We start from the raw sequence: 43,179 nt of genomic DNA, 5'->3' as shown, positions 1-43,179 counted from the left end.
CGGAACTTGGATCGATGATCCTAACGCTTCGGGAAATTCTGGCACTACTGAGGTTGGAGAAATCCTGTCTCAGCAACCAGGGTCGTAGAACGAAGAATCCTCCGCGCTTCAGCCGGAGGAGTGTCAAATCTTTATTCCTTTTCTGTTGCTATTAGAGATTACAGAATTTATTGATATCTTTTTGCTAATCAATCCAATTTTTTTGAGGAGGATAGTAATGAGTAACTTTGTTGCTATGTTAGTTAGGAAGAAGACTAGGATTTTTGCTTTAGTAAGCACCTTGATGATTTTGCTAATTGCTGGCTTGTCATTTCTTGCTTCACCTGCAATGGGAATAAAAGGGACAGCGATGTACTTCAATCAGGGTTCCGGGAGGAATGAATGGGTAATTAATGCTCCAGGCGATCATGGGGGAAAGATGCTTCGCTATGGATTGTTCCTAAAGTAAATGGAGGTTATCAATTTACAAATCTAGGAGCTTCTTTTCGGGCAAACGGAAACCTGATACTAAAAGGTAGTCTTTCTCAAGGTTCATCCAAAGAATTAAAAGAAAATGTTGCCAATCTATCTAGTCAAGAGGCAATTGATATTTTAGCAGACCTTAACCCAGTCAAATACAATTACATTGCTGATGGTAGTAAAACTCTGAATGCTGGTTTTATTGCTGAAGAGGTTCCAGATTTAATCAGCGCTGACGAACACTATGGATGTTATTGCAGTTTTAACTAAGGTTGTTAAACAGCAGCAAGAAGAACTCAAAACCTTGCAAGAAGAAATTCAATTGCTCAAACAAACAAAATAACAACAACACTCCAGTACAAATAAACTAAATATACTTTGGGGGTTTTCCCATTTGAAGATAGCTTGATGCCAAGATTATGTTTGATTAAAGCCTGTTTCTCATATTTCGGAAACAGGCTTTTTTGGTTTTTTCCAAATTAGCAAAAAAGTAGATTAGCAAACAAATATAGAAAAATCACCCTTTTACACAAACAACTTGTTTAAGAGTTGCCACAACTTCTACTAAGTCAATTTGCTGCTTCATTACTTCTTCAATAGACTTATAAGCACCAGGAATTTCATCAATCACACCACCATCTTTCCGACATTCTACTCCTTCAGTTTGCTTAACTAAATCATCTAAAGAAAAACTCTTTTTAGCTTTAGTTCGAGACATTAATCTGCCTGCGCCATGACTACAGCTACAATAACTTTCATGGTTTCCTTTGCCTTTGACAATGAAAGATTTTGCTCCCATTGAACCAGGTATAATTCCATAATCTTCTTCTTGTGCTCGCACAGCACCTTTACGAGTTACCGAAAAATTGGGTTTAAAGCCTTGCCCTTTTAGGGCAACTTTATGTTATACTTATAAAAGCGGCAAAGGTATTCAACCGCTCTAAAAACCTAGCTACTAATCGTAGCAAACTAGCACCTTGAAAACTAGAGTTAGGAGGTTTTGCACAGGAATGCTTGTGCATGGAAAAGCTCTAAGCAACAAGTATCAGAGAACCAGAGTTTTTTTAAGGTTTAAACTGTACCGTAGGGCATACGGGAACAGGCTCTTGAAATAGAGCGAACGCTTGGGGAGAGAACCATCTCTGGACTAGATGCCGTAAGGTGTTTAGTTTAAGTGGACTCATTGAACCAAGAATCCTGGTTTCAGGAGAATCCCCGTGCGTTTACGCCGGGGAGTATGTCAAATAAACTTCCTCGCCAAAATGTACTTCTTTTTCTGCATAATTGTGATGACAGTTCACATTTAATAGTGGTTTTGTTGGTTTACCACCTGCTAAATGCTTTTCAACAATTCGCTTAAAACGAGCCATCATTACATCTTGATTAAACCGAGCATAATTTTGTGCCCATTGTAGATCGCGCCAGTAAGCTGCAAATTCTGGTGTTCCAGTGACAAAATAGGCTAAATCTAAATCTGGTAATTTTGTATCTGCCAGTTTTGCTAATTCCTTGGCAGTGTTAATATGACATTGAGCTAGTTTATTTCCAATGTGACGAGAACCTGAGTGTAGCATTCACCAAACATTGTTTTCTGTATCCAGACAAAGTTCAATGAAGTGGTTGCCTCCACCAAGAGTTCCCATTTGTTTGAGAGCTTTACTTTCTAGATTTTTGACTCCTGGATGTAACTCTTTGAAGTTTTTCCAGCGCTGCCAGTTGGTGAGAGATTTTTCGATTTCTTTGTTGTCAGAAAATCCTACAGGAATAGCTGCTTCAATATCTTGTCGGATTTTTTTGAGTTTGCCTTCTAGTTGGTCGGCAACAAAAGGCATTTTTATTGCGCACATTCCGCAACCAATATCTACACCCACAGCAGCAGGAATAATTGCTTCTTTTGTGGCAATTACAGAACCTACTAATGCACCTTTGCCTAAATGCACGTCTGGCATTAGGGCAACGTGCTTGAAAACAAATGGCAGGGATGCTACATTTTTGGCCATTTGATGTTCTTGATTTTCTAGGGGATGATTTGCCCAAGATAATACAGGTTTTGGGGTTGAAAGTTTTAGTTTTTCGTATGGCATATTTGATTTTAAGTTACTATTGCTTGTCTATATATACTACATAATACAATGTATTATAAAAGGATTACGGAATGTAGTTCAACAATTAATAATTAATAATTAGGGCTTGCTGATTAATTCTCAAAGCATTTACAGATAAAAGCTTCAGCTTTTTTATACTGAAAAAAAGTGCAACTTTTTCAGCTTGAGCTACCAAAAAGTTAGGATTTTGGGCGCATAGTTGGGCAGAAAAATCTTTTTTACAATTGTTACTCCTACCTCCTATCTCAGTCCTTCCCATCCTGGGAGTAGGGGTGGGTTTTCTCCTACCCGTACTAAAAGACTTTTGAGCGCAAACCCTAATTAATAATTAATAATTGAAAACGCTCAAAAAGCTAGTATTTTGAGCTGACTATGGCAGAAAAATCATTCTTACAATTGTTACTCCTACCTCTTCTAATGCCAATTCCCAAAAATAATGCTATACTTCCCATGGTACTTCAGTTATTAAGTAATAATAATGGTTGAATCATGTTTGTAAGGATTATCGGCATTAAACCAAGATATCTCATTTCTTTTCACCCTACTCCCTACTCTCAAGGAGATGTAGCAAGACTTTTGAGATTTGGTATAAATTCCCATTTATCCTGACTCCTGACTTCTGACTCCTCCCCCTGCTAAAAGACTAGTGAAGCGCAAACGCTAATTAGTTAGATAAAGCGATGAGGAGATAACTGCTTGATGATTTCATCATTTTCTCCGACTATATAATTAGCGAATCTTTTAGCTAGGGGAGGTACAAATGCAAACGGACTACTGAACCCAGAAAAAATATGTATCCCTTCTAGATTAGGAATAGCTCCGATGAGGGGTAAGTCGTCAGCACTGTATGCTACTAAGCAGTGATACCAGGTTGCAGGTAAATTTTCTAATGCAGGTAAAACTTTTCCGATCTCTGCTCGCATAGCAACTTCACTTTGAGCAGGATCGACTTTAGCGTGGGGGTCAGTGAGTACGCGGGAAATTTGACCTATTCTGATGCTACCGTTGTTAAATTGAACTGCGCCAGCATCCAAGCTGAATGGCACAAACTCGTGACCAGGTTCATCCCACATTTGCTCAAACTCAACTGTACTTGTAGCAGCTTCACAATTTAAACGTTTTTGTACTGCTGTTAAAACGGTAGTATTTAGTTGCAATTCCACAGGAGGAATTTCTAACATCTCGGCATGGGTGAAGTAAACACGGGTGGGGATGCCTGCTGATTTTAGGAAGTAACGAGAAATTCCACCTGCACAAATAACAACATTAGCAGCGTGATAAGTTTGACCTTTGGTGTACACTCCGGTTATGCGTTCGTGGTACGGATGGGTCGCATTATCGCCAGTTTTGACTAACCCAGTTACCTCTGCAATTTCAATTTGACCTCCTAACCTGGTAAATGCTTGAGAGTATCCTAAAGTTATAGCTTCTGGAGAAACATGACCGTTACGAACAGTTAAAGCTCCTGCGATCGCCTCTTTATTGAGTAAGGGTTCCATTTCACAGGCTTCTTCGACACTCATTAGACGAGGTACAATATTACACTGGGAGAAATTAGTAGCTATTTTTTCTGGGTCATATTCGGTGGCGATGGTTAGCAATAAATCTAACTCTCGAAATTGGGTATCTGCTTCCAACTCTTCAGATAAATAATGATGATGTTCTTTTGCTTCCTGAAAAAGTTGATTGGTCAAATCTGTAGTACCAGACCAGTAGGGTAAAATAGCATAACTATAACGAGTTGCACCTTTTAAAGTAGGGTATTTTTCCAACAGGAGTACGGTCAAACCTTTTTTTGCCAATTCATAACTGAGAGCTGCTCCTGTTATTCCGCCACCAACTACAATCCAATCGTAACTTTTCATAAACGATTTACTCTAACATTTTCCTGATATAATAATAGGTATTTAACTAATAACAAAATATTTAGATTATTTAGGCAAATAATTATGCAGTTTTTGAATCAGTTATTCAGCATAAATACTAGACTAAAAAAGCCAATTTATGGGTTGATAATTATATTCCTATCAAGTATAACTTTACCTAGTCTTAGCCTAGCACAATTGCCTCGTTTTGATTCTCAACCTTTAAAACAACCTTCACCAGAAAAACCGTCTTCGACTGTATCACCATCAAATACTGTTCAAACTCAGCCTGGTCAACCCTCAAAACAACCTTCACCAGAAAAACCGTCTTCGACTGTATCACCATCAAATACTGTTCAAAATCAGCCGAGTCAACCCTCAAAACAATTAATTATTCATGACTCTACAGCTCCTTTACCTGGAGCAAGACAATTGCCTATTGGAATTATTAAACCTGTAAATGGTTTGGTCAATATCAAACTTGCAAATAATACTGCTGCTACAATTTCCTATGAGATAATTGGAGATACTACACAACGCCAGTTGTCAGGAAAGTCTGAAGTGATTTTAAGGAAATTAAAAGTTCCTATCAATATTACTTTTTATCGGGATAAGGGAGGTTTTTTATTGATACAACCCCAGTTTATTGTTGAAAATGGTCTTTTAAAGTTAACTATGACTGAGACTAATAATTTTAATTTGGATAAATCTAGTTTGTTAATTGAAGAAACTGGAAGTGTCTTTTTAAATTAGATAAGGTTTAAATTTTGACTTTTTTCAATTATTTTGTTTCTTGAATAAGTTTAATGATAAAAATCCTCAATGATTTGTTATAAAAAATAAACAGAAAATTACTAGATATTGATTAGTCTCTTGTATTCATATTTATAATCTGAAACTTCCAGATTAAGTAAATTATTGATGATAATTATCAATTATTTGACCTAGATAAATTAAATTTTTATCAATTAATAGAATTGCCAAAAATATTTGACTTTTTGTCTATAATTATAGACAATACCATAAGTGGTAGATAAACGGCTTTAGGCTTTCAAGCGCGATGTCTGCTTGAATTTCGTCCCTTATCTAGGTATTTAGTTAATATGTATAGCAATGATAGAGAAGATAAAGTTCGGATCGATTTTAAATTAGCTCGCGATAAATGGCAACGCTTCCAAGTAAAATGTAAGGAGAATGATTCTACAGCTTTTGAAGTTTTAAATTTGTTTATTAATCTTTATTTAGGAGAAGAAATAGATGGCGAACGAGGTATTTTGTCGCTTAGTTTGGAAACTAAAATTAATGTGGCAATAGGAAAGTATATTGGAAATAAATTGGATAGTTACATAGACAAATATATAGAAAAAAAATTGATTCAAGAAGTTAAAGAAATAGATGATGCTGAATATTTAGTAACTCCTAAGAAAAAAAAGGAATTACACAGTATAGAAAAAGAAAACCTTGTATTCAGGGATAAATATGAATATAAACAATCATCAATGACAACAGTTATCGAACAAAAAGAAATGACAAAAAGCTTGTTGAATGATGATGTTGAAGAATTAAAAACTGCGCGGGAATTAGGGAAAGTTTTAGGTTGTTCTCCTGCGTATATAACTACTCTTAATAGATTAGGCGATCTGGAACAAAGAGGATGGAAAGATTCTGGAAAAAGACAAGGTAAGGCTATTCTTTATCAGCGGATAACAACCTAATTAAGGTTTGCTGAAAAAGTATGAGTAGTAGGGCTTAGGAGACAGGAGACAGGAGACAGGAGACAGGAGGAATGGGAATGAGCGAGGAGGTAGAATTCAAGAATTAAGAATTAAGAATTAAGAATTTAGAATTACCTCTCCTTGAAAAGAAGAGGATTGAGTTAAAAGGAATTTTTTTCTTCTCTTGGTCGATTGGATATGGCGAGGAGACCTCGCCATCCCTCGACCGCTTTTTTCTCCATGAATGGAGAGGCTTTATACCTTAATTTTTCGGTAAGAATTGCCCTTCAATTTTTCTGTCATAATCATCCCAAAATACTAGCTTTTTGAGCCTTCTTAGCCGAAAACATAGTACTTTTTTTCAACCTAATAGGGCTGAAACTTTTATATGTGAATACTTTGATAGTTAATCAGCAAGCCCTAATTATTTTCTTGAGCAGGGGAGTGGGGGAGAGGGGGAGTAGGGAAGTAGTAAAAATAAGAATAATTAACAATAACTGGCGTGCTAATTATCAAAAAAGTAAAGTTATTCAGCCTGGGTTAATTACTTAATAGTTGAAGTATCACTTAAGCATAGCATTCTTTTTTCACATTAGTATCAGGTAAGATGGGGTATTAAACCCGCTACAGAAAAGATAAATTGACAACTGCTGATAATGATATAAGTAGAGATATTTTTACCGAATAATTAAGGTTTAAAGCCTCTCCTTTAAAGGAGAAACAAGCGGTCGAGGGATGGCGAGGTCTCCTCGCCATATTCAATCGACCAAGAGAGAAAAAATTTTCATGATTAGTCAATCCTCTTCTTTTCAAGGATGGGTAATTATTAATTATTAATTATTAATTATTAATTATTAATTATTAATTGTTGAAATACCTTGAGAAATAAAACCTGCCCAGTAGTAAGGATGAGTAAATGGAAGACTCTGTTGACAAAACCATGATAAGAGTTCTTTCTTTTGTTGTATTTTTTCTGAATTTTCGTGTTTCATGTATTGTTCTAGATATCTTTCTAGCTGCTTTTTATAACTACTAAGCTGAGTTCCTGTTAAATAACGAAGTTGATTTTGTGCTTTTTTCAATGCTTCCGAACAGCTATATTTTTGGCGATGTTGATAGTAGAAAATGCAAAATAATGCTGTAGCTAAATCTTCTACTAACCATAATGAACTAATTACATGACGGGCACCTGCACTAATAAAAGCACTAGCAAATGTGAGAATATCGTCAGAAATTTTAGTTTGATTGAGATTAATTTCGCAACTGGAAAGAAATACATCAAATAATTCTGGTAAACGCCAGGTAAAAACTTTGCTAAGAACTATATCTCCATCAAATAATTTTAGTTTTGATGCTAAGGGATTGACAATATTTAGTTGAGAAATGTGACTGGAATGCAGCACTTGTACTTGTTGAATAAAATTGTGGTAATTATTAATTTTTGCCTGACTATATTGCAGACGTTTTTGGGGAGAAATTAAGTACATATTTGCTAGAGTTTCACATTCATATCTTGTATAAAACTTATTTGTTATAGGAGTTTCCACAATTCCTATTTTGCGGGGATTATTAATTAGAGTTCGCTCTGAGCAATAATTAAGAATTTGACAACTAGGTAAAATTATTAAACGGAAATAATCACACAAATACTTTGTTTCTTTTTCTCTAGTAACTGGTAAAGCAGCGTAAGGTATTTGATGTAGATATAAATGGGGAATAATAATTAATTCTTTTATCTCATTCAGTTGTTCTATCGGTTGATTTAATTCTAATTTTTCTGATAATTCTGAAAGAAAAGCCTCCATTTGATTCTGCCATTCACTACTATTTTCTGCATGGAATTTCAACCAATTATCATGTATCCAAGTTTGTAATTTATCAATTCCCTCTCCTTGACAAATATGAACAGTAAGTTGCTGCTGAGTCAGAAGGAATATATAGGTATTATTTCTAGTTGAATAAAAATCTATAATGGCAGTTTTTCCATCCTTTACTAACTGCTGAATATCTGAAAAACTCAGATATGTAACTTGTAACTGTTCCGCTAGTACGCGATCGTTATTCCAAATTTTTTGCCAAATTCTTTGCTGTTTCTCTTTCAAAAAAGAAATCTTTTCTTGATTCTCTGCTTTAATTTCTTTGATGCTAAAGTTACTTCCCACTGTAATTGGTTTATTAATTCTAGTAGTATCAAAATTGAGATGATTAATTTGTTGTTGTAGATCATAATATTCTTCTACTTCTGCTGGTTTTTCCTCATTTTTATAAATATCGTTTATCATCATTAACTCTACTAAACGACGAGAACGAGAAGCTTCTACATATTCTAATGCTTGTTCATATTCCTCAATTTTGACATAACATTCTACTATGTTGCCATACATATAAATGGATTCGGCTAACATCTCTTTATAAGATATTTCGGTATTTGCCAAACTTTGAGTTATTTCTAGCAACTTAATTGCTACTTGATAACTTTCAATAGCAAGTTGCCAATTTTCCTTTTGAAATCCTAAATCGCCTAATCTACGATAAATTTCTAGACATTCAAGTGGAAAACTTTCTACAGTAAAAATATTTAATGCTTGTTGATAAGCTGTAATAGCTAATTCAATATTTTGATAAAAATCAGTAATATTTTCTATATCTTCTATATTTTCTCTGACTTTATAACTATAAGCATCGCCAAGATTTTTTTGAATAATTCCCCACCATAAAGCAAATTTTTCTGGATTAATAACTTGCAACACTTGTTGATAAACTGCAATTGATAATTCAATATTTTCGACTATTTCTGCGGTGTCTCGGTGGAGGTAAGCAGTGCCAAGATTTATGGAAATTATTACCCAATCTAATAGATGATCGATGGGAGTAATTTCTGTTAATGCTTGTTGATAAGCGGTAATAGCTAATTCAATATTTTTGCTTTTTTTTCCTGTGAATCTATTTAAGTAAGCAATGCCCAGATTTTTTTGAATATTTGCCCACTGGTAAGGTTGATTTTCCCTATTAATAATTTTTAATGCTTGCTGATAAGTTGCAATTGCTTGCTCAATATTTTCCTCTACATTGTCTGTCATTCTATTTAGATAAGCATTACCAAGATTGCTTTGAGTTACTGCCCAGTCTAGAGAATTTTCTTCCCGATCGATAATTTGTAATGCTTTTTGGTAAGCATCTATTGCTAATTCAATATTCTCGCCGATTTTTCCAGTAATTCTTGTTAAGTAGGTATTAGCTAAATTATTTTGAATAGTTGCCCATTGTTGGGGAGAATTTTCTTTGGTAATAATTTCCAATGCTTTTTGATAAGCGATTATTGATTGTTCAATATTTCTGGCTTTATCTCCTTCAATTCTATGACTATAAGCATTGCCTAAGTTACTTTGAATTATTGCCCAATCTTGGGGACTATCTTTTCTATCTATTACTTTTAATGCTGGTTGATAAATTTCTATTGCTTGCTCAATATTTACAGATTTATCTCCATAAATTCTGTTGAGATAAGCAGTGCCAAGATTGTTGATAATGCTTACCCAGTTATGAGTTTTAGAAGCATTATTGTATACGGTTAATGCTGTTTTATATCCCGTAATTGCTATTTCTAAATTATTTGCTTTATCCCCAAGAGTAAATTCTTGTATCTGGTTACTGAAGTTAACTATATCTGCAGCAATACTATGAGCTTCTTCTGGTTTAGTTTCTACTAAGGTTGAGGTTGCCCAAGTTTGTAAGGTTTCTACTAAACCTTGGTCTAGTTTGTTGAGGTTTTCTTGCAAAATAGGGTGAATAATTTGAGGATTGTTTTTGCTTTCGTGGGTTGCTTGTAATACCTGGGTTAAGAATTCTAAATATTCTAAAGGGGTTGCTGTTGCTGAGGTGTTTTCTGTAATTGAAATGTCTAATTTTTCTGAGAGTTCTACTGCAAAGGTGAGTAATAGTTCTTGAGTTTCCTGGTTCCCTTTTTCTGCTGATGTCTGTGCCATCATTATTATTGTTTGCAGTAATCCTTTATCTAGTAATTTTTGGTTAGTTGCTAGGATTTTATCCTTTCTTTCTGTGGGGCTATTTAACAGTTGTTGAATTAGATTTATATAGGCTTGGATGCGGTTTTGATTCATCTTTATATATACTTTTTGTCTACCTACTAATACTTAGGTAGTACAGTTAAGTGACTCTAAAATCCGTAGAATCTATTGTCATGCTTAAAACTTTTGGTTTGGGTTGACCTAGTGGGTGTATCAATATTGAATAAAAAGTCAAGTGTATAGGCGTAGTTACCCTTATAGAATAACTATATCATTATTTTCTGATTTTTCAGCGGATTACGATTTTTGTCGATTTTTTTTAAAATTAAAAATCAAAAATATATAAATATTATATTTGTTTGAATAATTATGAGAGGATAATTGTTCTGATCGTAATATCAAGTCTGGGAAAATAAGTAGGAATATTGTTCAATTAACTCAAATCAACTGTTTATCTGTTCATCTTTTGAGTCATCAGCTGTATGTCATTTCAGTTATCAGTTATCAGTTATCAGCACCTCGATTTTTCGGTAAAGACCATAACCAGATCCGATTGGTAAAGCAATTATTTCTGGTATAATAAAAGTTATACGTAAATATAGTCATATATAGTCAAATCATGTCAAATATCTTCGTTGATTTGTGCAAAAGAACTACTAAATATTTGACAAAATTTAATAACTCAAAGGCCATCTGTTTAATAGTATAATGAAATTGGCACGCTTAGTTCCAGACTAAATAATCATCTTTACAAGAAAGGTCAGAATAATCAAGTCACTTTCTCTGGAAAAAGAATCAAAAGAGGAATGCAATTGTACCGCAAGCATTGGATTAATTAATGAGTTACGTGAACGGTTCTCTAAATATTATGAAAAAAGCAGTCCCAAATGCATTTGACTATGGGATAGAGGGTTTTGTAGTTCACTAGCGTCAGAATAACACCTGCAAAATAAGTATATGTCATATTTGACTATATTTTTATGAACTATTTCATCAAAATGTAATTCTTTCAATTTTGACTCTAGAATTTCAAACTTCTCTAAATCTGCCTTAATCAATAAGTTATATTATTTCCGGTTGAATAGTTATAAATAAATAACTACGGAGTCCTCAGGAGTCAACCCACCCCTAACCCCTCCGGTGGAGGGGAACGACCGAGTCAGGAGGGAAGAAAAAAGAAGGAAGAGGAAGAACTGGAGTTGAAGGAGAAAGTTTTTTTATAACTAATTATCCGGAGATGATATTATAGAAATCTTTCTGAATATACCTCTCATTTTAAATTAGAAATTGAACGAACTGGAAATACAGCAGATTACAGGTAAAATGTTTGTAGTGCGGGCATCTTGCCCGCGACTGGTGTACCTTACTAATATGAAATACGCTGTATATTTACCAAATAATTAAGGTTTAAAGCCTCTCCTTTAAAGGAGAAACAAAAAAAAATTTTCATTATTAGTAAATCCTCTTCTTTTCAAGGATAGGTAATTGTTAATTATTAATTATTAATTATTAATTGTTGAAGCAAGGCACTTTTACCTCTATTAAAGATTTGGCAATTTACTTAGCTTTATCTAGATAAATAAATTTACTAAAACAACGCCGTAATTGCTTGTAGTTATAACTAGGGTTTGCTGATTAAATATCAAAGCATTGACTGATACTGGTTTCAGCTTTTTTTTTGCCTTTAATAAAGTGCAAGCTTTTCGGTCGCTCAAGCTCAAAAAGCAAGTATTTCGGAATGATTATGGCATAACAATCTTGGGACGATTCTTCTGACTACCTCCTCTATAATTCCCATTCCTCCTAACTCCTGTCTCCTGTCTCCTGTCTCCTGTCTCCTACAAAGAGCAAAAAGACTTTTGAGCGCAAACCCTAACTATATCTTTAACTATATTAACCTGTATATCTATCTTGTCAGTTAATCTTTCAAATCAAGAAAAATTGAGATTAATAAAAAACTGAATTATCTGGCAGTGGCAAAACTAAAATATAACCTTGTTGATTCTGGTAATGTTGTATTTACAAACTTTACTTTTTCTAGATTTGCTCCGATAAATGTTGCTTCATCCAAATTAGCTTCACTGAAATTAGCGTCATAAAGTTTACTCCAATTCAAATTTGCTCTGACTAAATAAGCTTGTGTTAAATTTGCTTTTGTTAAATCTGCACTATTTAATTTAATACTACGCATTAGAGCATTGCTGAAGTTAGCTGTTATTAAATTTGCTCCTTCTAAGTTTGCCCCATTTAACTTAGCTTCACTAAAGTTAACTCCATTCAAGTCTGCTCCACTCAAATCTATTCCATTCAGGTAAGCTTTTCTAAAATTAACTCCTGTCAGTTGAGCTGCAAATAGTTTAGCGGCCATTAATTTTGCGTCGTACAAATTAGCCCAATTAAGGTTAACACCCGTGAGATTAGATTCTCGTAGATTAGTGGATTCTAAAGTAGCACTACATAGGTTGGCACTCCATAAATTAGCTCCTGTCAGATTAGCTCCTGTTAAATTAGCTCCTGTCAGATTAGCTCTAGGAAGTTTTGATTTTATTAAAAAAGCTCCACTGAGATTAGCTTTGATCAGGTTAGCATCGGCCATTTTAGTTTCAGCCATTTTGGCAAAGCTCAGGTTAGCTCTATGTAATAATGCCTGATTGAGTTGAGTTTTCGTGAGGAATGCTCTACTTAGATTTGCTCCTGTTAAATTAGCTTTGGAGAGATTAACGCCTATTAGAATTGCTCCTCTTAAGTCAGCTCCAGCTAAATTCAGGCCACTAAAGTTTCTTTCTCCTTGTTCATATCGCTGGATCAGTTCTTGTTCTTTCATGGCTCTATATTTTCTGACCTTTAATGTAAGTTATTAAATATTTACTTAATATTTTATTATAGCTTTCTTAATTTAAGAAATAGGTTAATTGTATGAATAGGATAAAATTCACTATAAATTATACAGTGAGTCATTTTTTAAGTATCTTTCTATCAAAATTATCGCGACAATATCATCTACTGGTTTAGGTGGAATTCTCATTCCTAGAGGAATTAGACGAAAAATACCTTGAGGAGGATACATTTGCCAATAGCGATCGCGAGCTTCTAAGCTAGAATAACGTTCATCTATTTTGATGATTGGTACTGTTTTTGAAATGATTTTTGTGAGGGTTTGTTTCCAAGTTTTTGAGTGGGTTTGGTCGCCAATCACAATTAAATCAATGTCAAATTTTTGATTTAAGTTTTTGATTGTTGTGACAACTTCTAGAGATTCTATAACTTGGTGGTAGTGTAGTTGTTTTTTTCTATCCATAAGTGCAATACCACACTTTTGGCTACCTGGGTCAAATCCTAAAATCATGTTTGGATATCTTTATTTGCTGACTAGATTAATCTTTTTTATTGAGATTTTACTTTTTGTTGTAACTTTTCTCAGTTGCATAAATTAAGCAGTTAATAATTAACAGTTAATAATTACTTATACTGAAAATTATCGGATTGGCTAACAGTTTTTTTATACTAAATCTGATTACCGAATAATTAAGGTAAAAATCCTCTCTTTTAAAGGAGAAACAATGAATTAATTTTCCTTTTATTCAATCCTCTTCCTTTTAGGGAGAGGTAATTATCAATTATCCATTATTGAAAACAACCCCTTTATCGTAGTTAACCCAATTCCATATTATATAAAAAATTTTGTCTACTAAAATAAGGGTGTTATGGTAACCGGATTTAATATTATTTATTCTATAAAAAAAATGCTTTAAACCTTAATTATTAATTAGGGGTTGCTGAAAAAGTCTTTAGTAGGGGTAGGAGACAGGAGACAGGAGAAATGGGAATGAGCGAGTAGGTAGGAGTAAGAATTGCCCCTTGATTTTTCTGCCCAACTATGCACCTAAAATACGCTCAAAAAGGAGCATGAAGAGCTGAAAACCAGGCACTTTTTCAAGGTCCTAAAAAGGCTAAAGCCTTTATCTGTCAATGCTTTTAGTATTAATCAGCAAGCCCTAATTAATTCGGTAAAAAAAATGTAATTTTAGGCAGTAGATAAAAGGTAAGGTATAGCAGTCGAAGGAAAGGTAAGGACAGTTCAAAAATTTAAAACTCAGACAAAGTAATACTTTTCCTTCTTCCTTCTTCCTTCTTTCTTCTTCCTTCTGCTATAAAATGATATTATTAATCTTTTAATATTTTTTGACGCTCTATTTGTAATTGTTCAATTTCTTGTCTCAGGGTTTCTTTTTGTTGTAATATACTATTCAATTGGTTTTGAGTTAAATTAAGTTCAGCTTCAGTTCTAGCTTTTGCTTTTTGAACTTGCTTTAGTTCTTCTTGAGTACGGGTTTTTACTACTTGAACTTGATTTAATTGCTCTTTGGTTATTTGTAGTTGGAATTCTGTTTCTGCTTTTTGGACTAAAGCTTTATCCAAAGACTGATTAACTTGATTCAACTTAGTTAGAGCTAATTCTAAATCAGTTCTTACTTTTTGTAATTCATTTTTGATTCGGGTGGTTTCAAGTTCCGCTTTTGTCACTTCCTTGCGAGTTTCATTAAGTTTGGTTTGGATTTCATCTATTCTGAAAACACCCTTTCTTAATGGTTTGCTAGTTGCAAATAGGATAGCTAAAGTTAAAGCTGAAAGAATACTGCCAGTGACCATAGTAACCAATGCGGCAGTATCCCGCGGCCTAAGATTAAAAAGTCGTAGTCTTGCTTTACCTACCTTTGTACCCAGGCGATCGCTAATAGTAGCGATTACACCGCCTAACACCAGAATTACTAATACTAGGATAACACCGGCGGTCATTAATGGCTGCTGGTAGTAATTTAATTTTGAGGTTGCCTTCAGTTTATTGTCTCAGACTATATGCCTAATATTAAAAATTATAGACAGTAATTATTTATTTGACTAGCTATTAAATATAAAATTCTCTGGTTTCTATAAGGCAATCTCTTTACTTAATTAATATTTTCAGAGATAATATTATTTTATCCTCAGATTGCCATTATAAAATTTTTTGAGTGTACCCTTAGCAATTATTTCATCTTGATTTTTACAAAAAAAACGTGCAGTTGAAAGCCAAGTGGCTTTAGCCCTTGGATGAAAACAAGTTTTGGGTATTATTTCCCAAGTATCCCAAAATGTGGAATAATACTAATGAATACGAGTAGGAACAAGGTTTGTCCCATAGACTCAATGCTTGTCGGGGTGAAACTCCCGCCAGTAAGAAACTAGTAGCACTGTTCTATCAAGACGCTTGGCACAGGCAAGTAGGCAGCAGAGATAGGGATTTATGGCTCTGACTTGAGTAAAACCACTCTGAAAATCAAACTAAAAAAGTAAAGGCAATGTGTGTGGCATTTTTGTCAGCATATCTGAGTCTGTAGGTGGTTTTTGACTGCTACCACTGGGAAGATTAAGTCCAGTGACAGCTAGTAGGTGTGACGAATCGTGTTTTTAAAACGATTTTGAACAACTCCTTGGAATCACCCGTACTTCAGTCGGGTGAGAAGTCAAAGATATTTGTGTCTGTAAATCAGGTAAATTGTTGACTTAAAGCCACTGGGTTATGTACTGTAATTTTCTTTTTGTGAATAGATATCATTCCATCTTGCCGAAGGTCTCCAAGCAGACGAGTAACTGTCACCCTTGTTGACCCAATTGCTTCTGCAATTGCTTGGTGAGACAATTTAAGGTCTATAGTAATCCCATCTTTGCTAGGAACTCCAAAATCTCGACAAAGGATTAACAAAAAGCTAACCAGTCTAGACCCCATATCCCGGTGTGCCAAAGTTTCAATCATCATCTCTGTCTGTAAGATTCGAGATGAAAGTCCACGTAATAAAACAACTGACAAATCTGGATCTTCTCTGAGAGCTTTCTCCACCTGGTCAATTGGCACAGATATTAATTCTACAGGGGTAAAAGCCACTGCATGGTAGAAACGGTCAGACTTATGGCCTGTAATTAGAGACAATACTCCAAATACACTATTTTCCCTGAGTAAGGCCACTGTAATTTCATCTCCTGCTTCATACACCCTCGATAGCTTCACTGCGCCTTTAATGAGAACGTAGACGCGCTCTGCAGGGTCTCCTGGAAAAAATATTGTCTTGCCCCGTTCAAAAGTTTCTACAACTGGCGGATATGACCCACCAGATATATTACGGAACACTGCTGCTAGCGGTCTATCATGCGTCACGACCAATTTCCTTACTCTCTAATAACTAACTAAACGTCTCTTAACCTTAATAGCTCAGTTCCTGAAATATACTATTAATTTTCAACATATTGCTATATATATATTTAATACTTACTTGACTTTTATATTCATATATATTAGGGCAGTGAAACCGAGAAATTCAATTTCTCATTATGGCCATAGGTGCTAATATTATCTATAAATTTGCCTGATGTCAAAGATGCTATGTATTATAGCGTCTAAGTATGAAATTAAATTTTAGACTTTTTATTTGATTGAAAATTTTACTATAGTTTCTCAATAAATCAAGGTATTATGTTAGATTTAACAGGAAAAAATGCTCTGGTAACAGGTATTGCGAATAATCGTTCTATTGCGTGGGGAATTGCTCAACAACTCCACAAAGCTGGGGCAAATTTGGGTGTCACTTTTTTACCGGACGATAAGGGTAGATTTGAAAAGAAGGTTTGGGAATTGGTAGAACCTTTGAGTCCTTCTTTATATTTACCTTGTAATGTTCAGGACGACGAACAGGTGAAGGCTACTTTTGCCCAAGCAGGGGAAAAGTGGGGTAAGTTGGATATTTTGATTCATTGTTTGGCCTTTGCTGGTAAGGATGAATTGTCTGGGGATTTTAGTAATACTACTCGTGAAGGTTTTACTCGTGCTTTGGAAATTAGTTCTTATTCTCTGATTGATTTGAGTTCTCAGGCGAAGGAACTGATGACCGAGGGAGGAAGTATTGTCACTCTGACTTATTTAGGGGGTGTGCGGGTAGTTCCTAATTATAACGTGATGGGCATTGCTAAGTCTGCTTTGGAGATGAATGTTCGTTATTTGGCTGCGGAACTTGGCCAGAAAAATATTCGGGTAAATGCTATCTCTGCTGGTCCAATTAAAACCTTGGCTTCTTCGGCAGTGGGTGGTATTAAGGATATGATTCATCATGTGGAACAAATAGCTCCATTGCATCGGACTGTGACTCAAATTGAAGTTGGTAATACTGCTGCTTTTCTGTGTAGCGATCTGGCGAGTGGCATTACTGGTCAGGTTATCTATGTGGATGCTGGTTATGCAATTATGGGAATGTAATCAGAATTTAGAATTTAGAATTTAGAATTTAGAATTTAGAATTTAGAATTCAGAATTCAGAATTTAGAAATGACTTACAGGAGATTGGAAGTATATGAAGTACAGATATTAACGAGGGAATGTTTGTAGTGCGGGCATCTTGCCCGCTATGGACGCACATCACGCCTGATGTAATTGGCTGTAAGTTTGTGTAATGGTTAGGAAAAAGGAATATCTGGCACGGGAGCAAGATGCTCCCACTGTTCTCGTGACAAAAATAATGACAATGCATGACCATTACAATGTACCATCACCGATATTTTTCATCATTCTCAACCTAAACCTGTAAAAAATTAAAATTCAAAATTTATATTTATATTTTTATTATGCAGATAAGCGATCGCTCTTCTCAATCTACTATTACAGAAAAACTCGATTTACCTGCTAGAGTGGCTTCGGTAAAACGGACTACTGGAGAAACTGATGTGACTGTTAGTCTTAATCTTGATGGTGTGGGCAATTGTAAGGCTAATACTGGGATTCCTTTTTTGGACCATATGTTGCATCAAATTTCTTCTCATGGATTGATTGATTTGGATGTCCATGCGGTGGGGGATATTGAAATTGATGACCATCATACTAATGAGGATGTGGGGATTACTTTGGGCCAGGCTTTAAAACAGGCTTTAGGCGATCGCAAGGGTATTGTCCGTTTTGGTCATTTTCTGGCTCCTTTGGATGAGGCATTGGTTCAGGTGGCCTTGGATTTTTCTGGTCGTCCACATTTGAGTTATGGTTTGGAAATGCCTACTCAACGGGTTGGTACTTATGATACTCAGTTGGTGCGGGAATTTTTTGTGGCTGTGGCTAATAATAGTTTGATGACTTTGCATATTCGCCAGTTGGCGGGAATTAATTCTCATCATATTATTGAGGCAGGGTTTAAAGCTTTTGCTCGTTCTCTACGGATGGCAACGGAAATTGACCCCAGGCGAGTTGGGGAAATTCCTAGTTCTAAGGGGGTTTTGTAGTTAATAATTTAGAATTTAGAATTTAGAATTTAGAATTGAGCAGAATGATCAAATAAGAATTTAGAATTTAGAATTTAGAATTTAGAATTTAGAATTGAGCAGAATGATCAAATAAGAATTTAGAATTTAGAATTTAGAATTTAGAATTTAGAATTGAGCAGAATGATAAAACCTGTGTAGTGGGGTCATCTTGCCCGCGAGGAAAGTAGTTTGTAGTGTGGGCATCTTGCCCGCGAAGAAAGGAGTCGGGAGTCAGGAGTCAGGAGTCAGGAGTCAGGAGAATCATAAAACCGTTGTAGTGCGGGCATCTTGCCCGCAAATAAAGGAGTTAGGAGCCAGAAATTAGAAGTTGATCAGAAAATACTTAACTATTCTTATGTGAGTTCTATTCCACCTACCTGAAAACCACTATACCCAAACACAAATGGGATTTATATCAGGTTGATTAATTAACCATAATACAAAAAGACGATATAGATAATTTAGTCATCTTTAGATTATTTAAGCTATTAGACAAGGATTAAAATTCTTGGCGAACTAGAGGAAAAATTTTTCTTGAGGTATAATTTATGTTAGATAATAATGTTTTTAAAACGATTATTAATGTTAGTAAATCTGCTGTTCCTCAAGCAGTAAATTTAGCTCTACGACAAGAAATTGTTGTCAAAATTTTCAAGGATTTAAAACTTGACCCTACACAACCTCCCGATAATGTTGATGGGGTTTATGTTTATGCTTTGATAGAATATGGCGTGGGTAAGGATGAGCCAATTCTTAAACTTTTGCGGGAAAAGGAAATAAAAAATGCTTTTTGGAGTGCCTATTCTGCTAATTCTCCTATTAGTTTCTTGAATGAAGTTGATAAATTTCTGAACTGGGAACTTAAGGACTGGAATACTTTGGGGAATGAAATAAAAGAATCAAGGATTGATATTCGGTCGGAATTAGAAGAGTTTGGTCAAGCTTTTATTCGTGTGGCGAAGCGGACTAAATCTTCAAAATTTAAGCTTTATCCAGAATTGAATTTAGACGAATATCCAGATTGGAATTTTGATGAATATCCGGCAGAGTTTAAGTCTTTAATTATGGAAAAAATTAAGGCTTTTTGTGGTCGGGAATTTGTGTTTGAGGAATTTGGGAATTTTATCAATCAAAATTCTAATGGCTATTTTACTGTGGTTGGGGATGCGGGGATGGGGAAAACTGCTATTGCTGCTAAATATGTTTATGACCATAAGCTTCCTTGTCATTTTAATGTTCGTGCTGATGGTCGTAATAAACCAGACTTTTTTCTCAAGAGTATCCGCAAACAATTGAGGAAACGCTACGAGTTGCAAAATGGCGATCGCGATGGTTTGTCTGCTTTGCTGCAAAAGGTTAGTGAAAATCTTGGGGGGGAAAAGTTGGTGATTGTTGTTGATGCTTTGGATGAGGTGGAGCAAACTGGAGGCGGTAATATTCTCAATTTTCCCACGACGCTCCCGGATGGGGTTTATTTTTTCTTGACTAGGCGACCTTATGAACGTGAGAACAAACGTTTGAGTGTTTCTCCTGGGGTGGGAATGACAGAATTAGATTTGAGGGCGAGTGAATATCAGGGTTTGAGTCGGGATGATGTGAAAGAATATATCGGTTTTATGTTGAATGAAGACCCAGACTATGGGGTTAAGTTGCAAAATTGGGTGCAAGAGCGGGATATTAAAAAGGAAGATTTTATTGAGCAGGTTGCAGACAAGAGTGAAAATAATTTCATGTATCTGCGTTATGTGTTACCGGATATTGCTAAGGGTTTTTATTCAGATTTGAGTTTGAGGGAGTTGCCTGATGGTTTGCAAGATTATTATCAACAACATTGGGTGCGGATGGGAATGGAGGATAAACCTCTGGAAAATAAGGTTATTGTTTTGTTTATTTTGGTGGAAAGTCGCACTGTTGTTTCTCTGGAGAGGATCGCCAATATTGCTGAACAGGATGAATATGATGTGGAAACTTTTCTCAAAGAATGGGTTGAATTTTTGAGTAAGCAGGAAAGTAATGGAAACACCTGCTACAGCATCTATCATGCTAGTTTTCTTGATTTTCTGAAAAGTAAAAGAGAATTGAAAGGAACTCGCAAGTTGTTTGAGGAAGTGAATGCACGGATAGCTAGTTCATATCCAGATATTTAATATCAAATCCGGATAATTACTATACCCAAGTCATTGCGACTGGAACGGAGTGGAAGGAAGCAATCTCGCGACACCCTTGAGATTGCTTCCTATCGTCGCAATGACAATTGTTCAAAAGGATTCTATATAAGGCTTTAGGTAGCATCGTGGGCAAATTTTCTGAATTTTTTAAATTACAAACTCCCGAGGATCAAGTTTTTTATCTGGGTAATATACAGAGTCTAATAGAGTCAGACTTAGAAAAGTATTACAAATACATGAGTAATTTTGACTTTCTATTAGAAAAAACTAAGCATCCTAACTTTGGTGTGCAGGCGTTAATTGAAGATTACGATCTGATTGAGGGTGACAACGAGAAAGTTAAAACTTTGAAATTAATTCAAGGAGCGTTGCGACTGTCAGCGCATATTTTGGTGAAAGATGCAAATGAATTAGCTGGACAACTATTAGCACGCTTACTATATTTTGATGCGCCAGAAATTAAAAATTTGTTGCAGCAAATTTCAGAAGCTAAAGATACTCGTTTGCTGAGTTTGACTCCTAGTTTAAATCCTCCTGATGGAAACTTAATATCTACCCTCAGTGGTCATCTTGACTCGGTAAATGCAGTTGCTGTCACACCAGACGGAAAATTTGTAGTTTCCGGTTCATCGGATCATACCGTTAAAAAATGGGATTTGAATACAGCGACAGAAGTTAAGACATTTACAGGTCATACTGCTCCGGTAAATGCAGTAGCTGTTACTCCAGATGGTAAAAAAGTAGTTTCTGGTGCTTATGATAATACTATTAGAGTCTGGAATTTAGAAACAGGTACAGAAATATTGACATTTAATGGTCATAGTTTACCCATAGTTGCTGTAGCGATTACTGTAGATGGTAAGAAAGTAGTTTCAGCATCAGTTGCTAATATTAATTCCATCAAGGTCTGGGATTTGGAAACTGGGAAAGAAGAGTTAACTTTAAAAGGTCATAAAAACTTAGTAAGAACTATTGCTATCACCAGATATGAGGTAATTTCTGGAGGGGATAGTGGAATTATCAAGTTTTGGAGTTTAAAAAATGGTAAGTTCCTTTCGCAACTTGATTGCTATAACTCTATCCGTTATTCAAAGCATCCTAAACCAGATGTATGTAAGATAGCAGCTACTTTTGATGGTAGTCTAGGGATTGCTGTTGACACTCATAACAACTTGATTCTTTGGAATGCAAAAACAAATCAGCATATCTATACAAAAGAATCGTTCTATGAGCCTAACAATTATACTAATTCAATAGTCGATCTTGCTTTGACACCTGATGGAACAAGATTTATTTCCGCTTCATGGGACAAAACTCTTAAAGTGTGGGAAACAAAATCTAGCAAGGAAATTTTAACTTTCACTGGTCATAATGACTCAATATATGCGGTGATAACGACCCCGGATTCTAAAAAATTAATTTCTGCTTCAAAAGACAAAACACTTAAAGTCTGGAATTTAGACTCAGTAGAAAAGAATATTCATGCTACTAATAATATATCTGTCAATGATGTAACTATCACCCCTGATGGAAAACAAGTATTGTTTGGTTTAAAAAATAATATTATTATGGCTTATAATTTAGCATCCATTGAGCAGATTAATAAATTTAATATTGATAAAAATAGGCATATGATACACAAATTTATATCTACAATAGAGCTTTTTTGGGCATGGGTAATTTTTATTTTATTGTTTTTTATTCTGGGAATTTTATTATTTTTTGCATCATTTATTTTATTATTTAAATTACTTCCAGAATTGATTGTATTAGTTGCAGATTTTTTTGGTTTGAGTGTTCCAAGACTTTTTGCTCTTTTTATGGTAAGTCCCTGTGTATTTATCTTTCAAAAACTTTTTTTAGAAGGAGGTAATACCAAAATTAAATCTAAAAATATCGCCAAATCTACTAAATATTCAGATACATATTCATATTTACTACTAGGCTTAAGCGAATTAGGTGAAAAGCAAATTATTGGTCTAGCTGCTACAACAGATAATCACGAGTTAATTTTTATAAGTAATATAAATATGATGTGGAGTCCTTATTTTCTTACAGTATGGAGTTTAAAAGAGAAAAACCGTATTTCTGATTTACGAACTCCTCTACAATTTATTCATGTTGTTTTATACGTTTTATGTATTTTAATATTTATTGTTAGTGTGTCATTTTTATTTGTGTCTCAAAAGATTTCTTTATTTGGGATATGTTCCATGTACATAATACTACTTCTAATTGTTCTATTTTTTTATGAATCTATAACAACAATATTAATCACTCCAAATAAAAAATATTTAATTTCTGGTTCAACTAAAGGTACTATTAACATTTGGAATTTGCAAAATAAAAAGTTACTTTTTGTTTTCAAAGGTCATTGGCAACAAGTAACTGCTCTAGCTATCACTCCAGACGGTAAATACTTAATTTCTGGCTCCAAAGGTAAAACTATTAAAATCTGGAATCTAGAAACTAGAAAGGAACTTTTCACTCTCAAAGGTCATGGAGATTCTATAAATACTATATCAGTAACACCAGATGGAAAACACTTAATTTCTGGCTCCCGCGATAAAACTATCAAAATTTGGAACCTTGAAAACAGAAAAGAAATTTTTACATTTACAGGTCACACTGACTCAATAAATTCAGTAAAAGTTACATCCGACGGTAAGCTTGTTATTTCTGCATCCTCAGATAAAACTATCCAGGTTTGGGAATTTAAAACTGGAACAGTAATTGCTAAATTTACTGGAGAAAGTGAAATAAATTGCTGTGCAGTTGCACCGGATGATGTGACAATCGTGGCAGGGGAAGAAGCAGGAAATATACATTTTCTCCGCCTTGAAGGAATGGAGGCATAACTTAAGTAGGTCATCCCAAACTCCTGAGATTGCTTCTCTACACTCCGTTCCGCTCGCAATGACTATTATAAACAACCAACCTCAACTTCTAACTCAAAGCACCCCCTACCCAACAATATTTCAACAATACATTCGACAAAAAACCGAAAATTATGTCGATCGCTCCCTCATCTCCACCACCATCAACAACTTCCTCCAAAACCACAACCACGGTTACTTCACTCTCATCGGTTCCCCCGGTAGCGGTAAAAGTGCCATCCTTGCCAACTACACCATCCAAAACCCCCAAACAGTTTATTACACTGCGGAAGTTGAGGGCAAAAACCGCGCTGACGAATTTCTCATAACCTTATGCACCCAACTCATCCAAAAAATAGACAACCAAAACCCCTCCCTTCCCGACAATGTTACGGAAGGCAGTTGGTATCTATCCCTATTACTCCAGAAAATTAGCGACAACCTGACAGCAGAGGAAAAATTAATCGTAGTTGTGGATGGATGCGACTACCTCGACCCCCAAAGTCAACCACGAGACTCCAATATATTCTACTTGCCCAGATATTTGCCGAAACAAGTCTATTTCCTCCTCGCTCGCAGACCATTTTTGAGAGCAAAGTCTGGTTTATTAATTGAAACTCCTGCCGAAACACTGAATTTAGAAGAATATCCAGAACAAAACCGGGAAGATGCACGAGCATATATTGAGCATTATTTGGCAATTCCGGGAGTGGGAGCAAATATTAAATCTTGGGTTGCTGAAAATTATTTGAGTGAGGCAGAGTTTTGTCGAGAGTTGGTGGTTGAGAGTGGGAATAATTTTATGTATTTGAGTTGGTTTTTGGGTGAGATCCCCCCTAACCCCCCTTGGGAAGAGGGGGACCGGAATTCTAACCTCTTTTTGGAAGGGAGGGAGACGACTGTAGGGGCGAATGGCATTCGCCCTTGGAAGGTTCCATGGAACGTCCTTACGGCAGATTTAGAGGAATATTATCAGGGTTTGTGGGAAAAAATGGGGGGTGAGGGTTTGTCAGAAATTGAGTTAGGAGTGTTGAAAGTGTTGGTTGAGGAAGAAGAAGCAGTTTCTGTGGAGGCGATCGCTCAATTTATAGATGTTGATGAATATGATGTGGAGGAAGTGCTGGAAAGTTGGGTAGAATTTTTACATCAGCAAGAAATTGGGGGAGAAATCTGTTATGGTCTGTATCATTGGAGTTTCTGTGACTTTTTGCGGCTTAGGATTTAGCATTCTCTAATGAATATCATGTCCTGATAATTAGCGATAGAACTCCGTTCCGCTTACGCGACCGAAAAAACTTCTCCCTTCAAATCTTTTTTCCCTTCTTTCTTCTGCCTTCCTTACTCATCAAGTCTCATTAATTAGCCATAATAAATTAGCTATCTCTAGTCATCTTTAGATGACTTCTGCTTTGATCCAAGAAATTTATTTCTTGGCGGATGACATAGCTCACCAAGGATTTAAATCCTTGGCTAATAGTTTAAGTCATCTTAAGATGACTCTTGAGGAGTATGCCATCTTTTTCATCTTTAGGACTTACGCAAAGGCACTATATATAGGGTCTGGACTATTGACTCAAGAATGGGCAAATATCAGGAACGGGAACGGGCAAGATGCTCATTCCATAAAACACAAAACTATTAAAATCATCCCACATTTGAGGGCGAATGCCATTCGCCCCTACATGGCTATTCCTGTGTAAAAAATGCTGGATAAACAAAGGCGAAAGCGGTGGAACTAGGAATAGTTGTACCATCGAATTCTTCAACAATAACTGTTTGCATTTGACTATCCCATTTAGCACGAATTTTTCGCCCATTAAATTCTACAGTTTTTTCTTTTAGTTGCTTAATTTCTGAGTGTAAAAACTGAACACTACTACCTGAAAAATAATTTTGAGGTGTTTCTCGGTCTGCTTCCCAAACATAGCTAATAATAGCTTTGGGATGTTGGTTGATTTTGTCTTGATTTCTGACTGGAAAAATCAACATTGTATCAGTATAGTAACTGCCGTAGGGATAGTTAAAATAGTCACGTTTATAACCTGTTTTTGTAGATAAAATTTTACTATTAGGATGTGCTGCTAACCAATTTTTTAAAGTAGTTTTAATGGCAGAAATTCTATTCAAATTACTGTTAACATTCCGACCAAGAACACCAATAGCCCAAGGTTGAGAATAAAGAGTATCATTAGAGCGGTCGTACATAACTAAACAACTTTGATAAAGTTTGCCAGAAACTCCATAAGTTGTATTGCCACGTTCAAATGCGATTATCGTGTCACAAAGAGGGCAATAAGAAACAGTAATGTTCATTGCTCCTACTGTATCATTAACAATTTCATGCCAATTCATAATGCCAAAAGGATAAGCAACTGCTTCACCGTTTATTTCTATACCAATTACTGTTTCATTACTGGAAAAAGGTGTTGTTGTGGCTGTATCAAATTTCGGATTATCAATAGAAGGAATACCATCTTGTGGCGGTCCGCCATTCAAAAGTTCAGCTAAATTAATTCGACTATATTTCTGAGGATCGAGATTTTGTGCTTGAATATCTTGGAGTTCTATATCTTGATTATTTAGATATTGTGTGAGATAAAAATAGCGTAGTTTAAAGTTATCCCAGCTACCTGCTTGTATGACTATAGAAGTCAATCCCAAGCTAGCAAATAAAGCAGTATTGAGGATGATTTTAGCTAGTTTTTTCATAATTCAATAAGGAAGGAAGAAGGAAGAAGTAAGAAGGAAGAAGGAAGAAGGAAGAAGGAAGAAGGAAGAAGGAAGAAGGAAGAAGGAAGAAGTAATATCGTCCGCTTGAATACTTATATTTTGGTGGAAGGAAGGCAGAGAGATTTTTTCCAATTGTGACTTTATTCTATACACAAACGATGCTACCGGATATGATATAAGAAGGAAAAATTTTGCATTGTCTGAGTTTTAAGCTTTTTATATGTCAAATACAGTAATAACGACTGCTATAATCTTTTTAACAGTTTCGTTTATTGATATTGGAGTTTAAATATTTTCTTGAGAATTATCAGGATTTTTTACCTTACTTTATTTTGTCAAATTACAATATTTTCAATTTTAAGAATGGTGTATATACCTTAAATTAAACTGAGTTAAAAATGAAGTTAAGATAAATAATTAGATTATGTCAATTTGAATACTTATAAATAAATGTTCAACAATTAATAATTGACAATTACTTCTTCTGAAAATGGATAGGATTGGTGAAAAGTATTTTTTATCTTTATTTCTTCTTCAAAGAAGAGGCTTTAAACCTTAATTACTAGGTAATCTTATTTTTTTCCAATTGGTATTACACTTTTTGAAAGTCGTTTATCTAATCAACTCGCATCTATCTAGATATAAAAGTAATAGATCGATCTAAAAATGGATTTGTTATTTTTGTCTTTTGTCAAATAATATCAAATCCATTTAATTAGCTATAAAAACATTCTCCTTCTTCACCATTACCTAATCTTTATAACTGTTTTCTATCCTGAGATTATTTCCAGATAATTAGTGATAGAAAACTTTCTTCTTCTCTTCCTCTTTCTTCCCTCCTGACTCCTGTACGTCGCCAATCCGACGGCTCCCCTACCTGACTCCTGACTCCTACCTTAAAAATATTTATACCGATATTACCGAATTATTAATAATTAATAATTAGTAATTAAATAATTCTGGTTTAAAGCCTCCCCTTTTAAGGGGAAAAAAGCGGTCGAGGGATGGATGGGTTTCCTAACCATATCCAATCGACCAAGAGAAGAAATAATATTTCCTTATATTCAATTCCGTAGCGGTTTTAACCAGAGGTAATTATCAATTATCCATTATCAATTATCAATTAATGAACGGACTTGATATTACATCATATCCCTTTCAAATTCAAATTCAGACATTGGTTTTTCTCCTTCCTGTTTCTGTTCTCGAACTAAAGGAATTAAATAATTATGAGCTAATTGATAGCTATCTTCTGGTAAATCTGGCAGCAATAAAACTAATCCTCGAGCAACTAATACATCTAAAACTAAATCTAGTTTATTGGCTTCCATTAATAATTCTGATGCTAATTCAGCACGAGTTTTTAGCGGGCGAGTACCATGTTCATTTGTTAATAAGTATAAGACAGATATTGCTGTTCGTCCGTTCAGAAAACCACAATCTTTTATTACTCCATCTATAAAGTTCATTGTAAGTTTTTGGATGGGATTATTTCCTAATTTATGATATGCTTCAATAGTTGTAATTGCTTCTTCTTGAAGTCCAGTGCCTACTACTTGCAATTCCATCGGACTTACTGTATTATCTGCTGAACTTAAATCTTTTACTACTTGAGAAATTAAATCTGGCTCCCAATTTAATTGAGCAGGTTCAATTAAGTTTTTGATAATTTCTTGACTATGATTTGGATCAAAATTACTTATGTAGTAAAGAATTTCCTTAGATAAAATTTGATAGTTAATTACTGCTTCTAAGTTTGTCAGGCGATCGCATTCTAATAAGTAATGTAAGTAATCTGTTTGGATAGATAAAACTACTTTGACAAAATTCAAGCTTAAACATTCATATAAAAATTGATAAAGTGGTAGTCTTTGAGCTGGTTTGGGACAGACAGTAAATAACTCTTCAAACTGGTCTAAAATTAATACTTTTAAATTATTTTTTTGATGTTTTTTACGCAATGTTTCTAGTACATATTCTAGATTCCAAGTTGCAGAGTCAGAATTTCTCATCCAATCTGTATAAACTCGTAGTAGTATGGGTGAAATTGCTTGATTATCTTCTGAATTTTCTGCGAGTAGAGTAGGTATTAACCCAGAATTAATTAAAGAACTTTTACCCACACCAGAGACACCATGTATAACTATTAGTTTATGGTTCTGGCTTTTGATTCTTGCCACTAAATTATTCACGTCTTCTAGACGACCGGAAACTTTAATTTCTCTAGGAATTATCGGACTATTATCAGAGTTTTGTTGTGGTTGTAATGGATTTATTCCCATAAAAGCCTTTAATCCATATTGATGCTCAACTCGTAATTGTTCTTCTTTGATTCTGGCAGATTTTCCATATTGGTCTTGGTCAAAATAAAGCTTTTTTAATGCTTTTAGTATGGAAATATAAGAGTGTAAATCATGATGGGGGCTTGTTTGTCGTCGCGCTTTTTCTAGTTGATTAACAGTAGCTTGCCACTCTTCTAAATTATTTTGAGATTCATTTAAAATTGAGAAATAAGAATTCTGATATTGTGCAATTTCTAGAGGATTTGCCATAGATTGATTTTGAATGGCAACTGCTAATTCTGCTAATTGACTAGCATGGTCCCATTTTGACTCGTGCATTGCTGCCTCAGCCAAAAATCCGTAATCTTGAGCAATTTCCTCTTCTGTACCGTAAGTTAAATGTAGTTCTAAAGCGCGTTGAGCAAGCTTGTATAAATCGCTCCATGCTTCTAATTTTTTTAGAACTTCACCTTGCTGAATGATAAATTTAGCTACTAATTCTTGTCGGTCTATTTGAGCAAATAAATCTAAGCTTTGCTGAAAATTATTTTGTGCTTGTTGCCAATAATTCTTTTTTTGTTCTACTGGAATGTTTAAATTGCCTTGATGATCGTAACATAATCCGATATAAAAGAGGACAATTCCTATTTTTTCTAATCTTTCATTGATTTGTTGAGTGACTGCTTCTCCTGGTAAAACTTTTGTACTTTTTCCCCAGATTAATAGGCTATTTTTAAATTTATTTAATGCTTGCTCTATTTGATGATTAGCATACTCTTCTCTAGCAATAATAAAATCTATGTTGGCAATGTGTAATGGTAATATTTGCTGTTTTTTATAATTACTATATAACTGTTTAATTGCTGCTTTTAGTTGTTTACTCTCTGTGGTATTCAGAATATTTGAATGGCTTTTAAATTGAATAATATGAGAATCTAAAAGATTAGAAAAAATTTTACTGGTACAGTCTTCAATTACACTAATAGCTGTAGTATAAATAAGTTGAGCTACATTTTTTGCTTGGTATTTGTCAGTCATAGCTAAGATTTTTAATTTTTACTAATAGGCCAAAGAGTCTGAATTGATCTTTTTCAATTATGGGAATTAGTTTTAATTTTAATTCATTCTAACACTTGTCAGGATTATAAGTAATATCATGTCCGGTTGAATACTTATAAATAATGATGAAGGAGTCAGTCCTCAGGAGTCAGTCCTCAGGAGGGAAGAAGAAGGAAGTTTTTTATCACCCTATTAAACGGACATGATATAAATATCAAATTTTGTAGAGGAGGGAGGAAAAGTTTGTAGAAATCAAAGGTGAGCTAAGGGTAAAAGTAACTTACTTTCTACTAAACCACTTTCTTGTAAATTTAACTCCAGCTCTCCTCCCATTTGTTGAATTACTCGCCGACAGATAATTAAATGCTTGCCTGGAGGTGAAACCAAGGGAGAAGGTTCTAATACATCTGGGATAGAAGCGGAGTTAAATTCTGTAATTAATTTTGAGCTAATCTTACCTGCATCAAGAATAGAAATTTCTAGCCATTCTTCATCTAAAGTTTGGCATTTAATATCGATTTTTCCTCCTGTTTGAGAACGACTACAGGCACTAATCAAAAGCTCGTAAACAACTAATTCTAATTTAATAATATCTCCATAAATATTCAAATTTCCTTCCCGATGGACTTCTAATTGCAGTTGTCTTTTTTTTACTTGGGAATCAATGCGAATGAGCGATCGCCTTAACAAATTAGCTACAGAGACAACATCAAAATTTGCTTGTAAACGCCATTTTTCTTGTTTCAATAATGAAGTAGTAGACGATAACACATTCCCAATTTGCCTTAGTAATTGCTGATAACGTAGATTTGTCAATACATTTTTTTGTTGGACCGGATTTTCTGATGGAGTATAATGCAATTCACTTAACTGTTTAAAACCAGAACCCACAGTACGGTAAAGTTCTTCTAAACGCCTTTGTTTATACCAATTCAACCACTCTAGTTCCTCTCGCTGAGATTCCAAAGTAGTCTTTACTATTAAATAGCGACGCGACCATGCAAACTGATTAACCAAATGAGTCAATAAATTTTTCAGAGTTTCAGTAGGAGAATGTGGTTGTGGCAGTTCTGTTTTTTGCCATAAAATTTTGTGAGGGTCTGCAATTAACAATATACCAGTCGGTTGATGTTCAATAGCAGTACGCAAAGCAGTTGCTACGACCTGACCGCTATCAAGAATATTGAGCCACCGTAAAGTTTTTGCTGGTACATCACTCACACTCAGATGCAACCAACCATTTGTAGAAATTATTTGTTGAATCCAAGAATCAGTACGAACTGGAATCGAAATTTTGTCAGTGCTAGTAATATGACACTCAGGATAACTATAGCTCATAACTCTACCTGCTTGTGATAATGGATACCAGGTAATTAAAGCAACTAGGGGAATAGTTTGCGGGTTAATCTCTGCTATTGCCACAATTGCTTGAGCAATAAATTCGAGAAACTTTCCTTCTAGACGGTCTAGGGATAAATTTCCTAATACACTCAGTTCTCCAACTGGTTCCAAATTTTTCACTTCTTGCAATAATAAGGAGTTGGAAGAGTTAATCAATACTTTTGTTGAATTTGCAAGTATTGTGGTTGGTTGTAAAGTAGTTAAACCAGACTGAAGATATTGCGTATATTGCTGCTGCTTGTTTATGAGCTGATTAATATGTCTTTGATGCAGGAGAAAACCTAACTGTTGACTGGCAATTTGCACTAATTCTCGTTCATTGCGATTCCAGGTGCGAGGGGTTTCATAACCAATAATTACGAGTCCTTCGGGTTGGTTATATCGATCGCCTTGATTCTTTGTAATAGATTCTTCTTGTTCCTTTTTCCCAGCTCCTATTGTGCTGCACAACAGAAGAGAACGTACTCCAAGTTTCTCAAAATCTTCCTGCCAAGCATTTAATATATGACTTTCTGACCAATTTTCAATTCCTACTACTTCAGTGTTTTGTCCTAGCAAGGTCATATCTTCCTTACTGAGGGGGGGTAGAGAAGTTTTGACTGTTCGACTTTGAGTAGAATGATTTTGATAAACAACTTCAAACTGCCCTCTGTTGCGGATTGCTAACATAAAATATTTAGCACCTAAGCGCTGAGATATTTTTTCTGCCGTTGTTTTTAGGGTTTTGTGCCAATCATCATCACCGTAAATAGCGCGAGTGATACCTGCAGTTAAAGTCTGGTCTAGTTTAGCTTGACGAATTTTGTCCTGCATTTCTGAGAGGGGAGAAGTTAAAGCTAGCAGTTGACCTACCCCTTGCAAATAGTTTTTTTCATCATCTTGCCATGGACGGTTGTGTTGTTCTTCTACAGCAATAAATCCTAATAGTTCGTCTTCTAAGATAATTGGTGCTGCTAATACAGAAGCAGCTCTAATTTGTCGGATTAATCTGCGAGTAATATCGCTGTCTACAGAAGTGTAATATTCTCCAATGCAAACAATTTGTCCTGCTAATAGTACATGATAGAATTTACCTAAATCTTGCAATGTAATACCAGAAGCAGGACGTTTAAAGTCGCTCCATTCTACTATTACTTGATGATTACTCGCACGACGCCAAAAATAGCGTCCATTAGGATAATACCAGTAAATATTTGTGCGGGATGGCTGTAAAAATTGATGAGTTATTTCTGCAACTGTTTCGAGGCGTTGATCTAAAGTCGTTAATTTTCCTAGTTGAGATAGTAATGAGAGTATTGGTTCATCAGATCGTTTTGCTTGTTGATGTTGCCATTCTTTTTCTATTTTTTGTAATGTTTGCCCTAGTTCACCCCAGATTAAAGATAGTAGTGCTTTTTCTTCTGATTCTAAAGAGCTTCCCCACTCTTGTGAACCCATTAACGCAATACCAAAACATTTTTCTTTGTAATGTATGGGAAAGAAAATTGTACCTTTAATATGATATGTTTGTGCTATTTTTACCCATTCTCCAACTTGCTTTTCTGCCCTTAAGTCAGAAACTTTAATTGCTTTTCTTTCCATGAATACTTGTTCTAATATATCTCCATGACTTATGGTGAATTTTTGTTTTAGAGCAGAAATTTCACCATTGGGAGTAATTCCACCTTTGCCTACTATTTTATTTGCTAATCTGTCGTACAAACATACCCAAATCAAACAACAATCAAATTCTGACTGAAGATAATTTATAACTTTTTTCATGAGGAAATCTAAATCTTCTTCTTCTCTAATTGCTCTAATTATACTTTCTAAAGCAATCAGATTATTATGATTTTTTTCGGCTTCATTTTTTTTGAACATCGATGGATAATCCTGATTATTTAATAGTTATTTTGAGAAGAAAAGAAATAAATTATAGTATGTCAGCTTAATTAGTTAGCTAGTGGTCAAAAACTTTCTATTCCTATGGTCTCTTACTTTATTTCTGCCCTCATAACCCATATTCGGCACCTCCTATTACTGTTTATTTATCAGCATTCAACTGGACATCATATTCTCAATATTTTTGACTAATAAGTATTAATTTTTTGTTCGCTAAATCTGTAAATACGATTTAATATCAATTTTAGATAAGCCGTTATCAATAAAATATTTTGTTTTTGCTGATGAGAAAGAGAGATTGTATGAAATTCTCCTGTTGAGACCTTGCATATCTCTACTCTTACTGCTGTTTCCTTTATTTATCAGTAGTATTCCAGCTAACTCGATCTAAATGATATATTGATGATCGAGAATTAATTAGTGTGCTTTGATTAAAAAGAGTCTTGTCATTCCAAGATTATACCTTATACCTTATAAAAATTTGAGTTTTCATTTTTAGTTTTTAATTGTCAACTACTATTTAGAATCAAGTGTTAAATATTTATCGCTCTGTCATACTTCCGACTCTATTTTCTGGATTAAAAGCTGATCCAGAATGGGTACATCATCAAGTCCTAAATATTCTCAGTTTTATGGATACTAACTCCTCCAGTAAACTAACTAGTGGGTTGCAGGCAATAATGCAAAAATCTTTATGTTTTGAGGATATTCGCCTAGAACAAACTTTATGGGGATTAAACTTTAAAAATCCCGTGGGTTTAGCCGCAGGATTTGATAAAGATGGTGTGGCCATTAATGGCTGGCCTCAATTAGGTTTTGGGTTTGCTGAACTTGGTACAGTTACTCTTCATGAACAACAGGGAAATCCTCAACCAAGATTATTTCGTTTGCCAATGGATCGAGCTGTTTTGAATAGAATGGGATTTAATAATCAAGGTGCTGCTGCTTTAGCTATGAGATTACAATCTCAAGGAAAAAATATTCCAGAGGCTCTCAGATTACAGGAGAATAATTATTCTTTTTATCCGAATTTTTTTCCTTATGGTATAAATATTGGTAAATCCAAGATAACCTCTTTAGAGGCAGCAGCAACAGATTATTTAGGTAGTTTTAAGTTGTTAAAAGATTGGGGTGATTATTTTGTAGTCAATGTTTCTTCTCCTAATACTCCAGGGCTACGTTCCTTGCAAAATGCTGAAAATTTAAGTAACATTTTAGCGGATTTACAAGCAGAAAATCAAGGTATTAAGCCAATTTTAGTTAAGATTGCACCAGATTTAGAAAAAGAAGCGATCGCTTCAATACTAGACCTAATTAAACAATATCAAATCTCTGGAATTATTGCCACTAATACAACTATTTCCCGTGATGAATTAAAAACTAAAATTATTGCCAAAACTGGTAAACTTGTCAGTGAAGAAGCAGGTGGAATTAGTGGCGCACCATTAACTCAAAGATCGACGGAAATAATAAAATTTATCTGGCAAGAAACTCAAGGAAAATTACCAATTATTGGTGTAGGGGGTATATTTACTGTAGAAGATGCTTGGGATAAAATTACTGCGGGGGCAAGTCTAATTCAAGTTTACACAGGATGGGTATATCAAGGACCAGGAATGGTCAAACAAATTCTCCAAGGATTACTGCAAAAGTTAGATGAAAGAGGATTAAATTCTATTTCTGAAGCAATTGGTTTGGCACACAAAGGGAATAGGGATTAGGGAGTGTGGGGGGTGTGGGGAGTGTGGGGGGTGTGGGGAGTGTGGGGAGGGTGGGGAGGGTGGGGAGTGTGGGAAGTGTGGGGAGGGTGGGAAGTGTGGGAAGTGTGGGGAGTGTGGGGGGTGTGGGGAGTGTGGGGAGGGTGGGGAGTGTGGGAAGTGTGGGGAGTGTGGGAAGTGTGGGGAGTGTGGGGAGGGTGGGGAGTGTGGGGAGGGTGGGGAGTGTGGGAAGTGTGGGGAGGGTGGGGAGTGTGGGAAGTGTGGGTAGTGTGGGGAGGGTGGGGAGTGTGGGAGGAATAATTGTGCTTGTATCTTTCTATCTATGCTTGCTATGCTTGTATGCCTTTTTATCCTAACTTTTTGGTCACTCCAGCTGAAAATTTTGCACTTTTTTTTTGCTCAAAAAAGGCTAATATCATGTTCGGACGGGTAAGTTATAATAAAATTTAAGGACTCCGGGTACCGACAGTACCAAAGAAATACTGAAATTATCAATGCTTTTCTCCAATATTTTCTATGTATTCCTCCTTTCTTCCCTCCTGCTTTCTTCCCTCCTGCTTTCTTCCCTCCTGACTCCTGACTCCTCACAACAGTTATTTATAAGTATTCAACCGAACATGATATAAAACCTTTATCGGTCAGTGCTTTAATATTTGATCGGCAAACCTTACTTAAATTCTCAGAATTTGATATAAAACCTACCACCTAAAACCTAAAACCTAAAACCTAATTCTTAATTATGTTACCTAAATTATTTTTACTCAATCAACGCTTAATTTTTCTAGTCTTAATATTAACAATGCTACTAATTCCTCTAGCTTTAAACGTTTATGTCAGAATAGCGACAAGCAAATATCGATACAAAAACCCGGAAGATGTGCCAGAGCAACCTATTGCTATAGTTTTTGGGGCAGGAGTATGGGAAGATGGTACTCCCACACCAATGTTAGCTGACCGAGTACAAGGAGCTGTTAACTTGTACAAAACTGGTAGTGTTAAAAAAATTTTGATGACTGGTGACAATGGTACTCCTGATTATAATGAAGTGAAAGCAATGCAAGAATATGCAATTTCCCGTGGTGTATTTGTTGATGATATTACTTTAGATTATGCTGGTTTCAGTACTTATGAAAGTTGTTATCGTGCTAAAGAAATATTTGGCATTACCCAAGCAGTTTTAGTAACTCAACGTTATCATTTACCTCGTGCGGTTTATACCTGTCGTCAACTGGGAGTAGATGCTACAGGTTTAGGTACACCAGATTGGGGAAAGTTTAGAAATGATTCTATGAGACGTTATTCTCTCCGCGAACTTTTGGCAGTCTTAAAAGCATTGTTAGAAGTTCATATTACTCGCCCTCGCCCTACTTTTTTAGGACCTTTTGAGGGAATTAGTTAAGAATTTAGAATTTAGAATTTAGAATTTAGAATTGGGAATTAGGCATTTAGAAGTAAGCACTTCCTCCGGAATGCTGCGCAAACAGTCGTCAGCTATTAGCCATTAGCTTCAGACTTTCCAGATTAATTTTAATAGGAGAAAAAAATGGTTCTTTATCTTGATTCAGCAATAGTAACAGAAGCTAGAGTTGCCAGTAAATTTGGTTGGATATCTGGTGTGACAACTAACCCTACTTTGTTAGTAAAAAGCGATCTGTCTCCAGAAGCTACATTAAAGGAACTTTCAGAAATTGTTTCTGGAGAATTATATTACCAACTTACTGCTACTCATTTTGATGACATGATGGCAGAAGCGAAAGCTGCATCGAAATTAATTGGTCATAAAATAGTTCTGAAAATTCCGGCAACTGCGACTGGTTTTCAAGTGCTATCTCATTTGTCTCGAGAAATTAGCTGTTCTGTAACTGGAATATATCATCCCTCTCAAGCAGTAGTAGCTGTAGAAGGGGGTGCTAAATATGCGATCGCTTATGTTAATCGGGCAACAAGACTATTGGGAGATGGTTTAAAGTTGGTACGAGAAATGGCGGAGGTAGTGCAGGGTAGCGGTACAGAAATTTTAGCAGCAAGTGTAAAATCTCCTGATGAAGCTGTGGCCACTTTATTAGCAGGTGCTAATCATCTGACATTACCATTTCCAGTTTTGCAAGCAATGACGACCCAGGAATTATCAGAGCAAACTTTTAAAGAGTTTAATGAAAAAGGTAAGGGAATTATGTATTAATTGGCGATTAGAAGATATTTGTAGGAGGAAGCTGAAATTGAAGCATTACATAAATACGGGATGATTTTAATAGTTTTGTGTTTTGTGGAATGGGCATCTTGCCCGTTCCTAATATTTTGCCGTTCCTAATATTTTGCCGTTCCTAATATTTTGCCGTTCCTAATATTTTGCCGTTCCTAATATTTTGCCGTTCCTAATATTTTGCCGTTCCTAATATTTTGCCGTTCCTAATATTTTCAGGTAGGCATCCTGACTACCCTACTTATATTCATCCCACCCCTAAGCGTCGTATTATGGAAAGAATAAATTATTCTTAACTTATCCAAGATATTCTCACCCAACATTCAGTCAATCATGGAAAAAATAGCACAGAAATTCAACTTCTCTTTGACACAAAACGCCATCATTACCAAGTCTTAAATATAGGCTGGAAAGAACAAAAAAGAATCTATGGTGTGATTATTCATGTTGACTTAAGAGATAATAAAATATGGATTCAAAGAGATGGAACAGAAATCGGAATTGCTAATCAATTAATAACTGCTGGAGTTCCTCAAAAAGATATTTTCTTAGGATTTCATGCTCCATATAAACGTAGTTTAACCGAATTTGCTATTAATTAATAATGATTACTTTAGGTATCTAGATTTGTATCTACTGGATGTTTTTCTTCAAGTTAAATATTTTTTTATCAGATTTAATTGTAGTTATATTCAAAGTCTTGCTAACCATTTTTCTAATACTAAGTCAATTAATGAGTCTAGAGATTTGTAATAATCTAAAACGTTAGGTTTGAATTCTGTTCCTATTCTGGCTTCCCACAGTTTTTTATGATAATTAAATAGTATAATATCTTCGCAGGTGAGAGATTTTGAGTGTTTAATATATCTAAGAATTTTATTAACCTCCTTAATATATTGATTGGTTGTACTTTTTTTTATTGGTAAACTGCAGATATATTTACCAAGTATAAATTGATAAAAATCTCCTCCTCTTTCAATTGCTTCTATTAATTTTTGAATGCTCCTTTTATGTCGATTAATTTCTGTTCCTATTCCACTTGAAACATAACCTTCAATCAAAGCTTTATCTTGCCAATCTGTCCAAATTCTTGCTCTACCAATTCTTGAACTTTCACCACCTTTATATGGCAGCCAAAGAAACAATATTATTTCATCTTTATAAGAACAAAATTCAGCACAAAATTTACTACTTTTGCCACTACCACTTCCGTATTTAATACTGCCAGCAGAAGCAAATTCCTGAATTTTAGGATTAAACCTCAAAATTTTCTGTCGAATCCTAAAAATCTTTTCTTGCTGTGGAGAATCACAATTATTTACAAGTTTCAAAAGTGCTGTAGGTGGAGTAGGTAAATCTAAATCATTTTCTAATTCTTGATATGGAATAATTGTCTTTGAAATCTTCCCATTATCGACATCTTTCAAACTGAGATAAAACTTATCCTCATTTTCAATCACAGAAAACTCTAGAAACTGAAAATCAAGAGTATGATATTTTCTATCTGTAAAATTATCTCGATGAAAATTAGGAGTAATTGCTATTAATCTTACAGGTTGCTGATAATCTACTTTCTCACTAAAAGGTTGCTCGCCTAATAAAGCATCATAATAACGAGTCAACTGTTGAACTATTCCCTTATCCTCAACATTTTTTAATTCTAAAATTACTAAATTTTTATGACTATCGACTGCCAAAATATCGCATCTTTGATTATTAACAATATATTGTCTGTCTAAGACATTTAAACCGAGTAATTTTTCCAAATTTTCATAAAGAAAATCCTCTAAAATTTCTTCACTGACAAATTCCCAACCAGAACCGGTTTTGATTAAAGATGCGTTGGTTAACATATTTAATTGAATCTAAAATTTTGAGGTAATTATTGTTCTAACTTTCTTTCCGATAATGCAATATTCCCCATTGAATTAAGCCACTTTTACCCATTTCACAACAATCTAATAACCGTTGCTTTTTTTTATTAAAAAATTCTTGACTCCATAGCTGTTCTTCAGCTTGATTTTTTTGCAATAGTTGTAAATAGTTTAGGGAAATATTTTCTGTTAATTCAATAACTTGAACTTCATACATTCCAATTTCCTTGGCAACTTTTCTATACTCGTCTATATGCAAGAAATATACTTTGTGAATTCCTCCTGTATACCAGTTCATTAACCTGATTCACGTCTGTGTCTGAAGGGCGATCGCCACTGAAGAAATAGGTACAAGCCAAAAATTCACCGCCTTTGACTAAAACTCGATGTGCTTCCCTAAAAGCTTGTAATTGAGTATCACTGTAGAAAAAAGAATCTTGTGCCCAAGCTGCATTAAATGTAGAGTCAGGAAAGGGTAAATTTTCAAAACTACCTTGGTATACATTAATTAGATTGCTAAATTTTTGTTCTTGATTACGTTCAATATTAATCGCATTTTGCTCTTCGCTGAGATTCAAACAAGATACTTGACAACCATACTTTTCAGCTAAGTATCTTGCTGATCCACCATACCCAGAACCTAAATCAAGCAAGTGACTATTACTGTCTATTTTTAATAGAGATGCCATGTATTCTGTAGTTCGCTTCTTAGCTATATGCAAATCTTCATCAGGATGTTCAAATATGCCACAATGAGTATGTTTTCCTGATACTCTTTGGTAAAACAAATCTATATCTTTGCTATTAAAGTAACCTTGATTAAAGCTATCAATTACTGAAAAATTTGACATTAGTTTATTGAGAATTTAGAATTTAGAATTAAAAAAGGTAAATTTACCAATTCTTCATTCTGAATTCTTCATTCTGAATTATACTTTGTTACCGTTTTAACTTATTACCACGAATCCCTTCTTGGAGAAGTTTACTAACAACTCCTTTGTCTGGAAAGAAACTATTTCTATCCAGGGATATTTGCTGAGGATTAGGAGAACATTTTTTCATTTCTTCTAAAAGTAATTCTGCCCTTTAAGTGAGAAAAATTTGTATAAAGATACATTCCTGCTGGTGGGACAAAACTTGCGGGCCGATGATTAAACACTCAAAGTCTTTGCAATTCAATTTAGGGTTAGAGTTGCCTATATTAGTTTCCTAGAGTTACACTAACTAAAACTATCTAGTCAAGACTTAAAAAAACTTATGGGCTACTATTACCTAATTTTATCTACAATTTAAGCTAAGAAGCATATTTATCGACAAATCCTTGTAAACCAGAGTTATAACCTTGTCCGACAGCTTGGAATCTCCAATCATTATCTTTGCGATAAAGTCTGCCAAATTCTAGAGCTGTTTCTCGTGAAAAATCTTCTTCTAATTCATATTTAGCTACTTCTTCTTCGGTGGTAATATCGTAGATTCTAATAAAAGAATTTCTAACTTGTCCAAAGTTTTGTCTCCTGGCATCTGCTTCATGGATAGTCACTACAAAAATTATTTCTTGAATGGCTGGATTTACTTTTGTTAAATCAATTTCTATTAGTTCATCATCTCCAGAACCTTCTCCTGTTCTACTATCTCCTGAATGTTTAACTGAACTATCTGGTGAGATGAGATTATTGTAGAAAACAAAGTATTTTTCTTCAGGAATTTTTCCATTAGCTCCTAACATAAATACAGAAGCATCTAAGTCAAATGCTGACCCTGTGTCTGTAGTATTTACATCCCATCCCAAGCCAATACCTGCTTGCTTCAAATTGGGAGATTCTTTGGAAAGATTTACTCTTTCACCTTTGCTGAGATTAATAGACATAATTTACCTCTTGCGTAATTTTGTTTGCTCATTTATATTATACAGTAAATACTATTGATAAAAATTAGTATATTAGGTGATCAACTGAGTCTTTAACTATTTTGGGTTTGGCGATATTCATTTGTTGATATAATATTAATTTTCCAGTATTTTTTACCGGATAATTAAGGTTTAAAGCCTCTGTTTTAAAGCAGAAATAAATCAACAAAAAACTCTGTTCGCCAATCCTAATATAGCAGAATACAGAAGGAAGAGGGCGTTTAGTTATCTACAACATAAGGAAGAATAAAAAAGGAAAAATCTGGCGTTTTCTAAGTTTTAAGCTGTTGATATGCCAAATAAAGTCATGGCGATCGCTATAATTTTTAGGAGATGTATCAGGAGATGTCTAATGATTAATGATTAATTGTTGAATTACTTATATGCTTCTACTCCCTGATTAACAAATTGTAAAGTAAAAGCTTCTTGATAATTAGTATCTGGCTTAATTATTTCTGCTTCTACTACACTATCAAAGAACAATTTCCAGCGTTCGTCTGTCATAGCACCGATACCTTTTGTGGAAGCATCTCCAGAAATAATAATACCATATTTTTTCATTTTTTCTAAACTATAAGCTAATAAATCATCTTTCATTTCTGGGTTATCTTTTTTAATTAATTGATTTGCCGGTTCAGGATTTTCTAAATAACTATACCAACCTTTGATAGAAGCATGGACAAATCTCTCGACTAAATCGGGATTTTTTTCTAACATTTCTTTTGTTGTTTCTATAGTAGTCGCATAAGGTTTATAGCCAGCATCTGCTAATAACATAACTACTGGTTCAAAGCCTCCTTTTTGCTGGATTGTGAAAGGTTCAGATGTCAGATAACCTTGCTGAATTACATTTTTATCTACTAAAAACGGAACTACACTAGAATTATAAGGACGTCTCTGGTCATCTTGATAACCAAACTTAGTTTTGAGAAATTGCCAATAGCCTTTTTCAGCTAAAGATGATACTAAAATTGGCTTGTTTTTTAGTTGTTCTAAAGAGTCATTTCCTACTCCTGGATGAGCAATTAATACTTGAGGGTCTTTTTGGAAAATAGCTGCAACTGTAATGGTAGGAATTCCAGCTTCTACAGAGCGAATTGCTTCTAGACTAGACCCCATAAAAAAGTCAATTCCTCCCCCTACTAATAGCTGAGTTCCATTTACTTGAGCATTTCCCATTCTAATAGTAACTTCTAAACCATAATCTTCATAAATTCCTGTAGCAATTGCTTGATAAAAACCTCCATGTTCTGCTTGAGCATACCAATTAGTTCCATAGGTTACTGTGTCAAGATTTTTATTATTTTTAGCAGTAGAGTTGGAGTTATTAGGAGTAGCACAACTTGTTAATATGCTGGTACTAATAGCGAGGCTACTATACTGAATAAATTGACGACGATTAATATAATTCATTTTTTTCAGTTAACAGTTAAAAGTTATCAGTTTTCAGTAGCTGATAGCTGACGGCTGAATACTTACGACTAATATTTATTTAAATACTAATCTAAGAAGTCACATTATATGACTATATAAATGTTCATTTGAGTTATAGGATATTATACATTATAGGCGATACTTATGTAATATAATTTCACATTATTTTCGCAATGCTAAATCTGCTTGAAGTTGTTTTTTGTTGAATTATGCTATGCTGATTTTCATCAAAACAAATAATATAATTATTATCTTAAAGTTAAGAAAAAATGGCAAAGCATAAACATATTGTATTAACATCTCATCCCGGTCCTGCCGACAAAAAACCAATTTCCGTGCAGTGGGGCGCTCAAGACCCCATAGAGCGAGGACCTGTAATAGGGTCTTTGAGTAATCCTAACCATCGTAATGTGATTGGTACTCACTCTGGTTCCTATGGTGTTTATCGTGCTTTGGCGATCGCTTCTGGTAAACTACAATCAAGTCACCGTGCTGATTTAACAAATACTGCTCCAGCAGAACGCATTGGACCTCATCCGAGTTGGCATGACCCCGATAAAATTGTCTGTCTCGATCCTTTGGGGGCAGTGGTGGAAGAAGTATTTGCATCTTAACTATGAACAAGGATATGATATCCGACCTACTATTGCAGTGACGAAGGCAAATATTAATATGCCAGAATTACAGGATGCTGTTGCTAGGGGTGTATTGAAAGTTGATGGCAATATTGTTAAAGATAATGGTAATTTATTGGTAACAAAAGCAGCGATCGACCCGGTTTGGTATTTGCCTGGGGTAGCAAAACGACTAAATGTGGAAGAAAGTGACTTGCGTCGGGTGTTGTTTCAACAAATGGGTGGAATGTTTCCGGAGTTGGTAACGCGCCCAGATTTACATTTGTTTTTGCCTCCTATTGGTGGTACTACTGTATATATCATTAGACATCTCCGAAAATAACCAAAGTCCTACTATCACTACCTTTAGAATCGCGATAGCGTACGCTTAACCGGAGGTTATCGCAAAATCGCAAAGGTAGTTACTTTGTACACCAGAATAGGTGTTTGAGATACTTACTATTAATAACTAGCAGAAAAATAGTATCTATATAAACAAATTTATCTTGCCATCTTAGCGCTTATTTCACATCTATAAAATAACT

The 43,179-nt window shown here is 34.8% G+C and carries 35 protein-coding genes and 1 pseudogene; 18 read left to right on the top strand and 18 right to left on the bottom strand.

Annotation, left to right across the window (positions count from 1 at the left end; all coding sequences use genetic code 11):
* Positions 1-217: 217 nt before the first annotated feature.
* Entirely contained in the window at positions 218-448 is a 231-nt protein-coding gene (locus F6K23_RS32830; protein WP_293164064.1) for a hypothetical protein, read from the top strand.
* Complete coding sequence (locus F6K23_RS42405) at positions 433-729, top strand: tail fiber domain-containing protein (protein WP_367267893.1); 297 nt, start codon at positions 433-435, stop codon at positions 727-729. The genes F6K23_RS32830 and F6K23_RS42405 overlap by 16 nt, the downstream gene beginning before the upstream one ends.
* 247 nt (positions 730-976) lie before the next feature.
* Here F6K23_RS42405 and F6K23_RS32825 read toward each other — a convergent pair.
* From F6K23_RS32825 to F6K23_RS32815, 4 genes and pseudogenes are all read right to left on the bottom strand, one after another.
* Positions 977-1,318, bottom strand: a pseudogene (locus F6K23_RS32825) (RtcB family protein); the annotation flags it as partial.
* Positions 1,319-1,682: 364 nt separating this feature from the next.
* Positions 1,683-2,033 (bottom strand): RtcB family protein, encoded by a 351-nt coding sequence (locus F6K23_RS42400; protein WP_367267892.1) that lies wholly within the window; start codon positions 2,031-2,033, stop codon positions 1,683-1,685.
* Positions 2,034-2,543 carry an RtcB family protein gene (locus F6K23_RS42395; RefSeq protein ID WP_367267891.1) on the bottom strand — a complete coding sequence of 170 codons (510 nt, stop codon included), beginning with the start codon at positions 2,541-2,543 and terminating at the stop codon, positions 2,034-2,036.
* Positions 2,544-3,232: 689 nt separating this feature from the next.
* Entirely contained in the window at positions 3,233-4,429 is a 1,197-nt protein-coding gene (locus F6K23_RS32815) for an FAD-binding oxidoreductase (RefSeq protein ID WP_293164062.1), read from the bottom strand.
* Positions 4,430-4,513: 84 nt separating this feature from the next.
* Between F6K23_RS32815 and F6K23_RS32810 the strand changes: the two genes are divergently transcribed.
* From F6K23_RS32810 to F6K23_RS32800, 3 genes are all read left to right on the top strand, one after another.
* A complete protein-coding gene (locus F6K23_RS32810; RefSeq protein ID WP_293164059.1) occupies positions 4,514-5,182 on the top strand; it encodes a hypothetical protein in 669 nt (222 codons plus the stop codon).
* 350 nt (positions 5,183-5,532) lie between these two features.
* On the top strand, positions 5,533-6,144 hold the full coding sequence (locus F6K23_RS32805) for a hypothetical protein (protein WP_293164056.1): 612 nt from the start codon (positions 5,533-5,535) through the stop codon (positions 6,142-6,144).
* A 390-nt stretch (positions 6,145-6,534) separates the two neighbouring features.
* Complete coding sequence (locus F6K23_RS32800; RefSeq protein ID WP_293164053.1) at positions 6,535-6,696, top strand: hypothetical protein; 162 nt, start codon at positions 6,535-6,537, stop codon at positions 6,694-6,696.
* Positions 6,697-6,998: 302 nt separating this feature from the next.
* On the opposite strand, the gene F6K23_RS32795 is transcribed toward F6K23_RS32800, so the two are convergent.
* From F6K23_RS32795 to ntcA, 5 genes are all read right to left on the bottom strand, one after another.
* Positions 6,999-10,265 (bottom strand): CHAT domain-containing protein, encoded by a 3,267-nt coding sequence (locus F6K23_RS32795; RefSeq protein ID WP_293164050.1) that lies wholly within the window; start codon positions 10,263-10,265, stop codon positions 6,999-7,001.
* A 1,870-nt stretch (positions 10,266-12,135) separates the two neighbouring features.
* Entirely contained in the window at positions 12,136-12,996 is an 861-nt protein-coding gene (locus tag F6K23_RS32790; protein ID WP_293164047.1) for a pentapeptide repeat-containing protein, read from the bottom strand.
* Positions 12,997-13,107: 111 nt separating this feature from the next.
* Complete coding sequence (locus F6K23_RS32785) at positions 13,108-13,518, bottom strand: pre-16S rRNA-processing nuclease YqgF (RefSeq protein ID WP_293164044.1); 411 nt, start codon at positions 13,516-13,518, stop codon at positions 13,108-13,110.
* A gap of 818 nt (positions 13,519-14,336) precedes the next feature.
* The gene (locus tag F6K23_RS32780) at positions 14,337-14,969 is read right to left on the bottom strand and encodes a DUF3084 domain-containing protein (protein ID WP_293164041.1); all 633 of its coding nucleotides are present in this window, start codon (positions 14,967-14,969) and stop codon (positions 14,337-14,339) included.
* A 730-nt stretch (positions 14,970-15,699) separates the two neighbouring features.
* Positions 15,700-16,371: a global nitrogen regulator NtcA gene (gene ntcA / locus F6K23_RS32775; RefSeq protein WP_124146907.1), complete on the bottom strand. Its 672-nt coding sequence runs from the start codon at positions 16,369-16,371 to the stop codon at positions 15,700-15,702.
* Positions 16,372-16,680: 309 nt separating this feature from the next.
* Between ntcA and fabI the strand changes: the two genes are divergently transcribed.
* The 6 genes from fabI (at position 16,681) to F6K23_RS32745 (ending at position 25,232) form a co-directional block, all read left to right on the top strand.
* Positions 16,681-17,457 carry an enoyl-ACP reductase FabI gene (gene fabI, locus F6K23_RS32770; protein WP_293164038.1) on the top strand — a complete coding sequence of 259 codons (777 nt, stop codon included), beginning with the start codon at positions 16,681-16,683 and terminating at the stop codon, positions 17,455-17,457.
* A gap of 365 nt (positions 17,458-17,822) precedes the next feature.
* Positions 17,823-18,467 carry an imidazoleglycerol-phosphate dehydratase HisB gene (hisB, locus tag F6K23_RS32765; RefSeq protein ID WP_293164035.1) on the top strand — a complete coding sequence of 215 codons (645 nt, stop codon included), beginning with the start codon at positions 17,823-17,825 and terminating at the stop codon, positions 18,465-18,467.
* Positions 18,468-19,036: 569 nt separating this feature from the next.
* Entirely contained in the window at positions 19,037-20,635 is a 1,599-nt protein-coding gene (locus F6K23_RS32760; protein ID WP_293164032.1) for an NACHT domain protein, read from the top strand.
* A 257-nt stretch (positions 20,636-20,892) separates the two neighbouring features.
* Positions 20,893-23,514, top strand: coding sequence for a WD40 repeat domain-containing protein (locus F6K23_RS32755; protein ID WP_293164029.1), 2,622 nt, complete (start codon positions 20,893-20,895; stop codon positions 23,512-23,514).
* Positions 23,515-23,572: 58 nt separating this feature from the next.
* On the top strand, positions 23,573-24,757 hold the full coding sequence (locus tag F6K23_RS32750; protein ID WP_293164026.1) for an AAA family ATPase: 1,185 nt from the start codon (positions 23,573-23,575) through the stop codon (positions 24,755-24,757).
* Positions 24,758-24,929: 172 nt separating this feature from the next.
* Complete coding sequence (locus F6K23_RS32745; RefSeq protein ID WP_293164024.1) at positions 24,930-25,232, top strand: hypothetical protein; 303 nt, start codon at positions 24,930-24,932, stop codon at positions 25,230-25,232.
* Here F6K23_RS32745 and F6K23_RS32740 read toward each other — a convergent pair.
* The 3 genes from F6K23_RS32740 to F6K23_RS32730 all read right to left on the bottom strand — a co-directional run bounded on the left by F6K23_RS32740 (position 25,219) and on the right by F6K23_RS32730 (position 32,864).
* Entirely contained in the window at positions 25,219-26,241 is a 1,023-nt protein-coding gene (locus F6K23_RS32740; RefSeq protein ID WP_293164022.1) for a DUF3179 domain-containing protein, read from the bottom strand. The genes F6K23_RS32745 and F6K23_RS32740 overlap by 14 nt on opposite strands.
* A gap of 1,163 nt (positions 26,242-27,404) precedes the next feature.
* Complete coding sequence (locus F6K23_RS32735; RefSeq protein WP_293164020.1) at positions 27,405-29,582, bottom strand: hypothetical protein; 2,178 nt, start codon at positions 29,580-29,582, stop codon at positions 27,405-27,407.
* Positions 29,583-29,855: 273 nt separating this feature from the next.
* Complete coding sequence (locus tag F6K23_RS32730; protein WP_293164017.1) at positions 29,856-32,864, bottom strand: GAF domain-containing protein; 3,009 nt, start codon at positions 32,862-32,864, stop codon at positions 29,856-29,858.
* A 551-nt stretch (positions 32,865-33,415) separates the two neighbouring features.
* On the opposite strand from F6K23_RS32730, the gene F6K23_RS32725 reads away from it, so the two are divergent.
* From F6K23_RS32725 to F6K23_RS32705, 5 genes are all read left to right on the top strand, one after another.
* Entirely contained in the window at positions 33,416-34,606 is a 1,191-nt protein-coding gene (locus tag F6K23_RS32725; RefSeq protein ID WP_293164014.1) for a quinone-dependent dihydroorotate dehydrogenase, read from the top strand.
* A 3-nt stretch (positions 34,607-34,609) separates the two neighbouring features.
* A complete protein-coding gene (locus tag F6K23_RS32720; RefSeq protein ID WP_293164013.1) occupies positions 34,610-34,903 on the top strand; it encodes a hypothetical protein in 294 nt (97 codons plus the stop codon).
* Between the two features lie 439 nt (positions 34,904-35,342).
* Complete coding sequence (locus F6K23_RS32715) at positions 35,343-36,002, top strand: vancomycin high temperature exclusion protein (protein ID WP_293164011.1); 660 nt, start codon at positions 35,343-35,345, stop codon at positions 36,000-36,002.
* Between the two features lie 144 nt (positions 36,003-36,146).
* A complete protein-coding gene (locus F6K23_RS32710) occupies positions 36,147-36,785 on the top strand; it encodes a transaldolase family protein (RefSeq protein ID WP_293164007.1) in 639 nt (212 codons plus the stop codon).
* 320 nt (positions 36,786-37,105) lie between these two features.
* Positions 37,106-37,408 carry a XisI protein gene (locus tag F6K23_RS32705; RefSeq protein WP_293164066.1) on the top strand — a complete coding sequence of 101 codons (303 nt, stop codon included), beginning with the start codon at positions 37,106-37,108 and terminating at the stop codon, positions 37,406-37,408.
* Positions 37,409-37,498: 90 nt separating this feature from the next.
* On the opposite strand, the gene F6K23_RS32700 is transcribed toward F6K23_RS32705, so the two are convergent.
* From F6K23_RS32700 to F6K23_RS32675, 6 genes are all read right to left on the bottom strand, one after another.
* Positions 37,499-38,659 (bottom strand): endonuclease NucS domain-containing protein, encoded by a 1,161-nt coding sequence (locus F6K23_RS32700; protein WP_293164005.1) that lies wholly within the window; start codon positions 38,657-38,659, stop codon positions 37,499-37,501.
* A 37-nt stretch (positions 38,660-38,696) separates the two neighbouring features.
* On the bottom strand, positions 38,697-38,897 hold the full coding sequence (locus F6K23_RS32695; RefSeq protein ID WP_293164003.1) for a hypothetical protein: 201 nt from the start codon (positions 38,895-38,897) through the stop codon (positions 38,697-38,699).
* Between the two features lie 22 nt (positions 38,898-38,919).
* Complete coding sequence (locus tag F6K23_RS32690) at positions 38,920-39,531, bottom strand: cyclopropane-fatty-acyl-phospholipid synthase family protein (RefSeq protein ID WP_293164001.1); 612 nt, start codon at positions 39,529-39,531, stop codon at positions 38,920-38,922.
* 88 nt (positions 39,532-39,619) lie between these two features.
* Positions 39,620-39,742, bottom strand: a complete 123-nt coding sequence (locus F6K23_RS32685) for a hypothetical protein (RefSeq protein ID WP_293163999.1) — start codon at positions 39,740-39,742, stop codon at positions 39,620-39,622.
* A 232-nt stretch (positions 39,743-39,974) separates the two neighbouring features.
* A complete protein-coding gene (locus F6K23_RS32680; RefSeq protein WP_293163996.1) occupies positions 39,975-40,547 on the bottom strand; it encodes a TerD family protein in 573 nt (190 codons plus the stop codon).
* 414 nt (positions 40,548-40,961) lie between these two features.
* Positions 40,962-41,999 (bottom strand): ABC transporter substrate-binding protein, encoded by a 1,038-nt coding sequence (locus tag F6K23_RS32675; RefSeq protein ID WP_293163993.1) that lies wholly within the window; start codon positions 41,997-41,999, stop codon positions 40,962-40,964.
* A gap of 290 nt (positions 42,000-42,289) precedes the next feature.
* Here F6K23_RS32675 and F6K23_RS32670 point away from each other — a divergent pair, with 290 nt between their 5' ends.
* Both F6K23_RS32670 and F6K23_RS32665 read left to right on the top strand, forming a co-directional pair.
* Positions 42,290-42,634 (top strand): hypothetical protein, encoded by a 345-nt coding sequence (locus F6K23_RS32670; protein ID WP_293163990.1) that lies wholly within the window; start codon positions 42,290-42,292, stop codon positions 42,632-42,634.
* A complete protein-coding gene (locus F6K23_RS32665; RefSeq protein WP_293163987.1) occupies positions 42,624-42,977 on the top strand; it encodes a hypothetical protein in 354 nt (117 codons plus the stop codon). The genes F6K23_RS32670 and F6K23_RS32665 overlap by 11 nt, the downstream gene beginning before the upstream one ends.
* Positions 42,978-43,179: the final 202 nt, after the last annotated feature.

Origin of the sequence: Okeania sp. SIO2C9, from assembly GCF_010672455.1 — a bacterium.
Taxonomy (GTDB): domain Bacteria; phylum Cyanobacteriota; class Cyanobacteriia; order Cyanobacteriales; family Microcoleaceae; genus Okeania.
The sequence above is the reverse complement of the archived record's forward strand: the minus strand, read 5'-3'. Positions and strand labels throughout refer to the sequence as shown.

Excerpts from the sequence above, each read along its gene's own strand:
- F6K23_RS32690 (WP_293164001.1), bottom strand. The coding sequence starts at position 39,531 with ATGTCAAATTTTTCAGTAATTGATAGCTTTAATCAAGGTTACTTTAAT.
- F6K23_RS32695 (WP_293164003.1), bottom strand. The coding sequence starts at position 38,897 with ATGTATGAAGTTCAAGTTATTGAATTAACAGAAAATATTTCCCTAAAC.
- F6K23_RS32815 (WP_293164062.1), bottom strand. The coding sequence starts at position 4,429 with ATGAAAAGTTACGATTGGATTGTAGTTGGTGGCGGAATAACAGGAGCA.
- F6K23_RS32710 (WP_293164007.1), top strand. The coding sequence starts at position 36,147 with ATGGTTCTTTATCTTGATTCAGCAATAGTAACAGAAGCTAGAGTTGCC.
- F6K23_RS32685 (WP_293163999.1), bottom strand. The coding sequence starts at position 39,742 with ATGAAAAAATGTTCTCCTAATCCTCAGCAAATATCCCTGGATAGAAAT.
- F6K23_RS32680 (WP_293163996.1), bottom strand. The coding sequence starts at position 40,547 with ATGTCTATTAATCTCAGCAAAGGTGAAAGAGTAAATCTTTCCAAAGAA.
- F6K23_RS32745 (WP_293164024.1), top strand. The coding sequence starts at position 24,930 with ATGACTTCTGCTTTGATCCAAGAAATTTATTTCTTGGCGGATGACATA.
- F6K23_RS32810 (WP_293164059.1), top strand. The coding sequence starts at position 4,514 with ATGCAGTTTTTGAATCAGTTATTCAGCATAAATACTAGACTAAAAAAG.
- F6K23_RS32730 (WP_293164017.1), bottom strand. The coding sequence starts at position 32,864 with ATGTTCAAAAAAAATGAAGCCGAAAAAAATCATAATAATCTGATTGCT.
- F6K23_RS32795 (WP_293164050.1), bottom strand. The coding sequence starts at position 10,265 with ATGAATCAAAACCGCATCCAAGCCTATATAAATCTAATTCAACAACTG.
- F6K23_RS32790 (WP_293164047.1), bottom strand. The coding sequence starts at position 12,996 with ATGAAAGAACAAGAACTGATCCAGCGATATGAACAAGGAGAAAGAAAC.
- F6K23_RS32830 (WP_293164064.1), top strand. The coding sequence starts at position 218 with ATGAGTAACTTTGTTGCTATGTTAGTTAGGAAGAAGACTAGGATTTTT.
- F6K23_RS32785 (WP_293164044.1), bottom strand. The coding sequence starts at position 13,518 with ATGATTTTAGGATTTGACCCAGGTAGCCAAAAGTGTGGTATTGCACTT.
- F6K23_RS32805 (WP_293164056.1), top strand. The coding sequence starts at position 5,533 with ATGTATAGCAATGATAGAGAAGATAAAGTTCGGATCGATTTTAAATTA.
- F6K23_RS42395 (WP_367267891.1), bottom strand. The coding sequence starts at position 2,543 with ATGCCATACGAAAAACTAAAACTTTCAACCCCAAAACCTGTATTATCT.
- F6K23_RS32715 (WP_293164011.1), top strand. The coding sequence starts at position 35,343 with ATGTTACCTAAATTATTTTTACTCAATCAACGCTTAATTTTTCTAGTC.
- F6K23_RS32675 (WP_293163993.1), bottom strand. The coding sequence starts at position 41,999 with ATGAATTATATTAATCGTCGTCAATTTATTCAGTATAGTAGCCTCGCT.
- F6K23_RS32750 (WP_293164026.1), top strand. The coding sequence starts at position 23,573 with ATGACTATTATAAACAACCAACCTCAACTTCTAACTCAAAGCACCCCC.
- fabI (WP_293164038.1), top strand. The coding sequence starts at position 16,681 with ATGTTAGATTTAACAGGAAAAAATGCTCTGGTAACAGGTATTGCGAAT.
- F6K23_RS32755 (WP_293164029.1), top strand. The coding sequence starts at position 20,893 with ATGAGTAATTTTGACTTTCTATTAGAAAAAACTAAGCATCCTAACTTT.
- F6K23_RS32700 (WP_293164005.1), bottom strand. The coding sequence starts at position 38,659 with ATGTTAACCAACGCATCTTTAATCAAAACCGGTTCTGGTTGGGAATTT.
- F6K23_RS42400 (WP_367267892.1), bottom strand. The coding sequence starts at position 2,033 with ATGCTACACTCAGGTTCTCGTCACATTGGAAATAAACTAGCTCAATGT.
- F6K23_RS32780 (WP_293164041.1), bottom strand. The coding sequence starts at position 14,969 with ATGACCGCCGGTGTTATCCTAGTATTAGTAATTCTGGTGTTAGGCGGT.
- F6K23_RS32760 (WP_293164032.1), top strand. The coding sequence starts at position 19,037 with ATGTTAGATAATAATGTTTTTAAAACGATTATTAATGTTAGTAAATCT.
- F6K23_RS32670 (WP_293163990.1), top strand. The coding sequence starts at position 42,290 with ATGGCAAAGCATAAACATATTGTATTAACATCTCATCCCGGTCCTGCC.
- F6K23_RS32735 (WP_293164020.1), bottom strand. The coding sequence starts at position 29,582 with ATGACTGACAAATACCAAGCAAAAAATGTAGCTCAACTTATTTATACT.
- hisB (WP_293164035.1), top strand. The coding sequence starts at position 17,823 with ATGCAGATAAGCGATCGCTCTTCTCAATCTACTATTACAGAAAAACTC.
- F6K23_RS32740 (WP_293164022.1), bottom strand. The coding sequence starts at position 26,241 with ATGAAAAAACTAGCTAAAATCATCCTCAATACTGCTTTATTTGCTAGC.